Origin of the sequence: Brevibacterium luteolum, assembly GCF_025147615.1 — a bacterium.
Classification (GTDB): Bacteria; Actinomycetota; Actinomycetes; order Actinomycetales; family Brevibacteriaceae; genus Brevibacterium; species Brevibacterium luteolum.
Window position 1 is genome coordinate 1 of sequence record NZ_JALXPM010000024.1, and the last position, 44,667, is coordinate 44,667.

The following is a 44,667-nucleotide window of genomic DNA, read 5'->3' on the forward strand; positions in this document are numbered from 1 at the left end:
CGATGAGGACGATGCGCTGGCCCCAGCGGTCGGGGGGGGGGCCGGGGGGGGGGGGCCTGCGCACACCTCACAGGGCCTCAGTTGAGCTAGGCGATGATCACCGGCCGGCGTAGGCCGACCGGGCCCGATCATCATTCGGTGCTGATGCCCTGTTCGTCGAAGTACTTCTTAGCACCCGGGTGCAGTTCCACATCACCGCGGCCGAGCAGAGCGTCTTCAGTCTTGATGAGCTTGCCCTGCGCCAGGGAGATGTCTCCGGCCTTCTCGTAGATCGCCTTCGTGATGCCGTAGGCGTCCTCTTCGCTGACCTGGTTGGTCGAGGCGACGATCGTGGCGAACACCGTCACGGTCTGCACGTCGTCAGGGGCGAAGTCATACGAGCCGCCCGGGATGACGTAGCTTTCGTACTGCGATTCGCCGGCGATCTGGTCGGCCTTGTCCTTGTCCAGCGGCAGCAGCTTGACATCAGCGTTGGCTGCCAGCTCCGACAGCGATGCCGCCGGGACGCCGAGGATCTCGATCGAAGCGTCGATGTTGCCGTCCTGGAGCTTCGAGCGGGCATCGGCGAAGCTCTCCTCGAAGGGCTCGTAGTCGCCGTCTTCGAAGCCGTAGGCATCGAGGATGAGCTTGGCAACAGCCGCGGTGCCCGAACCGGGGGCGCCGACGGCGATCTTCTTGCCCTTGAGGTCTTCGATCGACTCGAAGCCGCTGTCCTCCAGCGTGATGACCTGTGCAGCCTCGGGGTACAGCTGGCCGATCCAGCCGATGTTCTCCAGCGGCTGTCCAAGCTCTTCGAACTCACCGGAGCCGCTCACAGCATCGTGGGCGGTGTTGTTCTGGGTGAACGCCAGCTGGGCTTCGCCCTTGGCGATGCGGCCGAGGTTGTCCACCGAGCCGTCGGTCTCCACAGCGTTGACCGTGAGGCCGTCGACTTCGTTCTGGAAGATGCGGGAGTACTCATTTCCCAGCGGGTAGTACACGCCTGCAGTGCCGCCGGTGGCGAAGGTGAGGTCCTGCGTGAAGTCCTCTGCCGGTTCGCCGCCGCCATTGCCGCCACCGCCTCCGGTGCCGCCGCCGCATGCGCTCAGTACAAGTGCTGCAGCGGACATGATTGCCGCCGCGCGTCCTACGAGTCCGATCTTCATACCGGGTTCGCTCCTTTTGTGGTTTCCGTTTCTCACCTGCGGTGGTTACCGCTGCGGCTGGTGGGCCGCATGAGCTGTCAGGCGGCGGTGCAGCCCTGTGCTGCGACCGCCGGATGCCAGTGGCTGCCGGACCGGCTGCTACCAGCTGGAGTCAACGTCGCCTCCTGCCTCAGCGACCACCTCGTCGATGGTCTGCTGTCGCCTGAGGGTGACCCAGGCCACTGCGCCGTCCTTCTCTCTGTATCCGTAGACGGCAGGCCGTGGCAAGGCGTTGTAGGAAAATGAGTTGGAAAAGTAATACGCGCCGACGTCGTGGATGGCGATGACATCGCCTTCGCGGATGAGCGGCAGCGCACGCTGGTGGGCGATGATGTCGCCGGAGAAGCAGCAGGGCCCTGCAACGTCCTGGACGCAGACGTCGTCTTCGCGCTCCTCGCCTGTCGGGTCGAGGACGCTGACGCGCAGCGGCCAGGCATTGGGCATGAAGATCGTGCGGGCAGCAACCTGCGCGCCGGCGTGGCAGACGGCGATCGGCCGGCCGCCGACGACCTTGGTCGATTCGACGCGGGTGAGCATCGTGCCCGACTTGGCCAGCAGGGAGCGGCCGAACTCGGTGATGATGCCGTAGGTGCCGTCGAAGAGCTCGGGGACCTCCGCCTCGAGCGCGGCTCGGTAGTCGGCGAAGCTCGGGGTGTGGGCGTCGGAGTCGAAGTTGACCGGCAACCCGCCGCCGATGTCGATGTGCGTGATCTGCTGGTGGCCGATCGTTGCGTGGATGTCGGCGACGAGGTCGACGACGGCGCGCACACCGGCGGCCATCGAGGACAGGGCCATGCCCTGGGAGCCGGAGTGCACGTGGATCTGGTTGAGCCACGGGCGGGCGGCGTAGGCGTCGATGATCGCCTGCCGGGATCCCTCGTCGCGCAGCGGGATGCCGAACTTCGACGTCGGGGTCGCGGTCGACATCTCCTCGATCTTGCCGGCGCCCAGCTGCGGGTTGATGCGCACGCCGATCCGGCCCTTGGGGGTCGCGGCGGCCAAATGCTCGTCGATGCGGGAGAGTTCGGTGAAGTTGTCGAGGTTCATCGCCACGCCGAGGTCTACGGCGGTGTCGATGTCGTGGCGAGTTTTGGCCGGGGAGTCGAAGACGATCCGGTCGGGGGTGAACCCGGCCAGCTGCGCCATCCTGAGCTCACCGGGGCTGGCGACCTCGCAGCCGGCGCCGAGCTCGGCGAGGTGGCGCATCATCGGCACGAGGGTCACGGCCTTCGCAGCGACTGCGTGGGTGACCGGTGATGGGGAGTCGAAGGCCGCCTCGGCGGCGCGGAACAGCTCATCGAGGGTGTCGAGGTCGACCATGCCGATGATCGGGTAGTCGGCCGGGAGCATCTCCCGGGCCAAGGCGTCGGACATCGCGGTTGCGCGCCGCTGAGCGTGGTGCACTGGGCTCCCTGTACGTCGGAGGTGGTGGTCCCGGCGGCCGGTGACCGGCCGCTGGTGGAATCATCGTAACCTCTCACACAGCGCTCAGCTGCGGTTCAGGATTTCCGGTGGCTACAGTTCTCTAACGATTGCCGTCGCTACTGGAACAGGACGACGGGTTTGACGATGTCGACGTAGACGAGCAGCACGGTCATGCACAGCATCAGCCCGACGACGACGTAGGTCAGCGGCAGCAGCCGGGCGGTGTCGAAGGGCCCGATGATCCCGCGACCGCGGGCGAGGTTGATCCGCCGTCGGGCGCCTTCGTACAGGGCGACGGCGATGTGCCCGCCGTCGAGCGGCAGGAGCGGGATCATGTTGAAGGCGAAGAGGAACAGGTTGAGCGAGCCGAGCAGCCCGAGGCCGGTAACAACTTTGCCGGCGACGTCGATCTGGTCGGTCGAGACGATCTCACCGGCAACCCGGCCGACGCCGACCATGCCCATGATGCCCTCAGGGTCGCGCTCCTTGTTCGTCGTGGCAACCTGGACGATGTCGACGAGCTTGACCGGCAGCGTCGCCAGTGCTGTAAAGGTCCGGCCGAGGGCCTGGCCGATCTGGCCGGGGAACTCGCTCAGCGGGATCGGCGTGTACTCCTTGTCCGGGCCGACGCCGAGGAAGCCGACGGTCTCGGTGACGAGCTCGCCGTTGCCGTCGCGTGTGAGCTCGCCTTTCTCGTAGACGGGGCGCTCGGCGGCGATGATCGTCGTCGGGATGGTCTTCTGCGCTCCGCCGTCCTCGACGACGATGTCGACCTCTTTGCCGGCCAGGCCGCGGACTTCGCGGGTGATGTCGTTCCAGGAGTGCATCGGCTTGCCGTCGATGGAGATGATCGTGTTGCCCGGCGCGATGCCGACCTCGGCTGCAGGGGTCGGCTGGTCGCCGGGCAGGCAGCGATTCTGGTCGGCTGGTGCGCGTTTGGCCATTTCGGTGGCCGGAACCGCGCATTCGGAGACGGTGGCCACGGTGGTGTTCAGGGTCGGAACACCAACGCCGAGCAGCATGATCCCGAGGATCAGGATGCCCAGCAGCAGGTTGACCAGCGGGCCGCCGAACATGACGACGAGCCGCTTTGGCACCGAGAGGGCGTAGAAAGTGCGGTGCTCCTCGCCGGGCTCGATGAACTGGTTGGAGTATTCGCGGGCGTCGTCCATGGTGCGCTCGAACATCCGCGGCTTCCGGGACTCCGTCGGGATCTCTGTGGACCCGCCTGCAGCTTCGGCGCTCGCACCGACTCCGGCCAGCTCCCTGTCCTCGTGGCCTTCGACGGCTTCGGTGACGATGCCCGAGGCGTCGGTGGCCCCGTGCGACTGGTCGACGGTGGCGTGGGTGGCGTGCTTGGGCGGGTACATGCCCGGCATCGCGATGAACCCGCCGAGTGGGAGCGCCTTGATGCCGTATTCGGTCTCCCCGCGGCGGCGGGAAAACAGGGTCGGGCCGAAGCCGACCATGTAGTGGGTGACTTTGACGCCGAACTTCTTGGCCGGGATGAGGTGGCCGAGTTCGTGCAAGGCGATCGAGATGGAGACCCCGATGAGGATGAGGACGATGCCCAGGGCGTAGAGCAGACTGGTCATGCGCGGGCCCCCTCCGCGGCAGCCGGCTCAAGCCAGCCGGCGATGAACTCGCGGGCACTGCGGTCTGCTGCCAGCACGGTCTCCAGGGTCAGCTCGGTGGCCTCTCCCCCGTTCCCGAGGTGCTGGTCGAGGGCTGCGGCGATGCCCTCGGAGATCTGCGGGAAGGTGATCGTGCTTGCGTGGAAGGCGGCGACGAGCTCTTCGTTGGCGGCGTTGTATACCGCTGGTGCGGTCCCGCCGGCCCTGCCGGCCCGGATCGCCAGACCGAGGGCCGGGAAGTTCGCGTCATCGACCGGCTCGAAGGTCCAGGAGCTCGCGGCGTCGAAGGGTTCGGGTGCGGTGGCACCTGCGATGCGGGTGGTGGTGCCGTCGCGATCGGTGCCGAGGGCGTAGGCGATCGGCAGCTTCATGTCAGGTCGGGAGACCTGGGCGATCGTCGAGCCGTCGACGAACTCGACCATCGAGTGGATGCGGCTCTGCGGGTGGACGACGGCGGTGATGCGGTCGTAGTCGATGCCGAAGAGCAGATGCGCTTCGATGACCTCCAGGCCCTTGTTCACCAGGGTCGCGGAGTTCGTCGTGATGACGGTGCCCATGTTCCACGTCGGGTGGGCCAGCGCTTGTTCGGGGGTGACGGCTGCCAGCTCGTCTGCGCTCATGCCGCGGAAGGGACCTCCGGAGGCGGTGATGATGAGCCGGGAGACCTCCTCGCGGCGGCCGGCGCGCAGCGCCTGGGCGATCGCCGAATGCTCGCTGTCGACGGGGATGAGCTGGGCTGCGTTCTCCTCAGCGGTGCGCAGCACGAGCTCACCGCCGATGATGAGGGACTCCTTGTTCGCCAGCGCGACATCGGTGCCTGATTCGAGGGCTGCCAGCGTCGAGGTCAGACCGGCGGCACCGGTGACAGCGTTGAGCACGACGTCGGCGGGTTCGGCTGCCAACCGGGCCGACGCCTCGGGACCGGTGAAGATCGTCTCGACTGCCACCTGCGCGCCGAGCTGGACGGCGCGTTCCTCCAGCAGCTGCCTGACCTGGGCTTCTCCCCCGGCAGGCGGGGTGGCGATGGCCAGTGCGCGGGCCCCGGCGCGGATCGCCTGGTCGACTGCGGTGTCGATATTCGACCCCGCTCCGATGCCGGTGACGGCGAATCTGGCGGGGTTGGCGGCGATGACTTCGAGAGCCTGGGTGCCAACCGAGCCAGTGGCCCCCAGTACAATGACGTTACGTACCTTCACGGTGACAGATCATCTCATTGATTTCTTAGAACGCGATGACACGTGCGCTCACTGCTGCCCCACGAGGAGAGGAACTCGACGATGAGCAAAACCATGACCCCTGACGAGATTCTGGCGATCGATTCGGTCTTCGAGAAGGAAGACCTCGAATGGGCGGGCATCGTCCGCAAGTGGCTGGACGAGAATGTCCGGGAGAAGATCGGCGACTGGTACCTCGAAGGCACGATCCCGGCTCGTGAGCTGGCAGAGCAGCTCGGTGAGCTCGGCGTGCTCGGCATGCATCTGGAAGGATACGGTTGCGGCGGAGCGACCGCCACCCAGTACGGCCTGGCATGCCGTGAGCTCGAAGCCATCGATTCGGGTCTGCGTTCGCTGGTGAGCGTGCAGGGATCGCTGGCGATGTTCGCCATCCACAACTGGGGCTCCGAGGAGCAGAAGGAAGAATGGCTGCCGCAGATGGCCGCCGGCAAGAAGCTCGGCTGCTTCGGCCTGACCGAACCGGATGTCGGTTCGGACCCGGCTGGCATGAAGACCCGCGCGACCAAGGACGGCTCCGATTGGATCCTCAACGGCGCGAAGATGTGGATCACCAACTCCCCGGTCTCCGATGTCTGCGTCGTGTGGGCCAAGACCGAAGAAGAGGACGAGAAGGGCCGCCCAGTTGTCCGCGGCTTCGTCGTCCCCACCGACACCCCCGGTGTCGAGGTGCCCGAGGTCAAGCGCAAGCTGTCGCTGCGCGCCTCGATCACCGGTGAGATCGTGCTCGACAACGTCCGTCTGCCGGAATCGGCGATGCTGCCGAAGGCCAAGGGGCTCAAGGGACCGCTGTCCTGCCTGTCCGAGGCCCGGTACGGCATCGTCTTCGGCGTCACCGGTGCTGCCCGTGACTCGCTCCTCTCCGCACTGGAGTACACCGGCACTCGCATCCAGTTCAACCGTCCGCTGTCGTCGTTCCAGATCACACAGCAGAAGCTGGCGAAGGCCTTCGGCCAGTACTCGTCGATCACCCTGCTGGCCGCCCACCTCGGCAAGCTCAAGGACACCGTCGGTGTGCGCCCGGAGCAGATCTCCCTGGGCAAGATGGTCAACGTCGACACCGCGATGAACATCGCCCGCGACCTGCGCGCCACCTTCGGCGGTTCGGGCATCACGAGTGAGTACTCTCCGCTGCGCCACGCCATCAACCTCGAGACCGTCCTCACCTACGAGGGCACCCACGAGGTGCACCAGCTGACCCTCGGCCGCGCGATGACCGGCATCAACGCCTTCGCCAACTACGAGGGCTAATCGGCCGACCGACATCACGGCCCCGGTGACTCTGCGCAAGTCACAGGGGCCGTTGCCGTTCGCCCTCGGATTCGCCGACGAGCTCACAGGAGCACCTCCAATGCGTGCCGGATTCTGGGCAGCGATCTCGGGAATTCAGAGGCGGTCTTCAACAATGCGCTCGGTAGGTCTCAGCCCGGCAGCCCGTCCTGACGCTGCCGACCGATGAGCATGCCGCAAGCGATGAGCATGAGCACGATGACGAGCACGACCTCCAGCGCCTGCCGGCTGGTTGACAGTGCCGCGCTGAGCACAAGCGGGACGAGCAGGCCGCTGGTCCGTGATGCGATGCCCATACCGGCGAAGCAGGCCCACGGGTGCGCTGCACTCAGGCTTGCCATGCGGGTGTTGAGCGATGACGTGACGATCGCGGTGCTGATGAGTGGGCCCGTGAGGATGATGCCGGTGATGACGGCCCAGTTCTGCTCGATCCACAGTGCCCCGGAGATTCCGATCAGGGCGAGCAGCACCGCAGCCGCGAACTCGCGGTTGGTTCGGCGCATCGAGCCGTGACCGAAAGCGGTCGCTGTGGCCATGGCAATGAGTTCGCGCATGACGAGTCCGACACCGATCGCAGCGCCGAACTCCGGCAGGGCGAGCGGGAAGATCGAGCTCGTCGTGACGAAGATGACCGGCAGTGCTGAGGCCGACAGTGCCCCGCGGGCCATGACTGATGACCGGCCGATCGCTGCGACCGAATAGACGATGGTGCGCAGCAGCGGCACCCGCTGGGTGACGTGCCGGTCGCGGCTGGGCCCGGGCAGCCACCAGGCGGCGACGAGGATTCCGAGCCCGGTGGTGGCGACGATGACGAACAGCACGCGGGGCTGCTCAGCTGCCAGGGCCCAGGTGATGAACAGGCCTGCTGCCAGTGCGCCGCCGCGCTGGATGAAGACGTTGATGCGCTGGCCGTCGGCCTGCCGTTCCCCGAGCATCGAGGCGTAGTGCGCGAGGGCGGGGATGTAGATGAGGCTGGAGCAGCAGGCGTAGAGGGTTCCGAAGATGACGATCCACCAGCCGGAGCCGGCGATGAGCAGCCCGATGGTGATGAGCAGGATGAGGATGCCGGAGGTGCCGATGACCCGCCGCAGTCCGTAGCGCTCGATCGCCGAGGCGGCCGGTGAGTCGAGCAGGATGCCCAGGCCCATGTAGATCGTCACCGTTAACGAGGCCAGCCCGAGGTTCGGGGCCATGACGGCCAGGCCGGTGAGCATGAAGGAGTGGAAGCCGAAGTACGTGCAGATGACGATGACGATCGCCCAATAGCGGCGCGCCCGCCGCGCCAGCTTCCGTCTGTCGATCGCCATGAGGCTTACGGTAACACCGGGATCAAGGCCGTTTCGGACGTCTGTGATCGGCGGCACAGAGCCGATCGCGGCCTTTCCACGGGCTGTCTGGCTGGCTCAGATCGCTCAGCGGCTGAGGAACATCTCCACAGCGTTGAGACTCTCGGCAGCACTCAGGCTCACCCCGTCGAGGCGCAGGACTTCGCGGCCGGGTCCGATCTCTGCGGCCGCGGCATGCTTGAACGCCGATTCCTTCATGAGCGCCCCGGCGTCGAGCGGTTTGCTCTCCGGTCCGTCGGCGAGCAGCTCGGTGCCTTCGAAGTGCGACCAGATCTTGCGGGTCTCTGTGTGCATGCCGGCCTTCGCGGCAGTCTGAGCGGCGGCGTCGCCGTTTCTGCTGGCGTGCTCGCCGGCTTCCGCATGCGCGCCTTCGGCCGGGCGGAGCACGGGGGCTGTCTTCTTCTCCCCCGGCTTCAGGCTCTTGGATCCGAGGACCACGCAGCTGCCCAGCCGCAGCGCAGCGAGCATCGCGAGGATGAGGGTGACCGGGCGCAGCCCGTCGTCGATGACGAGGAACGGCGGGGCCGGTTCGTGGACCGCGCGCAGGATGCCGGCGAACTTCGCCACCCGGTCGAGGGCGTCCTCGTACGTCAGCGACACCTCGGCGTCGGCGAAGAAGATCTCGTCAGCCCGCCCGGTGACGATCGGGTAGTCGAGCAGCTCGAAGACGGGGTTGAAAGTACCCTTGTCCTTCGGTGAGTTCGTGCCCGGCTTGCGGAACCAGTGCAGCTGATCAGTCGACACTGGCCATGACCTCGACGACCCGGTCGATGAACGCATCGACCTGGTCCTCGTCGTAGGCGCGGTTGCCCTTGCGGGTGCGGAAGAGCACGCGACGGACTTCGTCAACACTCATCGGCTTGCCCTGGGTGAAGTAGCCGTTGATGCGGTCGCACAGATCGTCGACCTCTTCGACGTCATAGCCGATCTGGCCCTTCTCCGGGTGGTTGAACCGTTCGCCGTATTCGCGGGCGAGGCGTCCGCGCAGCGAGCTGGCGGCACGGGTGAGCTCCTTGACCCAGGCGTCCTCACCGGAGCTGGAGATGAGCCGGTCGCGGCTGCGCTTGGCGAAGGCGTCTTCGAGACGGTCGAGGGCGGCGTCGACGACGCCGACGTGGTAGCCGTTGCGCACCAGGTCGAAGCCGACGGTGCGCACCGCACGCGCGTCGAGATCGCCGGGCTGCGGCGTGTCGGATTCGAAGGATTCGCGGGCCCGCTTGAAGAAGCTGTCGACCTGTGCGGGGTCGTATCCGTTCTTCCAACCCGACATCCTGGGGAAGTTCGTCTCCACGTCGCTCTCCTTGTGAATGCTGTGCGGTGCTTAAAGTGTAGCGCTCAGTCCTCTTCGGCCGTGGCAAGCTGGCCGCACGCCCCGTCGATATCCTGACCTCGGGTGTCGCGGATCGTCGTGGGGATCCCGGCGTCCTGGAGGCGGCGCACGAACTCAGCTGCCACCTCGGGCTCGGATGCCGTCCACACCGAACCGGGGGTCGGGTTGAGCGGGATCGGGTTGACGTGCACCCAGCCGCGGCCGCGTGCGTTGAGCTTCTTGCCCAGCAGTTCGGCGCGCCAGGCGTGGTCGTTCATGTCCTTGATGAGCGCGTATTCGATGCTCACGCGCCGGCCGGTGGCTCGGTAGTAGTTGTAAGCCGCGTCGATGGCCTCGTCGACCTTCCAGCGGGTGTTGACCGGGATCATCTCATCGCGCAGGCCGTCGTCGGGGGCGTGGAGGCTGAGTGCGAAGGTGACCGGGATGTCCTCGGCGGCAAGCTTGCTGATTCCGGGCACCAGCCCGACTGTCGAGACGGTGATGCGGCGTGCGCCCATGCCCAGGCCGGCCGGGGCCGGGTCGACGAAGCGGCGCACGGCGTTCATGACGCGCTTGTAGTTGGCCAGCGGCTCGCCCATGCCCATGAAGACGATGTTGGTCACGCGTTCGGCCTGCCCCGCGCCCGAGGCGGTGGTGCCCTCAGCATGTTCGCTCGCCTGGGCTGGGGCCTCGCCTTGGTCTTCGTCGGCTTCGGAGCCGACGGCGGCGGCTGGGTTGCCGAGCATGTCGGTGTCAGCCGAGGTGTCGTCGGCCAGTTCGCCAGCGGCGATGACCTGGTTGGCGCGGATGACCTGCTCGACGATCTCAGCTGTCGACATGTTCCTCGTCAGGCCCTGCTGGCCGGTGGCGCAGAACGGGCAGTTCATGCCGCAGCCGCACTGCGAGGACACGCACAGGGTGATGCGGTTGCGGTAGCGCATGAGCACGGATTCGACGAGGGCGCCGTCGAAGAGCCGCCACAGGAATTTGATGGTGTCGCCGTTGGAGGTGCGCAGCCGGCGCACCTCGGTCAAAAGCGGTGGGAAGAACCTCTCGGCCAGTTCGGCGCGCCGGTCCTTCGGCAGGTCGGTCATCGCCTCGGGGTCGGTGGTGTGGTGGACGAAGTAGTGGGTCGAGAGCTGCTTGGCGCGAAACGCTGGCAGTCCCATCTCGGTGACGGCGGCGATGCGCTCGTCCATCGACATATCGGCCAGGTGGGTCGGCGGCTGGGTGACGCGCGGGGACTTGAAGTTCAGCAGCGGCCGGCCGTCACGCGTCGGGGTGCGCGAGGTGGTGCCGTCTGCGTGCTCGACGATGGGCCGCACCTGTCGGCGGGGCGGCCTGTTGGTCGGTGTGGAGGAGGTCTTCTCAGTCATGTCCTCCCAGTATCGCATGTGCAGGCTGGGCGATGTGTGAGAGCGGCACTCTCCTAGCGAAGAACCCTCAGATGCTGGTGGCAGGCGATCTCATCTGGCACGATGGAAGTCCCCCACACGAAAGCTGTGATCCCCATGACGGGCAACGAGATCGTCCGGTTCGTCGCTGCGCTCGTTGTCATCGGCGCCAGTGCCTATCTGGTGTTCAGGACCGATGGATGGCTTCCGCTCGTCTGCGCGGTGGCGGTCATCGCCGGCATCATCCTCCTCATCGACCTCATCCACGGCATCCGCAGGCGGCGCCGGGACGAAGCGGCCGATCCCGCTGCTGACTCCGCGAGCCGAACCTCGCGTGAACCGGTCGGAGACGATCTGCGGTGACCGGTCATGAGAAGTTCCGGCTGGTCGCCTGCCTGCTCGTGGTCGCCGTCGGCATCTACCTGTTCATCGACGGTGCTGCGTGGAATCGCGTGCTCTCCGTCGTGCAGATCGTTGTCGGCCTCTGGCTCTTCGCCGAGACGCTCCAGGGTGCTCGCCGGCGCCGCGGGACGCCGATCGCTCCGCCGCTGATTGAGGACCGTCTGCTTACGCCTCGAGGCTGAAGACCTTGCCGGGGTTCATGATGCCGTGCGGGTCGAGCGCGGACTTGATCGCCCGGTGCATGTCGAGGACGTCGTCGCTCAGCTCCCGGGACAGGCCCGGCTTCTTCAGCAGCCCGATGCCGTGCTCACCGGAGACGGTGCCGCCGGCTTCCAAGGCGACAGTGATGATCTCCTCGAATGCCGCCTGCGCGCGTTCGCGGGCGGCGTCGTCGCCGATCGGGGTGACGAGCAGCGGGTGCAGGTTGCCGTCGCCGGCGTGGGCGATCTGGGCGAGCACCGTGTCGTGCTTGCGGCCGATCTCCTGGATCTTGCCGAGCACCTCGGGCACCTTCGAGCGGGTCACACAGACGTCTTCGGTCAGCACCGGGCCGAGCCGTTCAAGAGCAGGATAGGCGAGCCTGCGGGCGGCAAAGAACGCATCGGCTTCCTCAGCGTCCTCGCTGATGGCAGCAAAGGTGGCGCCAGCGGATTCGAAGGCGGCGACGATGCCCTCCGCTTCGGCCTGCCCGGCAGCACCGGGAACGTCGGTGGCAGCCAGCAGCAGCACCTCGGCTTCGGCCGAAAGACCCATGTTCTTCCACTCATCAACTGCTTTGAGGCAGTAGGAGTCGACGAGTTCGAGCGCGGAGGGGATGATGCCGGCAGCCGTGACGTTGGCGACGGCTTGGCCGGCGTCAACGAGGCTGTCGAAGTAGCCGACGATCGCCCGGGAGTCCTGCGGCAGCGGCAGCAGACGCACGGTGATCTCGGTGACGATGCCGAGTGTGCCCTCAGCGCCGATGATGAGGCCGCGCAGGTCATAGCCGGCGGCGTTCTTCGCTGTCGTCTTGCCGACGCGCACGAGCTTGCCGGTGCCGGTGACGACTTCGAGGTTGAGGACGTATTCGCTCGTGACGCCGTATTTGACGCAGCACAGTCCGCCGGCGTTGGTGGCGACGTTGCCGCCGATCGTCGACCAGGGGGCACTCGCCGGGTCCGGCGGGTACCACAGGCCGTCTTCTGCCACCCGGGTGCGCAGGTCATTGTTGACGACGCCGGGCTGCACCCGGGCGGTGCGTTCGACCGGGTCGACGTCGAGGATCTGGTTCATCGCGTCGAAGCTGATGACCAGGCATCCCTCCAGCGCGTTCGCCCCGCCGGACAGCCCGGTGCCGGCCCCGCGGGCCACAACGGCGACCGAATGCTCGATCGCCCAGCGCACAGCGGCGACCACTTCGGCGGTTTCGCGCGGGCGCACAATCGCCAGGGCTTGGCCGTAGGGCGCCCATTCGGCCTCGTCGTGCAGGTAGGAGGCCATGATGTCGGCATCGGTGATGATCGTCTCGGCCGGCAGGACCTGAGACAGGGAGGCAAGAAGGCTCATGTGATGAATCCAGGCAGGAAGGTGAACAGGACGAGGGCGACCGGGGCGGTCGGGAGTATCGAGTCGAGGCGGTCCATCACTCCCCCGTGGCCGGGCAGCAGGGTGCCCATGTCCTTGAGGTCGAGGTCGCGTTTGATCATGGATTCGGAGAAGTCACCAAGGGTGGCGAATGCCGGGATGATCGTGCCGAGGACGACGCCGGTCCAGATTGGGGCGTCGAAGGCCCACAGCGCCATGCAGATGCCCACGGCGGTGGAGAACACGGCGGAGCCGGCGTAACCCTCCCAGGACTTCTTCGGGCTGATCTTCGGGGCGATCGGGTGTTTGTCCCACAGCACGCCGAAGGTGTAGCCGCCGATGTCGCTGGCGATGACGAGGGCGAGGAAGAGGATGACGAGCAGGTTGCCGTCCGGCTGGGTGAGGATGAAGACGACCGAGGAGGCCATGAGCCCCACATAGGTGAGTGCGAAGAGGCTTAAGCAGACGTCCTTGACCGGATTGGGGCGGCGTTCGAGGAGTGTGAAGAGCAGGATCGCTCCGGCCCCGACGGTGAAGGCCACCCACAGGGCCTCACGGCCGGCCAGGTAGGTCGCCAGGATCATGAGGCCTGCGGCGGTGACGGTCGGTACGCGGGCGACGACGGAGCCGGAGCGTGAGAGCGCGTTGGCCAGCTCCCACATCGCCACGATGACGCCGATGAGCACGATGACGACGAAGGACGGCGGGTAGAACAGCAGCGAGGCCAGCACTCCCCCGCCGAGCACCGCGCCGACAGCGATGGCCGCCGGCAGATTGCGCCCGGCGCGCCCGTAGTCCTTCTTCTCCGGTTCGGCGGCGGTGGCCGATCCCGGGGCATTGTCGGTTGCCGTCGCGGTATCTGCGCTGGTGGCCTCGGCGGCCTTCTCCGCCTCCGGGGTCGGGGTGACGAGCCCGTGTCCGTAGGCCGAGGCCGGCGGGGAGCCGACCACTGCGTGCGGCTGGGTCTCGGTCGCCTGGGACTGTTCCTCAGCGCGCTGCGCGTCATCAGCAGCCTGCCGCTGCGCTTCAGTCGCCTGCCGTTGCGCTTCGGCCCCGGCGGCGGTGCTGCCCGTCCGCTGAGCCGGCGGTGTGGGCGCCGGCTGGATGACCGGCAGCTGCCCGGTCCGGGCGGCTTCCCGCTCGGCTCTTATGGCATCACGACGACGCGGGAACTCCTGGGTGGAGAGTTCCCACTTCTCGCCGTCGACTGGTTGCTGGGCCATCGCTGGGATCAGACTTCGAGCAGCTCTTCTTCCTTGGCTGCCAGGAGGCGGTCGATGGAGTCGACCTTCTTCTTCGTCAGCTCGTCGAGCTCACCGGTGGCGCGCTTGGCTTCGTCCTCACCGACGTCGCCGTCCTTCTGCATCTTCTCGATGGCGTCCTTGGCGGTGCGGCGGATGTTGCGGATCGACACGCGGCCCTGTTCGGCGTAGCCCTTGACGATCTTGACGTATTCTTTGCGGCGATCCTCGGTCAGCTCCGGGAGCACCACGCGGATGACGTTGCCGTCGTTGGCCGGGTTGGCGCCGATGTCGGAGTTGCGCAGCGCGGTCTCGATGTTGCCGAGGGCGGTGCGGTCATAGGGGGTGATGAGCAGAGTGCGGGCCTCGGGCACCTGGAAGGACGCCAGCTGCTGCAGCGGGGTCGGGGTGCCGTAGTACTCGACTTCGATGTGGGCGAACAGTGCGGGGTTCGCGCGTCCGGTGCGCACCGAGGCGAAGTCGTCCTTCGTCGCCTCGATCGTCTTGTCCATCTTCTCTGCGGCTTCGGCGAGAGTTGCTTGCATCGCGGTGCACTCTTTTCTTCGGTCGGTTGCGGAACTGCTGGTCGTCCCTCAGGTCTATTCTATTGTCTCCGCCTCCACCAGCACGGCAGGCGGGGGTGACAGGGGGCCTGGCGGCTCAGGCGCCGCGCACGGTGGTGCCGATCGGCTCACCGGCGATCGCGCGGCGCAGGTTGTGCTCGCCCTGCATGCCGAACACCCGCATCGGCAGGGCGTTGTCCATGCACAGGCTGAAGGCGGTGGCGTCGACGACCTTGAGGCCGCGCTGCAGCGCCTCCTGGTAGGTGATCGAGTCGATCCGCTCAGCAGTCGGGTCGGTCTTCGGGTCGGCGGTGTAGACGCCGTCGACGCCCTTCTTGGCGATGAGGACCTCATCGGCGCGGATCTCCAGGGCGCGCTGGGCGGCGACCGTGTCGGTGGAGAAGAACGGCAGTCCGGCGCCGGCGCCGAAGATGACTACCCGACCCTTCTCCATGTGGCGCATCGCCCGGCGCGGAATGTAGGTCTCTGCGACCTGCGTCATCGGGATCGCCGACTGCACGCGGGTGTCGACTCCCTGCTGTTCGAGGAAGTCCTGCAGGGCCAGGCAGTTCATGACGGTGCCGAGCATGCCCATGTAGTCGGCGCGCGTGCGGTCCATGCCGCGCTGGGAGAGCTCAGCGCCGCGGAAGAAGTTGCCGCCGCCGACGACGATGCTGATCTCGACCTCCGGCACACAGGTGGCGATCTCCTTGGCCACCGCTGCCACGACGTCGGGGTCGACGCCGACGGTGCCGCCGCCGAACACCTCACCGGAGAGCTTCAGCAGGATGCGCCGGCGATCGGTGCGCACCGGGGAGATCTGGTCGTGCTTGGAGGAATGGACTGGAGACTCCGACATCGCTCTCTTCCTTGTCAGGCGGCAGGCTGGCGGCCCTTTCTGAGGGCACACCACCGATCAGTCTAACCTGTCCGCACGCCCCCGGTTCCACCTGCGGCACGGCAGGTCACCACCACCTCGGGCACGGGGTGCGGACATGCCGAAGGCGGCAGCCCCACGTGGGGACTGCCGCCTTCAGTCAACGATCAATGCGTCGCTCAGCTGCCGACGCGGAAGCGCTGGAAGCCCAGCGGCTTGACCTTGGCCTCATCGAGGATGGTCTGCACGCTCTTCTTCGGCTCCTTGGCGAAGGGCTGATCGAGCAGGCAGTTGTCCTTGAAGAACGCGTTAACGCGGCCCTCGACGATCTTCGGGATCGCCTGCTCGGGCTTGCCCTCGTTCTTCGAGGTCTCCAGTGCGATGCTGCGCTCCTTCTCGACGACGTCGGCGGGGACGTCCTCACGCGAGAAGTAGGTCGGGGTCATCGCGGCGATGTGCACGGCGACATCGTGGGCTGCCTCGTCGTCATCGCCTTCGTAGGCGAAGAGAACGCCGACCTGCGGGGGCAGGTCCGGGTTGGTGCGGTGCAGGTACGAGTCGACCTTGCTGCCTTCGACACGGCCGACGCGACGCAACACGACCTTCTCACCGAGGACAGCGCCCTGCTCGGCGATGAATTCCGAGACCTTCTTGCCGTCGGCCTCGGAGTCCAGCAGCGCCTCGGCGCTGTCGGCCTTGGCCTCGACTGCCAGCTTGAGGACCTCGTCGGCGAGCTGACCGAACTTGTCGGACTTGGCGACGAAGTCGGTCTCCGAGTTGAGCTCGATCATCGTGCCGACGCCGTTCTCGACGTGGGTGGCGACGAGACCGTCAGAGGTCGAGCGGTCCTCGCGCTTCGAAGCGGACTTCAGTCCCTTGACGCGCAGGATCTCAATGGCCTTGGCCTGATCTCCCTGTGCTTCGTCGAGAGCCTTCTTGACAGCCATCATGCCGGCGCCGGTGCGGTCGCGCAGCGCCTTGATGTCAGCGGCAGTGTAGTTTGCCATGCGATCTCCTTGTTGAGACGTGGTGGTCTGGGTCAGACGAGCGGATGCGGCTCAGGCTTCGGTCGACTCGGTGGAGCCGGCCTCAGCGGTCTCTTCGGTCTGCTGCTCGGCCGGGGCCTCAGCAGTCGCCTCGGCCTTGGCCTCGGTGTCCTCAGCCTTGGCCTCGCCCTTGCCCTCGAGGAGCTCGCGCTCCCACTCCGGCATCGGCTCGACGGAGACGGCCGAGACGTTCTTCTCGCCGCCCTCGTCCGAGGAGTGGCGCTTGATGAGGCCCTCTGCCACAGCGTCGGCGACGATGCGGGTGAGCAGAGCGACCGAGCGGATCGAGTCGTCGTTGCCCGGGATCGGGTAGTCGACTTCGTCGGGGTCGCAGTTGGTGTCGAGGATGGCGATGACCGGGATGCCCAGCTTCTTCGCCTCGTCGACGGCCAGGTGCTCCTTCTTGGTGTCGACGATCCAGACGGCCGACGGGGTGCGCTGCATGTCGCGGATGCCGCCGAGGGTCTTCTCGAGCTTGTCCTTCTCGCGGCGCAGGATGAGGAGTTCCTTCTTGGTGTACATCGAGCCTGCGACGTCGTCGAAGTCGATCTCCTCAAGCTCCTTGAGGCGGCGCAGACGACCGGAGATGGTCTGGAAGTTCGTCAGCATGCCGCCGAGCCAACGCTGGTTGACGTACGGCTGGCCGACGCGCTTGGCCTGCTCTTCGATGGCTTCCTGGGCCTGCTTCTTGGTGCCGACGAACATGATCGAGCCACCGTGAGCGACCGTCTCCTTGATGAATTCGAAGGCGGTGTCGATGTAGCCCAGCGTCTGCTGCAGGTCGATGATGTAGATACCGTTGCGCTCGGTGAAGATGAAGCGCTTCATCTTCGGGTTCCAACGACGGGTCTGGTGTCCAAAGTGGACGCCGCTGTCAAGCAGCTGGCGAATAGTGACGACGGCCATGCCGGCGCACTCCTTTCATTGTCATTCGGTTGATGCCTGGCATCCGCCGTGTCGGGCCGACAGTCCCAGCTCAGCCGCACGCCACCGCACACGTGTGTGCGGTGTCGCGGAGGATGGGATCTGCACCGGTGGCCCGCTGCGGGTACTCGGATGCGCGTAGTCAGATCTGCACCTGATCAGTCTCGCGCGGGCGCGGGGCTGAAGAGCACACAGTTCTGCTATATGTAGTCTACGATCTTCCCCGCCAGCGACCAAACCTGCCGCCCCTGCCCTCACCGGGCCCGAGGTGTGTGGATGGTCCCGGCGTGTGTGCCAGGAATGCTGGGGATGGCGAGGCGTCCTCCACAGCCGTGCCCGAGGTGTGGGCTGGGTGTGTGCGCGGCATGAGTGTGGAGGGCATGAGTGGACGTGAGAGCACCGGGATCAGGGCCAGACTGCAGCAGCTGGGGTGGATCGCCGTGTGCGGGATCCTCGCCGGGGTTGTGGCCGTGCCGGCCGGGCTGCCGGCAGAGCAGGCCGGTGATCCTGACAGGTTCGGCCGGCCCGTGGTCATCATCGCCCCGGCGGCGGCACAGGCGGCGGAAGCTGCAGCCGATTCCGGTGACTGGGTGACTCCGGTGCCCGGGTTTGAAGTGGTGCGTGCCTTCGACAAGCCGAAGCAGAACTGGCAGTCAGGCCACCGCGGCATCGATGTCGCGGTGCTGCCGGGTGAGTCGATCCGCGCCCCGCGGTCAGGAACGGTGCACTTCGCTGGCAGTGTGGCCGGGCGTCCGGTGCTCAGTCTGGATGTCGGTCGGCACATCGTGTCGTTCGAACCGGTCGAGACGGATCTGACAGCCGGTGATGAGGTGTGGGCTGGTCATCCGGTCGGCACAGTTGCTGATCCGAGTCATTGTGATGACGGGTGCGTGCACGTTGGGGTGTGGGCGAGCGGCAAGCCGAAGGACTATCTGAATCCGGCTGCGTTCTTCTCGCAGGACTTCTCGATCCTGCTGCCTGAGGCGCAGGCCCCTGAGGAGATGCCGGAGGCCTCCGGTGATGACGGCACCTCGGATGCTGGTGCGTGGGGAGGGCATTCAAACGGCCGGATCCCAGCCGTTGCGCTGTGCCCGCTGGATCGTGCCGCTGGGCATCGGCTGCGCTGTGACGCGGCGCGGTCGTTCGATGAGCTCAGCGATGCCTACCGGCAGCGCTTCGGCCAGCCGATTTCGGTGACGGACTCGTACCGGGACTATCAGACACAGGTGATCCTCAAAAGGCGCAAGGGCCGGATGGCCGCCACGCCCGGCAAGTCGAATCACGGCTGGGGCCTGGCAGTCGACCTCGGTGGTGGGATCAACCGATTCGGGACTGTGCAGCATGAGTGGATGCGCTCCAACGCCCCGCGCTTCGGCTGGGTGCACCCGAGCTGGGCCCGGCAGTCCGGGTCGCTGCCGGAAGCGTGGCATTGGGAGTACAAGGGACGGCAGTAGGGTCGCTGCCACCCACTGCCCTGACGTGTCAGAACTGGAATAGCTGCCTGGTGTGTGTCGTTGTGGCTGGCATGAGCATTCACAGCATCGCCGTCGTCGGCGGCCACGGAAAGATCGCCCGTCACCTCACTGAAATTGTCACCCCGGATATGGAAGTCCGCTCGATCATCCGCAACCCGGATCACGCTGCTGAACTTGAAGAGCTCGGCGCTGTGCCGGTTGTCTGCGACCTGGAGAAGGCCTCGCAGGCTGAGCTGGTGGAGGCGTTCGGCAATGCCGATGCCGTCATCTTCGCCGCCGGAGCCGGTGGCGGTTCTGGCATCTTCCGCAAGTACACCGTCGACCTGGCCGCCTCGATCGCGGCGATGCAGGCAGCCGCCGCGGCAGGCATCGACCGGTTCGTGCAGATCTCGTTCATCGGCGCCGGCGGTCCGACGCCGAAGGGCACCGAAGAGGTCTTCGCCGCCTATTGGGATGCCAAGCGCGAGGCTGACAATGCTCTGCGCGCCAGCGGCCTGGACTGGACGATCGTCAAGCCGGGCCGGCTGCTCGATGAGCCTGGCACCGGCTGCCTCGACATCGCCACCGGGACCGAACGTGGGGCCACGACACGGCGTGAGGATGTCGCGGAGTTCATCGCGATGATCCTCGATGACGGCCGCACCATCGGCCGGGAGTTCGACATCATTGACGGTGAGACCCCGATGCACGAAAGCCTCAAGGCCACGCTGGGCTCCTGACAAGCTGCTGCCGGTTCAGGCGCGGGGGTGCGCCTGCCGGTAGCTTTCGGCCAGCCGTCCGAGGGAGACGTGGGTGTAGATCTGCGTCGAGCTCAGTGAGGCATGCCCGAGGAACTCCTGCACCTCGCGCAGGTCAGCACCGTTTTCGATCATGTGGGTGGCCGCCGAGTGCCGCAGCCCATGCGGTGAGAGCTCCGGTGAGTCCGGCAGGCCGGCAGTCGCTGCGTGGACGACTGAGCGGATCTGGCGGACATCGATGCGCCCGCCGCGGGCACCGAGGAAGAGTGCTGTAGCATCACGAGCGGTCCTGTCGTTCTCCAACACTGGCCGGCCGCGCTGCAGCCACGCCCGCAGTGCACGCTGGGCAGGCAGGCCGAAGGGCACGCGGCGTTCCTTGCTGCCCTTGCCCATGACGGTGACGAGCCTGCGATCCGTGTCGATGCTCGTCGTGTGCAGCGCCGCGATCTCTGAGACGCGTGCGCCGGTGGCGTAGAGCAGTTCGAGCAGTGCGGCATCGCGCAGCCGCAGCGCTTCGTCCTTCGGGGAGCGTTCGGTCTCACCGGTTTTCTCGGGATCAGTGCGAGCAGTCACCTCACTGGGTTCGGTTTCAGTGTGCTGCATGACGGCATCGAGGTGGCGCTGCTGCAGGACTGCCGGCAGCCGCGAGGCCTTGCGGGGGCTTGCCAAGCGCAGCGCGGGATTGGATCGCATGAGCTGGTGGCGGGTGCAGAACGCGCAGAAGGCGCGCACCGCTGCGATCCGCCGCGCAGTGGTCGCCGGCGCAGCTCCAGTGCGCGACTGAGCGAGCAGCCATTGGCGCAAGTTGCCCAGCTCAATGGCGTCCAACGGCAGGTGTCCATCGTCGTCGGTGAGGAAGGTCAGCAAGGTGCGCACATCGCTGAGGTAATTGCGCACGGTGTGCTCAGACGCGTTTCGGTGCACACGCAGCTCTTCGGCGAAGGCGGCGAGCGCTTCAGCGTACTCTCCGGGCAGCTGTGCCGCGGTGTCGGGGGAAGTCGACATGCTTCTCAGTGTAGCCAGGGAAGCTACTGGGCTGGCCGATGGCGCACCGGCAGCGTGCAGCTAACTCAGCCACGAGGTTCCAGCGTGGAGTGGCGGCCCAGATGACGGATGACGTCGTATGAGCGACATATTGTGCGAATAACCGACCTGCGGTCAGACTGCTGGCCGGTGCAATTGGATTCGAGCCTCGTCATACGGTCTCTCACCGGGGGACGGCGGCGCGTTTCTTCACCCAACCGTGGGCTTCGCGCTCCACATGGCCGGCCAGTTCTAGAGCGGCAAGTGCGGCCATCACCGTGTGAGCATCGAGACCAGAGCGCACGGCCGCTGTCGCCGCTTCGATCCCGCGAGAGGTCGGCAGCACGTTGTAGGTTCTGCTCTGTTCTGCGGTCATGTCGTCGGTGATCCGCAGCGCTGGCTGACGGTCGGTCTCGCTGCGGGTGGCGTCGATCGGTTCGACGAGTTCGGCGATGTCATCGGCTGACGTAACGCACACAGCCTGGCCCTCGCGGATGAGACGGTGGCAGCCGGCGGATGCCTGGCTGGTGATTGGCCCGGGCACCGCCCCGACCGTGCGCAGCAATTCAGCTGCCCGGTTGGCAGTATTCAGTGCACCGGACCGCCAACCGGCTTCCACCACGATGGTGGCCTGGGCAGCGGCGGCAATCAGGCGATTGCGCAGGAGGAACCGGTGCCTCATAGCCGTCTGTCCGGCTGCCGTTTCGGACACGACGGCATACCGAGTGCCGATGCGGGTGAGCATGTCGGCGTTGCCGCGCGGATAATAGCGATCCACTCCCCCGGCCATGAAGGCGACCGTCCCAACCTCGGGTGTCTCGGCGGCGGCGAGCGCCGCCTGGTGGGAGGCTGCGTCGATGCCGTAGGCGCCGCCGGAGACGATGGTGTGTCCTCGCATGGCCAGTTCGTAGGCGATGCTGCCGGCGACATGCTCACCGTAGTGCGTTGAGGCACGTGCTCCGACGAGTGCGATCGAACCGGTGAGCAGCTCCTGCAGGTTCCCAGGTCCGCGCACCCACAGCGCGAGGGGCTCGTGGATGCCGAGCTCAGTCAGCTGTGTCGGCCACTCATCATCTTCCGGATGGATGAGGCGGGCTCCGAGCCGGGCCATGATCCGCTGCTCTTGGACGGCATTGAGGCTGGGCAGGCGCATCCGCCACCGCTCGTGAACCGTCGACAGCTTGTCTCCCGGGACCTGCAGACCGACGGCTTCGCATGCCTCATGCAGCTGCGGAACGGCCTCGGACTGCCGGGAGCGGATGAGCGCGAGCATCCGCTCGGCACCAAGGGCGAGAACGCCGGCTTTGAGGATCTCATCGCCTGGTTCGGCTAGGCGCAGCAGGTCGACGCAGGCCAGTCGCTGAGTGTCGGTGGTCATTGTGCCTCCCGCATGCGCAGGAGTGCCGCGGCGAGCACATCGTCGCCATCGGGGCGGGTTCGGCCGGCGAGGTCGGCGATGGTCGCTGCGATCCGCAGCACGCGGTCGTACCCGCGCATCGACAGCAGACCGCGTTCGAGTGCCTGGTCGAGGACGTGAGTCTCACTGGATCTGAAGGAGAACGCTTCTCGCAGATACGCACCCGGTGCGCGGGCGTTCGTGTTCCACGGCATATCGGCATAGCGGTGGGTCTGGCGCTCCCGTGCTGCCGCCACCCGCTCGGCGACGACGGAGGATGATTCGGCTGGGGTGTCCCGGCGCAGGTCGGCTGCGGTGACGGGCAGGACGTCGAGCTGGATGTCGACGCGGTCGAGCAGCGGGCCGGAGAGCTTCTGCCGGTAGCGGCGGCGCACGTGCGGGGTGCACGAACACGTCTGGGTGGCGCTGCCGGCGACTCCGCAGGGACACGGGTTGGCCGCCAGCACGAGTTGGAATTTCGCCGGCAGCACCACCGACCCCCAGGCGCGGTGGATATCGCAGTAGCCGCTCTCCAGCGGCTGACGCAGCGCTTCGAGCACGTCGCGGTTGAATTCCGGAGCCTCATCGAGGAACAGCACCCCGCGGTGAGCGCGTGAGAACACTCCGATCGCTCCCGGCCGGGAGCCACCGACCATCGCCGTGGCTGTCGTCCGGTGATGAGGCGCTTCGAACGGTGGAGCAACAGCATCGAGTTCATCGGCTTCGACGCAGCCGGCCAGTGACTGCATGGCCAGCACTTCTATGCGCTCATCGCGGTTCAACGGCGGCACGATGCCGCTGAGACAGGCGGCGAGCATCGACTTGCCGGCGCCGGGAGCACCGCTCATGAGCAAGTGGTGGCCACCGGCGGCCGCCAGTTCGAGTGCGCGCCGGGCGTCATGCTGACCGTGGACGTCGGCGAGATCGGTGGGTTCGATGACGTTCTCGCGACTGCTGGGAGCCGCGGGCACTGGTTCGGTGTTGGATGGTGCCGCACGACCACCGTGAGCCTGGACGACATCGGCCAGATGCCCGGCGGCAACGACCTCAGCCTGCGGGACAAGAGCTGCTTCGGCACGATTGCCGTAGGGAACGACGAAGCGAGTGAAGCCCGCCTCCAGACCGGCGAGGATCGTCGGCAGCACCCCGCGCACAGGCAGAATGCGCCCGTCGAGACCGAGCTCACCGCAGTGCACGACCCCATCTGCTGAGTGCTCCGGAATGAGCTCCTCGCAGGCGAGGATCGTCACCGCAATGCCGAGGTCGAAGGATGTGCCGACCTTCTTCACCGCACCCGGCTGCAGGTTGACCGTCACCTTCGCAGCGCTGAGCGAGATCCCCAGATTCGACAGGGCCGCGCGGACCCGTTTGCGCGACTCGCTGACCGAGGCGTCAGGCAGGCCGATGATGTCGATGCCGGGAATGCCCTGGTTCATGCTCGTCTCAATGCTGATCGGTGTGCCGCTGGTCCCCCACAGCGCGACTGCCTGGGCCCGGCCGAGACGGTTGCGCACACCGCCGACGACGCGGACGTTCTGCTCCTCTTCCACCGCACTCATCGCACATCCCGGACGTGTTGGAGGTCCGGTTGGCGGGCGCTCCACAGAATGCCGATGGCATCGAACCTGAACTGCGGATACCACTCATCGCACTCGGCCAGGAACCGCAGACCGAGGGTCCGCAGGTTTCTGAGCTTGATCGGGGTGATCGCCTCCAGCGGGTGCCCTGCCCAGGACGCGATACGGGTTTTGACCTCGACGAAGACGAGCGTGTCACCGTCGCGGGCGATGATGTCGATCTCGCCATTGGAGCAGCGCCAGTTGCGGTGCAGGATCGTCCAACCGAGGCATTCGAGGTAGCGGGTGGCGTAGTCCTCACCGGTGCGGCCGAGTGTCTGTGCTTTCATGGCTCCACCTCACCAGCGCATGCGGCTGGTGAGAACGCCTGCCCTACCGGTGTGGACGGACACCGATCGTGCACACCCGACCGGGCTCACGCCTCCGTGCCGGTCCACACCCAGCCAGTCGCGAGGTCAGCATCGGAGGGAAGACAGCCGCAGCAATAAACCCTAGACTTCCGAACACGTTCCGAATATGATGGATCTATGACCGCTGCTTCCGCCCTCCCTGCCTACACTCGGCGCTCGTCGGATCTGAGTAAGCACTCCGCCGAGGTCTTCGCCGAGGCTGAAGATCACCCCGTCACGGTGACGCGCCGAGACGGCGAAGCGCTCGTACTCATGTCGCAGCGCGAGGCAGACGCCCGCACTCACCTGCTTGACTTCGCTGCTCGGTTGCTGACCGTCGCCCTCGACGAATCCGGCACTCTCCCCGAACGCATGACGAGGTCGTTCCCGTGGATGCACGCTCTCTCTCCTGAGGACCGCGAGTCCTGCGCTCACAATCTCGTCGACGCCGCACGAGCGTCCTTCTCGACTGATCAACCGCACCTGGCGATCGCTGAGCTGACGTCGTGGAAGGAGACAGCCACGGCAATGGCCGCCGGACTCGGGAGTGCCGAACTCGAATGGCTCGACGAGGGTGACGACGTCGTGGAGCGCCCCTGACCGTGTCAGGCAGCAAGAAGGGCAAGTTGGTTCCTCGGCCTCCGAAGAAGGTCGAGTATGAAATCAGATTCGCTACCGCCGAAGCACAGAAGGGCTGGCGCGACCTCGTCGCAACCATCCGCAATCCGATGGCCGATACCTGGGATTTCCTCACCCGGGCGCCTTTGACCACCACTCCAACCAACTATCGGCTCAAGGGCCAGCTCGGACATCTTTCCCGAGGCGGAACCACGCACGAACGTTGGCAGCACAAACCGACCGCGAAAGGCACTGCTCGGATCTGGTACTTCGTCGTCGACAAGACTGTATTCCTCGAGCAGGTTCACACAAGCCACCCGAACGAGACGAAATAACCGCTCGCTGCCAGTCGCCGCGCCCAGCCGAATATTGCCAGAATCTGCATTTTCGGCCAATCCGCTTTTCGTGTGCCCACGCCATCATCTGCGCTGGATCACCCAGCCTCGAGTTTTTAACTCCCGAACTGCGCGAATTGTCGACACGTCCTGGAAAAGATCCGCGCCCGAAATCCCGGGGTCAAGGCTCATCAAACACCCACGTGCACAGGCGCGACGAGAAGGACAGCCAGAGTAGAAGTAGTACAGCCACCGGACCATCCCGCCCAGCTACCTCTGTCCGGCAGAACCGATGTACGGTGAGGTCAAAGGCCGCTCGCGCGAACCGCGTGCGGTTTTTGCACGGGCGCACATCCCGCGCCTGCTGCTCACACCTGAGACCGAAGGAGTCACCGTGGACCTCTTCTCGCACCCTGAGTTCGATCACCACGAGCAGGTCATCTTCTGCCATGACCGCGACCTCGACCTGCGCGCCATCATCGCCGTGCACGACACCACTCTCGGACCGGCTGCCGGAGGCTGCCGCATGTATCCGTACGAGTCCGAAGCCGATGCGCTCACCGACGTGCTGCGCCTTTCGCGCGGCATGACGTACAAGAACTCGATCGCCGGCCTGCCGCTGGGCGGCGGCAAGTGCGTCATCATCGCCGATCCGCACCGCCCCGACAAGGCAGAGGTGCTGCGCGCCTTCTCCAAGCACGTGCAGACACTCGGCGGCCGCTACTGGACCGCCATCGACGTCGGTGTCGGCCCCGAGGATGCCGACGTGCTGGCCGAGAACTGCGATTACATCTTCGCCCGCGCCAGCCAGTTCCCCGCAGGTGTCAGCACCTCCCAGTTCACCGCCCTCGGCGCGTTCACCTCGCTGCAGGCCGGTGTCGCACATGTGTGGAAGGAACGCGCCAAGGCCGACTCCTCGGATCCCGCTGACCGGGTGGACCTCTCCGGTCTGCGCGTGGCTGTGCAGGGGCTCGGCGGGACGGGCCGCGAACTGTGCCGGATGCTGCATGAGGCCGGTGCCGAGCTCGTCGTCTCCGACGTCTATCAGCCGGCTGTCGACTCCACCGTTGAGGCATTCGGCGCCACCGCTGTTCCCGCCGATGAGATCCATGCCCAGGATGTCGACGTGTTCGCACCCTGTGCTCTCGGCGGCATCATCAACGATGAGACGATCGGCGACATCAAGGCCCGCCTCATCAGCGGCATCGCCAACAACCAGCTCGCCACCCCGGCCCACGGCCAGCAGCTGCGTGAGCGCGGCATCGCCTACGTGCCTGACTTCCTCGCCAACGCCGGCGGTGTCATGGCCGCTGCGACGATGATCTACTCCGAGCCGTCGCTGGAGGGTTCGCGTGCCAGCGTGCTCTCGCTGTTCGATCGGGTCACGCAGGTCCTCGATCAGGCCGAGGCGGAGGGCCGTCCGGCTGCCGAGGTCGCTGAGGAGATGGCCGGTCAGCGCATCGCCGACGCTCGCTGATCCACAGGCGGCAGCGCAGAGCTGTGGCCGCACAACGACGTGTGGTCACAGCTCTTCGTCTTTCACGGGCGCAGCGACTGCGGCGGATCGAAGTCCTCGTTCTTGGCGATCTCTTCGATGTTGACGTCCTTGAAGGTCAGGATCGACACGTGCTTGACGAAGCGGGCGGTGCGGTAGGTGTCCCACACCCAGGCGTCTTTGAGGGTGACTTCGAAGTAGACGTCCGAGCCCTCGTGGTGGGCCTTGAGATCGACCGAATTGGCCAGGTAGAACCGCTGGTTGGTGTCGACGACATATGAGAACAGTCCGACGACGTCGCGGTACTCGCGGTACAGCTGCAGTTCTAAGTCGGCTTCGTAGTTTTCCAGGTCCTCGGCGCTCATGGCGTCATCCTATGCCACCGACCGCGGTTGCAGAATCTTCAACCGGCGGCAGTGGCTGGACAGTGAGCCTCTGCCCGGCTAGTGTTCAGACGTCGATGCGGAAGCTGCGCCGGTGGTGCGGGCTCATCCCGTGGGCGGCGACTCCGGCACGGTGGGCCTGGGTGAGGTAGCCGACGTTGGAGTCCCAGGCGTAGCCGGGGTATTCGGTGGCCAAGGCGTGCATGAGCTCATCGCGGGCGACCTTGGCCAGCACGCTGGCGGCAGCGATCGTCACGCGGGTGCCGTCGCCCTTGATGATCGTGCGCACGTCCGGGACCTCGACCTCGGCGGCGGGTCCGAAGGTGTCGAAACAGTCGAGGGTGAGCGGGGAGGACAGCCAGTCATGGCTGCCGTCGAGCAGCACGAGGCTGGCCGGCGGCAGTGCGGCCAGGGCGCGCCGGCCGGCCAGGCACAGGGCCAGTGTGACGCCGAGGGCATCGATCTCAGCAGGAGACGCGTAGGCGACGGCGGTGTGCTGCTGCCAGGCGGTGACAGTCTGGGCGATCGTCTGCCGGGCGGTGATGTTCAGCTGCTTGGAGTCGTGGATGCCCGCGGGGATGTCGCCTGCGAGCAGGTCAACCAGCCGGTAGTGAACGGCACCGACGCCGATCGGCCCGGCCACGCAGCCGCGGCCGACCTCATCCATGCCGATGATCGTCTCGACACCGGCAGCGGCAAGCTCATGTTCGACGCTCAGGTCGCGCAGACCGGCAGCCGTGCTGCCCGTGCGGGTGGTGCGTTCGAGGGTGGCGGCGTCAGGGCTGCGGGACATCGGCGTAGACCGCCTCCGGGTTCTTCAGCCGGCCGATCCGGTCCAGCGGCCAGTTGCGCACGAACACAGTGCCCACGACCTTGTCCTCGGGGACGAAAGCGCCGCCGGGTGCGTCGCCGTTGTAGCGGGAGTCCAGAGAGTTGCTGCGGTTGTCGCCCATCATCCAGTAGTGGCCGGCCGGGACGTCTTCGGAGAACTCGATCTCCGAGGGTTCGGTGCCCTCCCCGAGGTAGGTCTCGTCCAGCGGCTGGCCGTTGACGGAGACGCGACCTTCGGCATCGCAGCATTCGACGTGGTCGCCGCCGACGGCGATCGCGCGTTTGACGAGCTGGGTGCCCGCATCGGAGGGGACGAGGCCGATGAACTCGAGGATCGGGTTGGGCTTGTAGTCGGCGACGAGCCCGGGTGAGAGCCACCCGCCGGGATCGGTGAAGACGACGATGTCCCCGCGGTCAACGGTGTTGCCCGGCAGCTGGTTGGCCAGCACCCGGTCGTTGACGAGCAGGGTCGGCTCCATCGAGCTGGAGGGGATGTAGAAGGAGCGCACCACCCACGTCTTCACAGCCGTCGAGACGACCAGGGCGATGACGAGGATGACAGCGACCTCCACGAGGAAGGAACGCCAGCTCTTCTTCTCTGTCTTTTTTCGGGCCACGCAGGCAGTCTACCTACTTGCCCCGGTCAGCCGAGGAGCCGTGGCCGATGACGACGCCGATGACCCGCCGGGTGGGGATCATCCCGCCGCCGGGGCTGCCGAGCAGCGCGCGGGAGTCTGTCGAGTTGTCCCGGTTGTCGCCCATGAGCCACAGTCGGTCGGCTGGCACTTCGACGGCGAACGGGGTGGCCGAGGCCGGGTGGTCGGCACTCGGCGGAGAGGCAAGGTAGGGCTCATCGAGCTCTTCGCCATTGCGGATGAGCCTGCCGTCATCCGAGCAGCATTCGAGGGTGTCGCCGGGTCCGGCGATGACGCGTTTGATGAAGAACACGTCGCCGGGTCCGGCTCCGAACCAGGAGCCGACCTGCTGGGCGGCGTTCGGCGGGCTGGTCGGCAGGAAGGAGCCGCGGCCGTCGATGACGACGACATCACCGGTGTCGATGCTGCCGGTCAGCGCGTCGGCGCGCAGCACCGTGACCTGGTTGCCGGGCCGGAATGTCGGCTCCATCGACTCCGAGGGGATCGAGAACGACTGGACGCCCAGTGCCCGAATGCCGGCGGCGGTGAGCACGGCGACGATCGCGAGGATTGCGATGACACGCAGCCACCGCCTCGGGCGCGGCGAAGGGCGCGACTGTGCAGTCACGCCCTTCGTCGGTGTCATGGTCTCGCTGTGGCGAGTGATCAGCGCTTCTCGCGGATGCGCGCTGCCTTGCCGCGCAGGTTGCGCAGGTAGTACAGCTTCGCGCGGCGCACGATGCCGCGGGAGACGACGTCGATGCGCTCGACGGTCGGCGAGTGGAGCGGGAAGGTGCGCTCAACGCCGACGCCGAAGCTGATCTTGCGCACGGTGAAGGTCTCCGAGATGCCGGCACCCTGACGGCGGATGACGACACCCTTGAACATCTGGATACGCGAGCGGCTGCCCTCGATGACGCGGACGGCGACGTCAACGGTGTCGCCTGCGCGGAACTCGGGGAGGTCCGTCTTCATCGACTTCTTGTCGACAATGTCAAGCTTCTGCATGATGTGTTCTCCTGTGTGCTCGCCTCGGGTCGGCACAGCTTCGATCAGCCCGGCGCACGGCCGGTGACGAGATGAGTTCGTCTGCCGGAACTGCTGTTCCTCTGCTGCGCTCACCTGCTGGCATGATCCTCATGGGCTAACGGTGGGCGCTGGCACCTGCTCCCCCGGGGCAGATCGGTGCCAACAAACGCAATGCTCTATCTTAGCCGCCGGGTCCGCCGGGCTCAACTTCGCGTGCGGCCTCGGTGAGCACCTGGCGGTCGCGGGCGTCGAGGGCCGCGTCGGGGAGGCCGGCGAGCAGGTCGGGGCGGGTCCGCTGGGTGCGGATGAGCCGCTGGTCGCGCCGCCACCGCGCGATCGCGGCGTGGTTGCCTGAGAGCAGCACGTCGGGCACCGGATGTCCGCGCCAGTCGGCGGGTTTGGTGTAGACGGGGTATTCGAGGAGGCCGTCCTCGTAGCTCTCCTCGATCAGCGACTCGGGGTTGCCCATGAATCCGGGGATGAGGCGGGCGACGGCTTCGATGATGACGAGTGCGGCGACCTCGCCGCCGTTGAGCACGTAGTCGCCGATCGAGACGAGTTCGACGTCGAAGTCGTCTCCTGCCCAGTCGATAACCCGCTGGTCGATGCCCTCATAGCGCCCACAGGCGAACACGAGATGCGACCGAACTGCCAGCCGGCGGGCGTCAGCCTGGGTGAAGGGGGCACCGGCCGGTGAGGGGACGATGAGCACCGGCTTCTCCCCCGCCTCGGCGGCATCCGTGCCCAAGGCGGTGGGCGCCTGGGTGCCATCGCTCGACCCTGCCAGGTCGGCCCGCCCTGCCAGGTCGGCCCGCTCTGTGAGGTCGGCCCGCTCTGCGAGGTCGGCCAGCCCGGCGACGTGGCTGAGTGCCTGGGCCCATGGTTCGGGCTTCATGACCATACCCGCACCCCCGCCGTAGGGGGTGTCGTCGACGGTGCGGTGCCGGTCGGTGGTCCAGGCGCGCAGGTCGTGGATGCCGACGTCGAGGAGGCCTGCGGCCATCGCCTTGCCGGTCAGGGAGAGTTCAAGCGGGGCGAGGTAGTCGGGGAAGATCGAGATGACGTCGATGCGCATCAGTCGTCGAATCCCGGGATGAGGCCGGCGGGCGGGGTGAGCACGATGCGTCCGGCGTCGATGTCGACGTCCGGGACGATCTCGGCGACGAAGGGCACGAGGATCTCCTCATCGGAGTCGCTGCGCTCGACCTGTTGGGCGGAGGGTGTGATGTGCAGCAGGTCCTGTGCCGCGCCGGGGCTGACCCCGGAGACCTTCCCGACGAGGTGTTCGCCGATGAGGGCGTCGGCGCCGATGAGGTCGTCGATGTACCAGGCGTCCTCATCGTCGTCATCGGTGTCCTCGGCATCGACGGTAATGAGGGTGTTGCGGATCTCCTCGGCCCGGTTCCGGTCAGGCACCTCCGCGAAGCTGAGCAGCAGCCGGTCGCGGTGCCAGCGGGCGCGGGTGAGCGTCAGCGGGCCGATGTCGGGTTCGGTGCCGAACACCGCCTCGGGAACGAAGCGCTCATCGGGTTCGTCGGTGCGGACTTCGACGGTCATCTCACCGCGGATGCCGTGCGGTTTGCCCAGGCGGGCGACTACTGTGCTCATGACTCCAACGGTATCGCAGGCGCTCACGTCCAGCCGTTGGGCACGAGGCCGATGATCGTCAGCAGCGAGTAGATGAACGCGCCGGTGAACACGGTGATCATGGCGATGCGGATGACCGGGTGAGCGACCCAGCCGGCCTGCCAGGCCGGTTCGACGTCACCGGTGCGCCGGGCGCGGGTGAGCATGAGGACTGGAACGACCGCCATGACCGCACCGGCGAAGGCGCCTGCGTAGCCGAGAGCGGAGACGAACCCGGCCAGCCCGATGAGACCGATGGCGAACGGGACCAGACAGGCTGCGGCGATCGAGATCGCGCGGTGCCGGTAGTTGCTCTCCTGCAGGTTGAAACGGTCGAGGATGTTCGTGTGCAGGGTCAGGCCGAGCGCCCAGAACGAGGTGAGCATCGCCAGCGCGGCGAAGATGTTGGCCAGGTAGTAGGCAACAGGTCCGAGCTGCTGGCCCCAGCCGAGGGTGACGACCGGGGTGAGTCCGTCGTGGCCCATGAGCCCGAGCGCTGAGAGCGGGATGAGGGCGAGCAGCGTGCCGGTGGCGACCATGCCGGTGACGATGGCGCGCGGGAGCATGCGCGGGTTGTGCTCGGCCAGGCCGCGGGCGAGTTCGGGCACGATGTACTGGGCGAGGAAGGCGAAGACGGTGAGGTTGACGATCGGGATGATGAAGTAGGGCTTGAAGTACGTCAGGTTGGCGATGTCGATGCCGGGGCCGAACAGCGTCCAGGCGACGAGGCTCAGGCAGATGATGAGCATCGTGGTGGTGATGAGCTGCTCGGACCGGCCAGTGGCGTGCAGGCCGAACCAGATGACGGTGATGCCGGGGATGAGGAAGATGAGGCTGCCAAGCGTCGGTGAGATGCCGAGCAGGTTCGACAGGATCTCCCCGGAGCCGGTCGAGTAGGCGATCATCGCTCCGTAGCCGTTGACGAGCACGCCTGCGAAGACGAGCCAGGACCCGGCCTGGCCGATGTAGCGGCGGGCGAGGCCGGCCAGCTGCATGGGCTTGCGGGTGCGCAAGGCGACCTCGGCGACGTAGAGCATCGAGCAGGTGGTGAGGAATCCAGAGAGGACAAGGGCGATGACGAGGGCGGTGAATCCGCCTTCGCGCACGCCGTAGGGCAGGCTGAGGATGCCGGCGCCGATGTTCGTGCCGAAGATCATCGCCACGCCCTGCCAGAACGTGATCGAGACCCGCTTGAGGCTGCCCTCCGCACCCGAGGTGGTGGTCGCGGCGGTGGTGGTCGCGGGTTCGGCAGTGGATACGGCAGCAGTGCCGGCGGTGTCGCGCTGTCTCATCGTCGGGGTTGTCCTTTGTGAATGAGAACGAGCACGCACCGCACCTGGTTCAGGTGTCAGTCGTGCTCGTTCACGGCTGTCTCATCGGCCGCGTGTGCGCGGCGCTGACCAGCACTGTAGCACCGCCGTCAGCCAGGCCTGCCTGCGGGTCCCAGCCACCGCCTCGGGAGCGGATGCGAAAGCCCCGGCACCTCCCACTTGGGGTGGTGCCGGGGCTTCTCAGCTGTCTGCGGCTGCGCTTAGGCCTCGATGAGGTCGACGCGCACCTGTTCGCGGCCGGCGAGGGCGCTCATGACGGTGCGCAGCGCCTTGGCGGTGCGACCCGAGCGGCCGATGACGCGGCCGAGATCGTCGGGGTGGACGCGGACTTCGAGCGTGGTGCCGCGCTGTGATCCGCGCGAACGCACCGAGACATCATCGGGGTTGTCGACGATGCCGCGCACGAGGTGGTCGAGAGCCTGGGAGAGCATGATCAGCTCTCTTCGCTTCCAGCCTCGGCCGATTCCTCAGCCGGGGCCCCAGCGGTCTCGTCAGCCTTGTCCTCGGCAGGTGCCTCGGCGGCCTCGTCGGACTTCTCCTCAGCCTGCTCGGCCTCGTCGTCCTTCTTGGTCTCCTTGACGACCGAGTCGGCGGCGGGGGCGGTGAAGCCCTCCTTCTCCTGCTGCGGCTTGACCGAGCTCTCGGTGCTGCCTTCGCCGGTGAACTTCGCCCAGTCGCCGGTGAGCTTCAGCAGTGCCTTGACCTGGTCGGTCGGCTGGGCGCCGACGGACAGCCAGTACTGTGCGCGCTCGGAGTCGATCTCGACGACCGAGGGCTCACGGGTCGGGTGGTAGATGCCGATCTCCTCGATCGCACGGCCGTCACGGCGGGTGCGGGAGTCGGCAACGACAACACGGTAGAAGGGTGCACGGATCTTGCCCATGCGGGTGAGTCGAATCTTGACTGCCACTGTAGTGGTGTCTCCTTTTGCATGTTAGGTGCTGCAAGCGTCACCGCATCCGTGGGGATGGACTCAGCTGACGCGCGCGTGGACCGGACTGCGCTGCGGTTGAGAGGGTCCGAGCACAGTCGAGTACAAGCGAATATTCTGCCAGAAATGCGCACGCCGCGCCAACCGGAGTCAACCGGCAGGCCGGCGGGTGTGTCAGTCCTTGCCGAAGATCCCGCCGAAACCCTTGGGCAGCTTCGAGAGATCGATGTCCTCGTCCTTGTCCAGGCCGAGGTTGCCGAAGGCCGAGCCGGTCGGGGTCGGCTCCTTGCCCTCGCGCTTGAGCTGTGCGAGCTTCTCCTGCTCAGCGCGCTTGGCCGGGTTGCCGGACTTGCCGGCGGCCTTGCCCTTCTTGCCCTTCTTCTTGCGGCTGGGACCGCGACCGCCGGGTGCTCCGGGCAGACCGCCCATACCGGGCATGCCTCCCATGCCGGGGGCGCCACCGGGCTGACCGCCCATGCCGGGCATGCCGCCGCCCTTGCCCATCTGGCGCATCATCTTCTGGGCTGCCGCGAAGCGCTCCATGAGCTGGTTGACCTGGGTGACGGTGGTGCCCGAGCCCTTGGCGATGCGGGCGCGGCGGGAGCCGTTGAGGATCTTGGGGTTGGTGCGCTCCTGCGGGGTCATCGACTTCACGATCGCCTCGACCCGGTCGACCTCGCGCTCATCGAAGGCCTCGAGCTGCTCCTTGTACTGGCTCATGCCCGGCATCATGCCGATCATCTTCTTCAGCGAGCCCATCTTCTTCACCGCAGCCATCTGCGTAAGGAAGTCGTTGAGGTCGAAGTCCTCGCCGGCCTGGACCTTCTTCGCCAGCTTCTGCGTCTGCTCCTGGTCGAAGGTCTTCTCGGCCTGCTCGATGAGGGTGAGGATGTCACCCATGTCGAGGATGCGGTCGGCCATCCGGTCGGGGTGGAACTGTTCGAAGTCCTTCATGCCCTCGCCGGTGGAGGCGAACATGATGGGCTTGCCGGTCACCTGGGCGACGGAGAGCGCGGCACCACCGCGGGAGTCGCCGTCGAGCTTGGAGAGCACGACACCGGTGAAGTCGACGCCTTCGAGGAACGCCTCGGCGGTCTGCACGGCGTCCTGGCCGATCATCGCGTCGATGACGAAGAGGACCTCGTCGGGGTTGACGGCCGCACGGATGTCGGCGGCCTGCTGCATGAGGACTTCGTCGATGCCCAGTCGGCCGGCGGTGTCGACGATGACGACGTCGTGCAGCTTCGACTTGGCCACTCCGATGGCATCGGTGGCAACCTTGACGGGGTCGCCGACGCCGTTGCCGGGTTCGGGCGCGTAGGTGTAGGCGCCGGCGCGCTCACCGACGATCTGCAGCTGGTTGACGGCGTTGGGCCGCTGCAGGTCAGCAGCGACGAGCATCGGCCGGTGGCCTTCGGACTTGAGCCAGTGGGCGAGCTTTCCAGCCAGGGTGGTCTTACCGGCACCCTGAAGGCCAGCGAGCATGATGACCGTCGGCGGGCGCTTGGCGAACTGCAGGCGGCGAGTCTGTCCGCCGAGGATGGAGACGAGTTCGTCGTTGACGATCTTGACGACCTGCTGGCCGGGGTTCAGTGCTGCTGAGACCTCGGATGACAGCGCGCGTTCGCGCACATTGCCGGTGAAGGTGCGCACGACCGGCAGCGCGACGTCGGCGTCAAGCAGCGCGCGCCGGATTTCCCGGATCGTGGCATCGACATCTGCTTCGGACAGGCGGCCCTTGCCGCGCAGGTTCTTGAAGGTCGATGTCAGACGATCGGAGAGTGAATTGAACACGAAGGTCTTCAGCTTTCGTCAGAGTCAATACTTGTCAACATCTCAGGATAACGCACGGCAACCGGTCACCGCATGGCCAGCGTTCCGGTCGTCACACCGTGAAGGCGCCGGCTCCCGGAGCTGTTATTCGGCCAGCAGGGCGTCGACGAATCCTGCCGCGTCGAAGGGCGCGAGGTCGTCAGCGCCCTCACCGAGGCCGATGAGCTTGACCGGCACGCCGAGAGCGCGCTGGACGGCGACGACGATGCCGCCCTTAGCGGTGCCGTCGAGCTTGGTGAGCACGATGCCGGTGATGTGGACGGCTTCGGAGAACACCTTGGCCTGCTGCATGCCGTTCTGCCCGGTGGTCGCGTCGAGGACGAGGAGCACCTCGTCGATGTCGTGGCCCTCTTCGCTCAACGGGCGGGAAGCCACACGCTTGACCTTGCCGAGCTCGTCCATGAGGTCGCGCTTGTTCTGCAGGCGCCCGGCGGTGTCGATGAGCACGACGTCAGTGCCGTCGACCTTGCCCTGTTCGACTGCGGCGTAGGCGACCGAGGCGGGATCGGCACCCTCTTCTCCCCTGATCGTCTCAACACCGACGCGCTCACCCCAGGTGGTCAGCTGCTCGGCAGCCGCAGCACGAAAGGTATCGGCTGCGCCGAGACGCACGCTGCGGCCCTCGGCGACGAGCACACGGGCGATCTTGCCGACCGTCGTCGTCTTGCCGGCACCGTTGACGCCGACGACTAGCACGACGGCCGGGTCGCCGCCAGGCGTGCCGGAGTTCTCGCGTTCGACATTGAGGCGACGGTCCATGGTCGGGTCGACGACGTTGATGAGCTCTTCGCGCAGCAGTTCCCGGACGGTCTCCGGTTCGCGGGTGCCAAGCACGCGGACGCGTTCGCGCAGCCGGTCGACGAGTTCGGTGGTGGTGTCGACGCCGAGGTCAGCCATGATGAGGGTGTCCTCGATCTCCTCCCACGTCGCCTCATCAAGCGTGTCGCGTGAGAGCAGGGCGAGCAGGCCGCGGCCGAGCGTGGAGTTCGACTTCGACAGCCGGTTGCGCAGCTTGGCCAGCCGTGTCGTGGGTTCGGTCGGTGTCTCAACCGCGACCGGCGCCTCGGGCTCTTCACCGGGTTCGAGGCCCGGCTCCTCGGTCAGGTCCGGCAGCTCGCTTTCCGGCGGGGCGGGCTTGCGGCGCTTCGGAACGAAGAGGAAGACTCCGCCGATGATGAGCACGGCGGCGCCGATGAGCACGATCCACAGCAGTGAGTCTCCGGTCAGGAGGTCCACGTTCAACTCCAAACAGTAGGCGGGCCGGCCATGTGCGACGGCGTTGGCCGGCGGTCAGTCACGGGGAAGGTCATGATCTCAGGTGCCCGGGTGGGGCGCTTCACTGTGCACAGTGCCATGTGCGTGTGCGGCTGGCAAGCTGCCAGCTGGGCCTATCCGAACAGCAGGGTGATGGCGGTGCGGAAGCCCGATCCGGTCTCGGGCACCTTCCAGTGCCGGGTGCGCGGCCGGAAGGTCAGCAGCGGCGGGGTGCAGTGGCGGCGCGGCTGGGGGCGCAGCACATAGGAGTGCTCGCGCATTGCGGTGACGGCGGCCTGTTCGCGGGTGGCCAGGTGCGAGGTCTCCTCGTCGTGGCCGAAGAACCCGTAGGCGTCATCGTCGTATCCGGTCCACTCGCTCGGCAGCCGGAAGCGCTGGGTGCGGTCGCTCTTGATCCGGCCTTCGGACTGCAGGCCCGGCAGGGCGACGACGAGCACGATGACGAGGCCGATGAGCACCGTGGCTCCCATGCCGATGAGGACTGCCATGCCGCCGCCTATGCCCATGGCGTCTCCGAAATGGGCTGACCTGCGGGCATGGGCGGGGAGCTCCTTCTTCTACCGGTGTCCGTGTACTCGTGAACGCCCAGCACCTCGGCGATGAGCATTCGTCCTTTTCAGTGTATATCCCCGCCTGCTCATCGCTTGACGGGCCGGGTTATTCGGTGCGGTGAATTCGCTGAGAGATTACCTTTGAGACTCCGTCGCCGTGCATGGTGACGCCGTAGAGGGCGTCGGCGATCTCCATCGTGCGCTTCTGGTGGGTGATGACGATGAGCTGGGAGGACTCCTGCAGCTCCTGGAACACCGTGAGCAGGCGTGAGAGGTTGAGGTCGTCGAGGGCGGCTTCAACTTCGTCCATGACGTAGAACGGGCTCGGGCGGGCCTTGAAGATCGCCACGAGCATGGCGATCGCCACCAGGGAGCGCTCACCACCGGAGAGCAGCGAGAGCCGCTTGACCTTCTTGCCCGCTGGCCGGGCGTAGACGTCGACGCCGGTGGCGAGCATGTCATCGGGTTCGGTGAGTTCGAGCCGGCCCTCACCGCCCGGGAAGAGCCGGGAGAAGATGTCGGCGAACTCTCGCTGGGTGTCAGCGAACGCCTCGGCGAAGACGGTGCGGACGTGCTCATCGACGTCGTCGACGAGCCCCAGCAGGTCGCGCCGGCTCGCCTCGATGTCGTTGATCTGCTTTTCGAGGTAGTCGTGACGCTCGTTGAGCGCGGCGTACTCCTCCAATGCCAGCGGGTTGACCGCGCCGATCTTCTTCAGCTCCTTCTCGGCAGCGGCATGGGCTTTCTCGACATCGGCGCGGACGTAGGGCACCTCCCCGGCCGAGGTCTCGTCGTCTTCATCCTCGGTGCTGCCCTGCCCGTCGAGGCTCGGCACCGGCATGTGCGGGCCGAACTGGTCGACGAGGTTCTCCGGGGACAGGCCGATGTCCTCACGCGCCCGGCGGGTGAGCTCATCAAGGGTGAGCACGAACCGCTCGCGTGCCAGCTGGGCTTGGTGTTCGGCATCGGTGACGGCGGTGAGCTCATCGGCCTGGCTCGCGCGGGACTCGCGCAGCCGCCGCAGCTCCTCGTCGAGCTGTTCGTGCCGGGTCTTCGATTCGGCCAGTTCGGCCTCGGCGCGGGCTTCGATATCCTTGAGCCGGGTCGCCAGCGCTTCGGCGAGCCGTTCGATGACGCGGGCGGATTCTGCCTGGGCGCGCCGCCGTGCTGCGGCCCGGGCGGCTTGGGCGCGGGCGTCCTCTTCCTGCTTGGCGGCCCGTTCGAGGCCGCGGACCCGGTCGGTGAGGAATCCGACGCGGTCGCTGAGTCCGCGTTCGGCGATGCGGGCTTCCATCACCTCATCGCCAAGCCCTGCGACGCGTGCGGCGAGGGCGTCGCGTTCGCTCGTGTCCGGTTCCTCTTCGACGTGGTCGGTGTTGGCTTTGAGCGCGGTTTCGGCGCGTTCGAGTTCGGCTTCGGCTGTCGCGATGTCGTCGGCCAGCCTGCTGCGGGTCTCCTCGGTGCCGGCCAGCGTCTTCTCCAGGCGCTGGACTTCCTCTGCCGCCCGCGAGACTTCCTGCCCGACGGCCACGATCTGCGCATCGGAGGCATACAGCTTCTCCAGTGCCTCATCGACTGCGGTCTGTGCCGCACTGATGCCGGGTTCGGCATCAGCCAGGCGCTTCTCGACGGCAGCCAGCGCCTGTTCGAGCGCCTCGACCTTCTCGGCGGTTTCGGCCAGCGCCTGCCGCGAGGCGATGCGCGCGCCCTCCCCGGAGCTCGCCCGCGCCACCCGGAAGGGTGAGAACACCTCACCGGCCGGGGTGACGAAGGTCTTCCCGCCGGCCTCGCGGGCTCGCGCGGCGGCGGTGTCAGCGGAGTCGACGACGATGACATCGCCGAGGCTGGCCTGCAGCAGGGCCGCCAGTCCGGAATGTCTGGTCGAGACGAGGTCGAGTGCCGGCACCCCACGGCTCAGGTCGGGGGCATGCGCGCCCGAGGCGGAGGTCGCCGAGGCACCCGCCGTGCCCGTGGCAGCGTTCGGCGTTCCGGCGACGACGAGGTCGACGTCGGTGTCCTCACCGACGTGGGTGAGCACGGCGAGCGCGGCATCGATGTCGTCGACGACGACAGCTCCTGCGAGTTCGCCGAGGACTGCGGTGATCGCGGTTTCGCAGCCGGGGGTGATGTGGAGCTGGTCGCCGACGGCACTCTGGATGCCGGGCAGTCCGCTGTCGAGCAGCTCAGCGGTCTCGGCGGCCAGCCGGGTGCTCATCTGCAGCGCCTCGACCCGGGCCTTGGCCTGACCGAGGTCGGTGCGGATCTCGTCGCGTTCGGCTTCGTACTGCGACTTCGCTTCCTGGAGTGCGTTGAGCTTCTCAAGTGCCGCTTCGTGGGCTTCGTCGAGCGCGGTCTCCCCGGATTCGGTGTCCTGGGCCTGCTGCTGGGCTGCCGCAAGTGCCTTCTTCGCCTCGTCCAGCCTGCTGCTCAGGGACGATTCCTGTTCGTCGAGACCTGCAAGCTGACGCTGGGCATCAGCGACGGTTTTGCGCGCGACATCGCGGGCGGATTCGACACTGGAGCGCTCCCGCAGCCGCTGGGCGATGCGCTGCCGCTGGACGGTGAGCTGCTGCTCGGCTTCCTTCAGCTTCCCCGCCGCTTCATCACGCCGGGTTGTGAGCTCGGCGAGTTCGGCGGCTTTCTGCTCGTGATCGGCTGCCACGGTTTCGAGTTCCTCTTCGAACTTCGCAGCCCTGGCACGGATCGCATCGGGGCTGTCGCCGCCGCTGCGTTCGACCGGGGCCTGTTCGAGGAACCCGATCCGGTCGCCTGCCCGCTGGGCCAGCGCGGTGGCGCGGGTGGCGCGGTTGCCGGCGGTGCGCAGCCGGGTGCGGATCGCCTCGGTGCCGGAGTCGTGGTCGCGCAGCTGTGTCTCGACTGCGCGGATCCGCTCGTCGATGCCGGTGAGCGCGGCCTGCAGCTGTTCGCGGCGCTGCTGGGAGTCCTCGGGCCCGGTGATGGTCTCCAGCCGGGCCTGGACTTGGACGATGTCGTCGGCGAGCAGCCGGGCGGCGGTGTCGCGTAGGGTCGCCTGCACGACGGCGGCGCGTTTGGCTGCCTTGGCCTGCCGGCCGAGCGGGCCGAGCTGCCGGGCGAGTTCGGCGCGCAGGTCGGCGACCCGGTCGAGGTTGGTCTGCAGTCCGGTGAGCTTGCGCAGCGCCTTGTCCTTGCGGCGGCGATGCTTGAGCACGCCGGCGGCCTCTTCGATGAAGCCGCGGCGCTCGAGTGGGTCGGCGTGCAGGATCTGGTCGAGCCGGCCCTGCCCGAGGATGACGTGCATCTCCTTGCCCAGACCGGAGTCGTTGAGCAGCTCCTGGATGTCGAGCAGCCGGGCCGGTGCGCCGTTGACGGCGTACTCGCTGCCGCCGGTGCGGAACAGCGTCCGGGAGATCGTCACCTCGGTGTACTCGATCGGAATCGCACCGTCGGTGTTGTCGATCGTCAGTGACACCTCGGCGCGTCCGAGGGCCTGCCGAGAGGAGGTGCCGGCGAAGATGACGTCGTCCATCTTCCCGCCGCGCAGATTCTTCGCCCCCTGCTCCCCCATCACCCAGGCCAGCGCGTCGACGACGTTGGACTTGCCCGAGCCGTTGGGCCCGACGACACAGGTGATACCGGGTTCGAAGGCGAGCGTGGTGGCTGAGGCGAAGGACTTGAAACCGCGCAGCGTCAGCGACTTCAGGTACATCGCCTCAGCTCCTCTCGACGGTCCGTTGTGCCCCTAAGTCCACCCTGCCGGTGGGGACAGGCGGGGATTCTCCCCGAGAGTCTACCGTTCAGCCTGCTAGTGGGGATCTGACCAGTCTGAATAAGGGCGGACCGCACCAGTCTGATTGAGGGCTGGCGCTCGGGGATCTCTTCCGCGGTGGAGGGATGCAGACGCTGTTGTCTGCGGGAGTCAGGCGCTGATCTCCTTCGACGGCACCGCTGCGGCCAGAGCACCGCCGACGGTGTGTCCCCACATTGCGGGAAGCGCTGTGGGAAAGATCCGAAGCGCATCCGCCTCGCCCACGCGAGCACTTGTCGCCACGATCGCACCGCGCCCTGACGGCACACCTTCAACGTAGATCGACGGCGGTTCCTCACCACGTTCGATCTGGACGATAGCGAGCCGGAGACGGTCGGAGAGGTACGAGACGTCAGCTGGGGCGAAGTGGTCTGCGATTCGCGACGCATAGGCTTCCACTGTGACCCCGGAATGGGTGTCCATCCCGAGCTGCTCGGCTGTCTGCAGGACGAGGGCGTGGATCCACTCCGTGACAGCGCCGTTGGACAGCGCTGTCACACGCAGCGTGTCGGGCTGGCCGGACGCATCGTGGACTTCGAAGAGCGCGAAGAGAGCGTCACCCATCAGATCGTGGCGCGTCGTCGAAGACAGCCTCAGGTGGACATCGGACATGCCGTTGATCGCAGCGGAATGCACCCCGGCTGCAACTGACGTCCGATTGTTCGCGGCGTAGCCCAGGCCGAAGGACTGGCCGAACATGCTGAATTGATGCGCGAGGGTCCCCCGAGCTTCACCAGCGGTCTTCTCGTCGAAGTGGCGCTCGACCTCCAGCACACGATGAGTATCGAGCCGCATCACTGCGTCAGACGAATACGCTTCTGTCGCTGCTCGTGCCAGAAGCTGCTCGGCATGAGCGGCCAATGAGTTCGCAGTTGCCCAGTCATCGCGATTGATGCGCCTGGCCCGCATTTCACTGGTGACTCCCACCAGCAAGAGGATGAGACCGACGACCCACACAACCCAGGTCGGCGAGAGGACGAACAGTGCCGCGGCACCTCTATCGGAACCTGCGAATGCAACCGCGAGCGCAATGATGAAGATGAGGATCGCGACGAGCAGGGAGCCGACGACAAGTGACTTACGGTGCAGGTGGCGGCGCGCACGGCAGCATATCAGGGGTGGAGTGCATATCTTTGATCATATGCGGTCGCGAGCCGTATTCGGTGAATCCCCGGGGCAGGCCTTGCCCTTCAGTGGGATCAATGCGCCTTGCCGGCACCGATCACGCCAGCAGTCCAGCCGCTCGAGGACTTGAAACCGCGCAGCGTCAGCGACTTCAGGTTCATCGCCTCAACTCCTCTCTGTGGTCGGGGCCTGTGTCATGCCTGCGGTGACATTGTGTAAAAATCTGCCCTCTGAGCAGACGCGCCGGTCCTGACCAGCCGCAACAGCTTCGGAGGATCGCGGATCCGCGTGGGTTGCTCGAACGCTGCGAGCGCGAGGACTGACGCTCTATAGAGCCTCTGTTACGTGGTACCATTAACCAGTACCACTCATTCGAGGGAAGGAAGCGGCCCATGTCCATCAGCGCTAGCGAAGCCCGCAAGACCCTCTTCCCCCTCATCCAGCGCGTCAATGATGACCGGGAGGCCGTGGAGATCGTCTCCCGGAAGGGCAACGCCGTCCTCATGCCAGCCGACGAGTACTCTGCATGGCAGGAGACCGCCTACCTGTTCCGCTCGCCCGCAAACGCCCGTCGGCTGCTCGATTCCTACGAGCGCGCCACCTTGGGCAGGACCGAGGTGCACGAACTTGACCGCACCGACGATGCGGACAGGGGCGCCTGAGTGCGCCTGGTCTGGGACAGGTCCGCCTGGGAGGACTACACGTACTGGCAGACTGCTGACCGGAAGGTCCTCAAGCGAATCAATACGCTCATCGATGCCTGCCTGCGCGAGCCCTTCGCCGGGATCGGCAAGCCGGAGCAGCTCAAGTACGGCGCTCAGGGGGCCTGGTCGCGTCGGATCACTGAGGAGCACAGGCTTGTGTATCTTGTCGACGGTGACGACGTGGTGATCTTGCAGGCTCGCTACCACTACTGAGTTTGATCACTGGAGAGTTCGACTTCGGCATGGGCGGCTCGCTCGTGCCAGAGCCCGGCCTCACGTGCAGGCTCAGCGCTGTGGTTTCTGGCACTGCAGGCAGATGTGTGTGCCGCGGCCGCCGACGACGAGGCGGGTGATGAGGGTGCCGCAGCGCAGGCACGGCTGCCCGGTGCGGCCGTAGACGCCGAGCGACCGGTCGAAGTAGCCGGATTCGCCATTGACATTGACATACAGGGCGTCGAAGCTCGTCCCGCCCTGCTCGAGCGCTTCGAGCATCACCTCGCGCGCGGACTCCAGCACGCCCCGCACTCGGGAGATCCGCAGCCGGGCGGCGTGAGCGAGCGGATGGACTCCAGCACGATGGAGCGCCTCGTCGGCGTAGATGTTGCCGATGCCGCTGAGCACGCGCTGGTCGAGCAGCACCGATTTGATCGCTGAGCGCTTCGTCTTGACCACCCGCGCGATCGCATCGAGATCAGTGCTCTCCTCCAGCGGATCTGGGGCGATGTGCGCCATCTGTGCGGGCACCGGCAGGCGGCTCCTCCATCGGCCTGGCACGGTGAGCTCATCGATGCCGAGGTGGCCGAAGATCCGCTGGTCGACGAACCGGAGCGCGAACTCTCGGCCATCAGGTGAGAAGCAGGTGAAGTCTGCACGCGTGTGCCGGTGGACCGGGTCGCCGGGCTCGTGGATGCGGAACTGTCCGCTCATACCCAGATGGACCGACAGTGCACGCTCCGGCATCTCTCCGGTTCCGGCCAGCGGCACCCACAGGAACTTTCCGCGGCGGGCGGGCACGCCGAAACCGGCACCGGTGATGCCGGTGGCGAACGCCTCGGCGGCAGCTGGGGCGATGGTGCGCTGGGAGGTGGTGCCGAGGATCCGCGGATCGTGCAGGCGCACTGCGTCGACGCGGGCGCCGGGCAGCCAATCGGCCAGGCCTCGGCGGACGGATTCGACTTCGGGAAGCTCAGGCACGGAGCTCGCTCAGGCGGCCGCTGTTCTGCGGCCGCTGCAGTGCAGGGGCATCTCGACGATGAGCCCGACAGGCGACGTGAAGAGCAGGAAGGATCCCCGAACCAGCCGCTTGGGCGCACTGTCACCGAGCATGAAAGCGACGACGAATCCGACGCTCGCGATGACGAGGCCGAGTCTGCTCGGGATGAGGAGCATCGTCGACCACACAAAGTCGTGTGCGGTTGGCATGAGGAGATCGCCAGTGAGCGGAAGAAGGGAACTCATACGCGGATTGTACTCCGGCTTCACCAGCGCCGATCGATCCAGGATGCGGGGCTCAGTGTCGGCTGTAGTCCGGGTGGGCGGCGCGGATCGCGGTGACGGCGGCTTCGGCGGCGACGGCTTCTGCGGCCTTCTTCGAGGTGCCCTCGCCGGTGCCCCATACCGTCCCGCCGAGCAGGGCGACGGCGGTGAAGACGCGTGCGTGGTCCGGTCCGCGGCCGGTGACCTCGTAGACGACGGCGCCGAGGTCGAGGTCGGCGGCGGCTTCCTGCAGGGTCGTCTTGTAGTCCATGCCGGCGCCGAGGCGGACGGCGTCGACGAGCATGTCGTCGATGAGCCGGTGGACGAGTGCGAAGGCCTCTGCGCGGCCGCGGCTGATGAAGCAGGCACCGATGAGGGATTCGACGGTGTCGGCGAGGATCGAGTCCTTCGTCCGCCCGCCTGTCATCTCCTCGCCCTTGCCCAGCAGCACGAACCCGCCGATCTTCAGACGCCGGGCGATCTGCGCCAGCGCACGGGTGTTGACGACGGCGGCGCGCATCTTCGCCAGCCGGCCCTCGGGCAGCTCGGGGTTGTCGAGGAACAGCGACTCAGTGGCGACGAGCTGCAGGACGGCGTCACCGAGGAACTCCAGGCGCTCATTGGTGGGGATGCCGCCGTTCTCGAACGCGTAGCTGCGGTGAGTGAGGGCAAGAC

The 44,667-nt window shown here is 66.8% G+C and carries 46 protein-coding genes; 10 read left to right on the forward strand and 36 right to left on the reverse strand.

Annotated elements, in window-relative coordinates; all coding sequences use genetic code 11:
- Window positions 1-131: 131 nt before the first annotated feature.
- The 4 genes from M3C25_RS07510 to dxr form a co-directional block, all read right to left on the reverse strand.
- Entirely contained in the window at window positions 132-1,145 is a 1,014-nt protein-coding gene (locus M3C25_RS07510) for a TAXI family TRAP transporter solute-binding subunit (RefSeq protein WP_170273435.1), read from the reverse strand.
- A gap of 138 nt (window positions 1,146-1,283) precedes the next feature.
- Window positions 1,284-2,588 carry a type III PLP-dependent enzyme domain-containing protein gene (locus M3C25_RS07515; protein ID WP_259855616.1) on the reverse strand — a complete coding sequence of 435 codons (1,305 nt, stop codon included), beginning with the start codon at window positions 2,586-2,588 and terminating at the stop codon, window positions 1,284-1,286.
- A gap of 137 nt (window positions 2,589-2,725) precedes the next feature.
- A complete protein-coding gene (locus M3C25_RS07520) occupies window positions 2,726-4,204 on the reverse strand; it encodes a M50 family metallopeptidase (protein WP_259855617.1) in 1,479 nt (492 codons plus the stop codon).
- Window positions 4,201-5,439 carry a 1-deoxy-D-xylulose-5-phosphate reductoisomerase gene (gene dxr, locus M3C25_RS07525; RefSeq protein WP_259855618.1) on the reverse strand — a complete coding sequence of 413 codons (1,239 nt, stop codon included), beginning with the start codon at window positions 5,437-5,439 and terminating at the stop codon, window positions 4,201-4,203. Before dxr ends, M3C25_RS07520 begins: the two co-directional genes overlap by 4 nt.
- Before the next feature lie 81 nt (window positions 5,440-5,520).
- Here dxr and M3C25_RS07530 point away from each other — a divergent pair, with 81 nt between their 5' ends.
- Window positions 5,521-6,726, forward strand: coding sequence for an acyl-CoA dehydrogenase family protein (locus M3C25_RS07530; RefSeq protein WP_102162596.1), 1,206 nt, complete (start codon window positions 5,521-5,523; stop codon window positions 6,724-6,726).
- 170 nt (window positions 6,727-6,896) lie between these two features.
- Here M3C25_RS07530 and M3C25_RS07535 read toward each other — a convergent pair whose 3' ends face one another.
- The 4 genes from M3C25_RS07535 to rlmN form a co-directional block, all read right to left on the reverse strand.
- Window positions 6,897-8,072, reverse strand: a complete 1,176-nt coding sequence (locus M3C25_RS07535; protein WP_259855619.1) for a hypothetical protein — start codon at window positions 8,070-8,072, stop codon at window positions 6,897-6,899.
- Between the two features lie 105 nt (window positions 8,073-8,177).
- Entirely contained in the window at window positions 8,178-8,855 is a 678-nt protein-coding gene (locus M3C25_RS07540) for a hypothetical protein (RefSeq protein ID WP_259855621.1), read from the reverse strand.
- Window positions 8,845-9,402, reverse strand: a complete 558-nt coding sequence (locus M3C25_RS07545) for a DivIVA domain-containing protein (RefSeq protein ID WP_257995173.1) — start codon at window positions 9,400-9,402, stop codon at window positions 8,845-8,847. The genes M3C25_RS07540 and M3C25_RS07545 overlap by 11 nt, the downstream gene beginning before the upstream one ends.
- A 44-nt stretch (window positions 9,403-9,446) precedes the next feature.
- Complete coding sequence (rlmN, locus tag M3C25_RS07550; RefSeq protein ID WP_259855622.1) at window positions 9,447-10,796, reverse strand: 23S rRNA (adenine(2503)-C(2))-methyltransferase RlmN; 1,350 nt, start codon at window positions 10,794-10,796, stop codon at window positions 9,447-9,449.
- A 135-nt stretch (window positions 10,797-10,931) separates the two neighbouring features.
- Here rlmN and M3C25_RS07555 point away from each other — a divergent pair, with 135 nt between their 5' ends.
- Window positions 10,932-11,177: a hypothetical protein gene (locus M3C25_RS07555; RefSeq protein ID WP_259855623.1), complete on the forward strand. Its 246-nt coding sequence runs from the start codon at window positions 10,932-10,934 to the stop codon at window positions 11,175-11,177.
- Window positions 11,174-11,398: a hypothetical protein gene (locus tag M3C25_RS07560; RefSeq protein WP_165882566.1), complete on the forward strand. Its 225-nt coding sequence runs from the start codon at window positions 11,174-11,176 to the stop codon at window positions 11,396-11,398. The genes M3C25_RS07555 and M3C25_RS07560 overlap by 4 nt, the downstream gene beginning before the upstream one ends.
- On the opposite strand, the gene M3C25_RS07565 is transcribed toward M3C25_RS07560, so the two are convergent.
- The 6 genes from M3C25_RS07565 to rpsB form a co-directional block, all read right to left on the reverse strand.
- Window positions 11,382-12,761, reverse strand: a complete 1,380-nt coding sequence (locus M3C25_RS07565; RefSeq protein ID WP_259855624.1) for an FAD-binding oxidoreductase — start codon at window positions 12,759-12,761, stop codon at window positions 11,382-11,384. The genes M3C25_RS07560 and M3C25_RS07565 overlap by 17 nt on opposite strands.
- The gene (locus M3C25_RS07570) at window positions 12,758-14,002 is read right to left on the reverse strand and encodes a phosphatidate cytidylyltransferase (protein WP_259855625.1); all 1,245 of its coding nucleotides are present in this window, start codon (window positions 14,000-14,002) and stop codon (window positions 12,758-12,760) included. The genes M3C25_RS07565 and M3C25_RS07570 overlap by 4 nt, the downstream gene beginning before the upstream one ends.
- Window positions 14,003-14,010: 8 nt before the next feature.
- Complete coding sequence (frr, locus tag M3C25_RS07575) at window positions 14,011-14,565, reverse strand: ribosome recycling factor (protein WP_165882563.1); 555 nt, start codon at window positions 14,563-14,565, stop codon at window positions 14,011-14,013.
- A gap of 115 nt (window positions 14,566-14,680) precedes the next feature.
- Complete coding sequence (gene pyrH, locus M3C25_RS07580) at window positions 14,681-15,442, reverse strand: UMP kinase (protein WP_102162587.1); 762 nt, start codon at window positions 15,440-15,442, stop codon at window positions 14,681-14,683.
- A gap of 197 nt (window positions 15,443-15,639) precedes the next feature.
- Window positions 15,640-16,467: a translation elongation factor Ts gene (gene tsf, locus M3C25_RS07585; protein ID WP_102162586.1), complete on the reverse strand. Its 828-nt coding sequence runs from the start codon at window positions 16,465-16,467 to the stop codon at window positions 15,640-15,642.
- Window positions 16,468-16,518: 51 nt separating this feature from the next.
- Window positions 16,519-17,412 (reverse strand): 30S ribosomal protein S2, encoded by an 894-nt coding sequence (gene rpsB, locus M3C25_RS07590; protein ID WP_259796249.1) that lies wholly within the window; start codon window positions 17,410-17,412, stop codon window positions 16,519-16,521.
- Window positions 17,413-17,810: 398 nt separating this feature from the next.
- On the opposite strand from rpsB, the gene M3C25_RS07595 reads away from it, so the two are divergent.
- Window positions 17,811-18,884 (forward strand): D-alanyl-D-alanine carboxypeptidase family protein, encoded by a 1,074-nt coding sequence (locus M3C25_RS07595; protein ID WP_259855626.1) that lies wholly within the window; start codon window positions 17,811-17,813, stop codon window positions 18,882-18,884.
- A gap of 71 nt (window positions 18,885-18,955) precedes the next feature.
- On the forward strand, window positions 18,956-19,624 hold the full coding sequence (locus M3C25_RS07600) for an NAD(P)H-binding protein (RefSeq protein ID WP_259855627.1): 669 nt from the start codon (window positions 18,956-18,958) through the stop codon (window positions 19,622-19,624).
- Window positions 19,625-19,639: 15 nt separating this feature from the next.
- Here M3C25_RS07600 and M3C25_RS07605 read toward each other — a convergent pair whose 3' ends face one another.
- From M3C25_RS07605 to M3C25_RS07620, 4 genes are all read right to left on the reverse strand, one after another.
- Window positions 19,640-20,647, reverse strand: a complete 1,008-nt coding sequence (locus M3C25_RS07605) for a tyrosine recombinase XerC (RefSeq protein ID WP_259796245.1) — start codon at window positions 20,645-20,647, stop codon at window positions 19,640-19,642.
- Between the two features lie 202 nt (window positions 20,648-20,849).
- Window positions 20,850-22,043: a DNA-processing protein DprA gene (dprA, locus tag M3C25_RS07610; RefSeq protein ID WP_259855628.1), complete on the reverse strand. Its 1,194-nt coding sequence runs from the start codon at window positions 22,041-22,043 to the stop codon at window positions 20,850-20,852.
- Complete coding sequence (locus M3C25_RS07615; protein WP_259855629.1) at window positions 22,040-23,620, reverse strand: YifB family Mg chelatase-like AAA ATPase; 1,581 nt, start codon at window positions 23,618-23,620, stop codon at window positions 22,040-22,042. The genes dprA and M3C25_RS07615 overlap by 4 nt, the downstream gene beginning before the upstream one ends.
- Window positions 23,617-23,967, reverse strand: a complete 351-nt coding sequence (locus tag M3C25_RS07620; RefSeq protein ID WP_102162579.1) for a YraN family protein — start codon at window positions 23,965-23,967, stop codon at window positions 23,617-23,619. Before M3C25_RS07620 ends, M3C25_RS07615 begins: the two co-directional genes overlap by 4 nt.
- 198 nt (window positions 23,968-24,165) lie before the next feature.
- On the opposite strand from M3C25_RS07620, the gene M3C25_RS07625 reads away from it, so the two are divergent.
- The 3 genes from M3C25_RS07625 (at window position 24,166) to M3C25_RS07635 (ending at window position 26,457) form a co-directional block, all read left to right on the forward strand.
- Window positions 24,166-24,627 (forward strand): prevent-host-death protein, encoded by a 462-nt coding sequence (locus tag M3C25_RS07625; protein WP_102162578.1) that lies wholly within the window; start codon window positions 24,166-24,168, stop codon window positions 24,625-24,627.
- A 2-nt stretch (window positions 24,628-24,629) separates the two neighbouring features.
- Window positions 24,630-24,980 (forward strand): hypothetical protein, encoded by a 351-nt coding sequence (locus M3C25_RS07630; RefSeq protein ID WP_170273416.1) that lies wholly within the window; start codon window positions 24,630-24,632, stop codon window positions 24,978-24,980.
- Between the two features lie 394 nt (window positions 24,981-25,374).
- Window positions 25,375-26,457 carry a Glu/Leu/Phe/Val dehydrogenase dimerization domain-containing protein gene (locus M3C25_RS07635; protein WP_259844756.1) on the forward strand — a complete coding sequence of 361 codons (1,083 nt, stop codon included), beginning with the start codon at window positions 25,375-25,377 and terminating at the stop codon, window positions 26,455-26,457.
- 62 nt (window positions 26,458-26,519) lie between these two features.
- On the opposite strand, the gene M3C25_RS07640 is transcribed toward M3C25_RS07635, so the two are convergent.
- The 15 genes from M3C25_RS07640 to M3C25_RS07710 form a co-directional block, all read right to left on the reverse strand.
- Window positions 26,520-26,840, reverse strand: a complete 321-nt coding sequence (locus tag M3C25_RS07640) for a DUF2469 domain-containing protein (RefSeq protein WP_102162575.1) — start codon at window positions 26,838-26,840, stop codon at window positions 26,520-26,522.
- A gap of 85 nt (window positions 26,841-26,925) precedes the next feature.
- Window positions 26,926-27,651, reverse strand: coding sequence for a ribonuclease HII (gene rnhB, locus M3C25_RS07645; RefSeq protein ID WP_259855630.1), 726 nt, complete (start codon window positions 27,649-27,651; stop codon window positions 26,926-26,928).
- On the reverse strand, window positions 27,635-28,306 hold the full coding sequence (lepB, locus tag M3C25_RS07650; RefSeq protein ID WP_259855632.1) for a signal peptidase I: 672 nt from the start codon (window positions 28,304-28,306) through the stop codon (window positions 27,635-27,637). The genes rnhB and lepB (M3C25_RS07650) overlap by 17 nt, the downstream gene beginning before the upstream one ends.
- 13 nt (window positions 28,307-28,319) lie before the next feature.
- Window positions 28,320-28,970 (reverse strand): signal peptidase I, encoded by a 651-nt coding sequence (gene lepB, locus M3C25_RS07655; RefSeq protein WP_259855634.1) that lies wholly within the window; start codon window positions 28,968-28,970, stop codon window positions 28,320-28,322.
- A gap of 20 nt (window positions 28,971-28,990) precedes the next feature.
- Entirely contained in the window at window positions 28,991-29,332 is a 342-nt protein-coding gene (gene rplS / locus M3C25_RS07660) for a 50S ribosomal protein L19 (RefSeq protein ID WP_175292871.1), read from the reverse strand.
- A 202-nt stretch (window positions 29,333-29,534) separates the two neighbouring features.
- Window positions 29,535-30,428 (reverse strand): tRNA (guanosine(37)-N1)-methyltransferase TrmD, encoded by an 894-nt coding sequence (trmD, locus tag M3C25_RS07665; protein WP_259855636.1) that lies wholly within the window; start codon window positions 30,426-30,428, stop codon window positions 29,535-29,537.
- Window positions 30,428-30,961 carry a ribosome maturation factor RimM gene (gene rimM / locus M3C25_RS07670; protein ID WP_259855638.1) on the reverse strand — a complete coding sequence of 178 codons (534 nt, stop codon included), beginning with the start codon at window positions 30,959-30,961 and terminating at the stop codon, window positions 30,428-30,430. Before rimM ends, trmD begins: the two co-directional genes overlap by 1 nt.
- Window positions 30,962-30,984: 23 nt before the next feature.
- The gene (locus M3C25_RS07675; RefSeq protein WP_259855640.1) at window positions 30,985-32,271 is read right to left on the reverse strand and encodes an aromatic amino acid transport family protein; all 1,287 of its coding nucleotides are present in this window, start codon (window positions 32,269-32,271) and stop codon (window positions 30,985-30,987) included.
- 239 nt (window positions 32,272-32,510) lie between these two features.
- The gene (locus tag M3C25_RS07680) at window positions 32,511-32,741 is read right to left on the reverse strand and encodes an RNA-binding protein (RefSeq protein WP_102162568.1); all 231 of its coding nucleotides are present in this window, start codon (window positions 32,739-32,741) and stop codon (window positions 32,511-32,513) included.
- Window positions 32,742-32,743: 2 nt separating this feature from the next.
- Window positions 32,744-33,220, reverse strand: coding sequence for a 30S ribosomal protein S16 (gene rpsP / locus M3C25_RS07685; protein WP_102162567.1), 477 nt, complete (start codon window positions 33,218-33,220; stop codon window positions 32,744-32,746).
- 195 nt (window positions 33,221-33,415) lie between these two features.
- Complete coding sequence (gene ffh / locus M3C25_RS07690; RefSeq protein WP_102162566.1) at window positions 33,416-35,035, reverse strand: signal recognition particle protein; 1,620 nt, start codon at window positions 35,033-35,035, stop codon at window positions 33,416-33,418.
- A 123-nt stretch (window positions 35,036-35,158) separates the two neighbouring features.
- Window positions 35,159-36,301, reverse strand: a complete 1,143-nt coding sequence (gene ftsY, locus M3C25_RS07695) for a signal recognition particle-docking protein FtsY (protein WP_276544639.1) — start codon at window positions 36,299-36,301, stop codon at window positions 35,159-35,161.
- 161 nt (window positions 36,302-36,462) lie between these two features.
- Window positions 36,463-36,837: a hypothetical protein gene (locus M3C25_RS07700; protein WP_225210457.1), complete on the reverse strand. Its 375-nt coding sequence runs from the start codon at window positions 36,835-36,837 to the stop codon at window positions 36,463-36,465.
- Between the two features lie 169 nt (window positions 36,838-37,006).
- Window positions 37,007-40,588 (reverse strand): chromosome segregation protein SMC, encoded by a 3,582-nt coding sequence (gene smc / locus M3C25_RS07705; protein ID WP_259796164.1) that lies wholly within the window; start codon window positions 40,586-40,588, stop codon window positions 37,007-37,009.
- Between the two features lie 210 nt (window positions 40,589-40,798).
- On the reverse strand, window positions 40,799-41,644 hold the full coding sequence (locus tag M3C25_RS07710) for a hypothetical protein (RefSeq protein ID WP_259796145.1): 846 nt from the start codon (window positions 41,642-41,644) through the stop codon (window positions 40,799-40,801).
- Window positions 41,645-42,204: 560 nt separating this feature from the next.
- Here M3C25_RS07710 and M3C25_RS07715 point away from each other — a divergent pair.
- Window positions 42,205-42,474, forward strand: coding sequence for a type II toxin-antitoxin system Phd/YefM family antitoxin (locus tag M3C25_RS07715; RefSeq protein WP_102162562.1), 270 nt, complete (start codon window positions 42,205-42,207; stop codon window positions 42,472-42,474).
- Window positions 42,475-42,729 (forward strand): Txe/YoeB family addiction module toxin, encoded by a 255-nt coding sequence (locus M3C25_RS07720; protein WP_170273404.1) that lies wholly within the window; start codon window positions 42,475-42,477, stop codon window positions 42,727-42,729.
- A gap of 72 nt (window positions 42,730-42,801) precedes the next feature.
- On the opposite strand, the gene mutM is transcribed toward M3C25_RS07720, so the two are convergent.
- The 3 genes from mutM to rnc all read right to left on the reverse strand — a co-directional run.
- Window positions 42,802-43,710, reverse strand: coding sequence for a bifunctional DNA-formamidopyrimidine glycosylase/DNA-(apurinic or apyrimidinic site) lyase (gene mutM, locus M3C25_RS07725; protein ID WP_102162560.1), 909 nt, complete (start codon window positions 43,708-43,710; stop codon window positions 42,802-42,804).
- A gap of 9 nt (window positions 43,711-43,719) precedes the next feature.
- Window positions 43,720-43,974: a hypothetical protein gene (locus M3C25_RS07730; RefSeq protein WP_102162559.1), complete on the reverse strand. Its 255-nt coding sequence runs from the start codon at window positions 43,972-43,974 to the stop codon at window positions 43,720-43,722.
- Between the two features lie 52 nt (window positions 43,975-44,026).
- The coding region (gene rnc / locus M3C25_RS07735) for a ribonuclease III (RefSeq protein ID WP_259855642.1) at window positions 44,027-44,667 on the reverse strand (641 nt) is incomplete at its 5' end.

What these genes read in the sequence shown, in the direction of transcription:
- M3C25_RS07510 (WP_170273435.1), bottom strand. Translation starts at nt 1,145, where the DNA reads ATGAAGATCGGACTCGTAGGACGCGCGGCGGCAATCATGTCCGCTGCA.
- M3C25_RS07520 (WP_259855617.1), bottom strand. Translation starts at nt 4,204, where the DNA reads ATGACCAGTCTGCTCTACGCCCTGGGCATCGTCCTCATCCTCATCGGG.
- M3C25_RS07530 (WP_102162596.1), top strand. Translation starts at nt 5,521, where the DNA reads ATGAGCAAAACCATGACCCCTGACGAGATTCTGGCGATCGATTCGGTC.
- M3C25_RS07535 (WP_259855619.1), bottom strand. Translation starts at nt 8,072, where the DNA reads ATGGCGATCGACAGACGGAAGCTGGCGCGGCGGGCGCGCCGCTATTGG.
- rlmN (WP_259855622.1), bottom strand. Translation starts at nt 10,796, where the DNA reads ATGACTGAGAAGACCTCCTCCACACCGACCAACAGGCCGCCCCGCCGA.
- M3C25_RS07555 (WP_259855623.1), top strand. Translation starts at nt 10,932, where the DNA reads ATGACGGGCAACGAGATCGTCCGGTTCGTCGCTGCGCTCGTTGTCATC.
- M3C25_RS07565 (WP_259855624.1), bottom strand. Translation starts at nt 12,761, where the DNA reads ATGAGCCTTCTTGCCTCCCTGTCTCAGGTCCTGCCGGCCGAGACGATC.
- M3C25_RS07570 (WP_259855625.1), bottom strand. Translation starts at nt 14,002, where the DNA reads ATGGCCCAGCAACCAGTCGACGGCGAGAAGTGGGAACTCTCCACCCAG.
- frr (WP_165882563.1), bottom strand. Translation starts at nt 14,565, where the DNA reads ATGCAAGCAACTCTCGCCGAAGCCGCAGAGAAGATGGACAAGACGATC.
- pyrH (WP_102162587.1), bottom strand. Translation starts at nt 15,442, where the DNA reads ATGTCGGAGTCTCCAGTCCATTCCTCCAAGCACGACCAGATCTCCCCG.
- tsf (WP_102162586.1), bottom strand. Translation starts at nt 16,467, where the DNA reads ATGGCAAACTACACTGCCGCTGACATCAAGGCGCTGCGCGACCGCACC.
- rpsB (WP_259796249.1), bottom strand. Translation starts at nt 17,412, where the DNA reads ATGGCCGTCGTCACTATTCGCCAGCTGCTTGACAGCGGCGTCCACTTT.
- M3C25_RS07595 (WP_259855626.1), top strand. Translation starts at nt 17,811, where the DNA reads ATGAGTGGACGTGAGAGCACCGGGATCAGGGCCAGACTGCAGCAGCTG.
- M3C25_RS07600 (WP_259855627.1), top strand. Translation starts at nt 18,956, where the DNA reads ATGAGCATTCACAGCATCGCCGTCGTCGGCGGCCACGGAAAGATCGCC.
- M3C25_RS07605 (WP_259796245.1), bottom strand. Translation starts at nt 20,647, where the DNA reads ATGTCGACTTCCCCCGACACCGCGGCACAGCTGCCCGGAGAGTACGCT.
- dprA (WP_259855628.1), bottom strand. Translation starts at nt 22,043, where the DNA reads ATGACCACCGACACTCAGCGACTGGCCTGCGTCGACCTGCTGCGCCTA.
- M3C25_RS07615 (WP_259855629.1), bottom strand. Translation starts at nt 23,620, where the DNA reads ATGAGTGCGGTGGAAGAGGAGCAGAACGTCCGCGTCGTCGGCGGTGTG.
- M3C25_RS07620 (WP_102162579.1), bottom strand. Translation starts at nt 23,967, where the DNA reads ATGAAAGCACAGACACTCGGCCGCACCGGTGAGGACTACGCCACCCGC.
- M3C25_RS07625 (WP_102162578.1), top strand. Translation starts at nt 24,166, where the DNA reads ATGACCGCTGCTTCCGCCCTCCCTGCCTACACTCGGCGCTCGTCGGAT.
- M3C25_RS07640 (WP_102162575.1), bottom strand. Translation starts at nt 26,840, where the DNA reads ATGAGCGCCGAGGACCTGGAAAACTACGAAGCCGACTTAGAACTGCAG.
- rnhB (WP_259855630.1), bottom strand. Translation starts at nt 27,651, where the DNA reads ATGTCCCGCAGCCCTGACGCCGCCACCCTCGAACGCACCACCCGCACG.
- lepB (WP_259855634.1), bottom strand. Translation starts at nt 28,970, where the DNA reads ATGACACCGACGAAGGGCGTGACTGCACAGTCGCGCCCTTCGCCGCGC.
- rplS (WP_175292871.1), bottom strand. Translation starts at nt 29,332, where the DNA reads ATGCAGAAGCTTGACATTGTCGACAAGAAGTCGATGAAGACGGACCTC.
- trmD (WP_259855636.1), bottom strand. Translation starts at nt 30,428, where the DNA reads ATGCGCATCGACGTCATCTCGATCTTCCCCGACTACCTCGCCCCGCTT.
- rimM (WP_259855638.1), bottom strand. Translation starts at nt 30,961, where the DNA reads ATGAGCACAGTAGTCGCCCGCCTGGGCAAACCGCACGGCATCCGCGGT.
- M3C25_RS07675 (WP_259855640.1), bottom strand. Translation starts at nt 32,271, where the DNA reads ATGAGACAGCGCGACACCGCCGGCACTGCTGCCGTATCCACTGCCGAA.
- M3C25_RS07680 (WP_102162568.1), bottom strand. Translation starts at nt 32,741, where the DNA reads ATGCTCTCCCAGGCTCTCGACCACCTCGTGCGCGGCATCGTCGACAAC.
- M3C25_RS07700 (WP_225210457.1), bottom strand. Translation starts at nt 36,837, where the DNA reads ATGGCAGTCCTCATCGGCATGGGAGCCACGGTGCTCATCGGCCTCGTC.
- smc (WP_259796164.1), bottom strand. Translation starts at nt 40,588, where the DNA reads ATGTACCTGAAGTCGCTGACGCTGCGCGGTTTCAAGTCCTTCGCCTCA.
- M3C25_RS07715 (WP_102162562.1), top strand. Translation starts at nt 42,205, where the DNA reads ATGTCCATCAGCGCTAGCGAAGCCCGCAAGACCCTCTTCCCCCTCATC.
- M3C25_RS07730 (WP_102162559.1), bottom strand. Translation starts at nt 43,974, where the DNA reads ATGAGTTCCCTTCTTCCGCTCACTGGCGATCTCCTCATGCCAACCGCA.